This window comes from Halorubrum sp. SD41 (genome assembly GCF_058630335.1).
Window position 1 is genome coordinate 1 of the sequence record NZ_JBZVGZ010000007.1, and the last position, 56,188, is coordinate 56,188.

General features: G+C 69.7%; 51 protein-coding genes (1 of these 51 cut by a window edge). 18 read left to right on the plus strand and 33 right to left on the minus strand.

The genetic code is table 11. The annotated features are described in order from the left end of the window. Positions 1-635: 635 nt before the first annotated feature. Both AC4NMM_RS04175 and AC4NMM_RS04180 read left to right on the plus strand, forming a co-directional pair. A complete protein-coding gene (locus tag AC4NMM_RS04175; RefSeq protein ID WP_172863939.1) occupies positions 636-800 on the plus strand; it encodes a DUF7512 family protein in 165 nt (54 codons plus the stop codon). Further along, entirely contained in the window at positions 790-1,848 is a 1,059-nt protein-coding gene (locus AC4NMM_RS04180; protein WP_491923607.1) for a sulfite exporter TauE/SafE family protein, read from the plus strand. The genes AC4NMM_RS04175 and AC4NMM_RS04180 overlap by 11 nt, the downstream gene beginning before the upstream one ends. 123 nt (positions 1,849-1,971) lie before the next feature. On the opposite strand, the gene AC4NMM_RS04185 is transcribed toward AC4NMM_RS04180, so the two are convergent. Continuing rightward, entirely contained in the window at positions 1,972-3,582 is a 1,611-nt protein-coding gene (locus AC4NMM_RS04185) for an ABC transporter permease (protein ID WP_491923608.1), read from the minus strand. Between the two features lie 117 nt (positions 3,583-3,699). Here AC4NMM_RS04185 and AC4NMM_RS04190 point away from each other — a divergent pair, with 117 nt between their 5' ends. From AC4NMM_RS04190 to AC4NMM_RS04200, 3 genes are all read left to right on the plus strand, one after another. After that, a complete protein-coding gene (locus tag AC4NMM_RS04190) occupies positions 3,700-4,266 on the plus strand; it encodes a gluconate 2-dehydrogenase subunit 3 family protein (RefSeq protein WP_096394081.1) in 567 nt (188 codons plus the stop codon). Next, positions 4,263-5,918 carry a GMC family oxidoreductase gene (locus AC4NMM_RS04195; protein WP_491923609.1) on the plus strand — a complete coding sequence of 552 codons (1,656 nt, stop codon included), beginning with the start codon at positions 4,263-4,265 and terminating at the stop codon, positions 5,916-5,918. The genes AC4NMM_RS04190 and AC4NMM_RS04195 overlap by 4 nt, the downstream gene beginning before the upstream one ends. Before the next feature lie 65 nt (positions 5,919-5,983). Further along, on the plus strand, positions 5,984-6,826 hold the full coding sequence (locus AC4NMM_RS04200) for a dolichyl-phosphate hexose transferase (protein WP_491923610.1): 843 nt from the start codon (positions 5,984-5,986) through the stop codon (positions 6,824-6,826). Positions 6,827-7,323: 497 nt separating this feature from the next. Here the strand turns inward: AC4NMM_RS04200 and AC4NMM_RS04205 are convergent, their stop codons facing one another. Genes AC4NMM_RS04205 through AC4NMM_RS04220 form a run of 4 tightly spaced genes read right to left on the minus strand, consistent with a single transcriptional unit; the run spans position 7,324 to position 13,300 of the window. After that, the gene (locus AC4NMM_RS04205; RefSeq protein WP_491923611.1) at positions 7,324-9,717 is read right to left on the minus strand and encodes an ArnT family glycosyltransferase; all 2,394 of its coding nucleotides are present in this window, start codon (positions 9,715-9,717) and stop codon (positions 7,324-7,326) included. Positions 9,718-9,763: 46 nt separating this feature from the next. Beyond that, the gene (locus AC4NMM_RS04210; protein ID WP_491923612.1) at positions 9,764-10,915 is read right to left on the minus strand and encodes an iron ABC transporter substrate-binding protein; all 1,152 of its coding nucleotides are present in this window, start codon (positions 10,913-10,915) and stop codon (positions 9,764-9,766) included. Between the two features lie 39 nt (positions 10,916-10,954). Next, complete coding sequence (locus tag AC4NMM_RS04215) at positions 10,955-12,136, minus strand: alpha-1 4-glucan-protein synthase (protein WP_491923613.1); 1,182 nt, start codon at positions 12,134-12,136, stop codon at positions 10,955-10,957. 30 nt (positions 12,137-12,166) lie between these two features. Next, positions 12,167-13,300, minus strand: coding sequence for a lysylphosphatidylglycerol synthase transmembrane domain-containing protein (locus AC4NMM_RS04220; RefSeq protein WP_096394087.1), 1,134 nt, complete (start codon positions 13,298-13,300; stop codon positions 12,167-12,169). Between the two features lie 118 nt (positions 13,301-13,418). On the opposite strand from AC4NMM_RS04220, the gene AC4NMM_RS04225 reads away from it, so the two are divergent. Together AC4NMM_RS04225 and AC4NMM_RS04230 are read left to right on the plus strand one after the other, a co-directional pair. Beyond that, positions 13,419-13,721, plus strand: coding sequence for a DUF7967 family protein (locus tag AC4NMM_RS04225; protein WP_096394088.1), 303 nt, complete (start codon positions 13,419-13,421; stop codon positions 13,719-13,721). 68 nt (positions 13,722-13,789) lie between these two features. Next, the gene (locus tag AC4NMM_RS04230) at positions 13,790-14,350 is read left to right on the plus strand and encodes a rhomboid family intramembrane serine protease (protein ID WP_096394089.1); all 561 of its coding nucleotides are present in this window, start codon (positions 13,790-13,792) and stop codon (positions 14,348-14,350) included. Between the two features lie 91 nt (positions 14,351-14,441). Here the strand turns inward: AC4NMM_RS04230 and rpsJ are convergent, their stop codons facing one another. The 4 genes from rpsJ to AC4NMM_RS04250 form a co-directional block, all read right to left on the minus strand. Continuing rightward, positions 14,442-14,750 (minus strand): 30S ribosomal protein S10, encoded by a 309-nt coding sequence (gene rpsJ, locus AC4NMM_RS04235; protein WP_004048854.1) that lies wholly within the window; start codon positions 14,748-14,750, stop codon positions 14,442-14,444. A gap of 3 nt (positions 14,751-14,753) precedes the next feature. Further along, the gene (tuf, locus tag AC4NMM_RS04240; RefSeq protein WP_096394090.1) at positions 14,754-16,019 is read right to left on the minus strand and encodes a translation elongation factor EF-1 subunit alpha; all 1,266 of its coding nucleotides are present in this window, start codon (positions 16,017-16,019) and stop codon (positions 14,754-14,756) included. A gap of 198 nt (positions 16,020-16,217) precedes the next feature. Then, entirely contained in the window at positions 16,218-17,231 is a 1,014-nt protein-coding gene (locus AC4NMM_RS04245) for a homoserine dehydrogenase (RefSeq protein WP_491923614.1), read from the minus strand. After that, positions 17,228-17,857: an amino acid-binding protein gene (locus tag AC4NMM_RS04250; protein WP_491923615.1), complete on the minus strand. Its 630-nt coding sequence runs from the start codon at positions 17,855-17,857 to the stop codon at positions 17,228-17,230. Before AC4NMM_RS04250 ends, AC4NMM_RS04245 begins: the two co-directional genes overlap by 4 nt. Positions 17,858-18,225: 368 nt before the next feature. Here AC4NMM_RS04250 and AC4NMM_RS04255 point away from each other — a divergent pair, with 368 nt between their 5' ends. After that, entirely contained in the window at positions 18,226-18,720 is a 495-nt protein-coding gene (locus AC4NMM_RS04255) for a DUF3592 domain-containing protein (protein ID WP_096394093.1), read from the plus strand. Between the two features lie 78 nt (positions 18,721-18,798). On the opposite strand, the gene AC4NMM_RS04260 is transcribed toward AC4NMM_RS04255, so the two are convergent. After that, positions 18,799-20,988 (minus strand): elongation factor EF-2, encoded by a 2,190-nt coding sequence (locus tag AC4NMM_RS04260; protein WP_096394094.1) that lies wholly within the window; start codon positions 20,986-20,988, stop codon positions 18,799-18,801. 219 nt (positions 20,989-21,207) lie between these two features. Between AC4NMM_RS04260 and AC4NMM_RS04265 the strand changes: the two genes are divergently transcribed. Together AC4NMM_RS04265 and AC4NMM_RS04270 are read left to right on the plus strand one after the other, a co-directional pair. Next, positions 21,208-21,852 (plus strand): bifunctional 4-hydroxy-2-oxoglutarate aldolase/2-dehydro-3-deoxy-phosphogluconate aldolase, encoded by a 645-nt coding sequence (locus tag AC4NMM_RS04265; RefSeq protein ID WP_096394095.1) that lies wholly within the window; start codon positions 21,208-21,210, stop codon positions 21,850-21,852. Positions 21,853-21,977: 125 nt separating this feature from the next. After that, entirely contained in the window at positions 21,978-22,127 is a 150-nt protein-coding gene (locus AC4NMM_RS04270; RefSeq protein ID WP_157745937.1) for a hypothetical protein, read from the plus strand. Between the two features lie 53 nt (positions 22,128-22,180). Here AC4NMM_RS04270 and polC read toward each other — a convergent pair whose 3' ends face one another. From polC to rnz, 13 genes are all read right to left on the minus strand, one after another. Further along, positions 22,181-27,286: a DNA polymerase II large subunit gene (gene polC / locus AC4NMM_RS04275; RefSeq protein ID WP_491923616.1), complete on the minus strand. Its 5,106-nt coding sequence runs from the start codon at positions 27,284-27,286 to the stop codon at positions 22,181-22,183. A gap of 40 nt (positions 27,287-27,326) precedes the next feature. Next, entirely contained in the window at positions 27,327-27,746 is a 420-nt protein-coding gene (locus AC4NMM_RS04280; RefSeq protein ID WP_004598657.1) for a PPC domain-containing DNA-binding protein, read from the minus strand. A 231-nt stretch (positions 27,747-27,977) separates the two neighbouring features. After that, on the minus strand, positions 27,978-28,367 hold the full coding sequence (locus tag AC4NMM_RS04285) for a NifU family protein (RefSeq protein WP_004598656.1): 390 nt from the start codon (positions 28,365-28,367) through the stop codon (positions 27,978-27,980). A gap of 79 nt (positions 28,368-28,446) precedes the next feature. Continuing rightward, positions 28,447-28,776: a DUF5783 family protein gene (locus AC4NMM_RS04290; RefSeq protein ID WP_004598655.1), complete on the minus strand. Its 330-nt coding sequence runs from the start codon at positions 28,774-28,776 to the stop codon at positions 28,447-28,449. A 298-nt stretch (positions 28,777-29,074) separates the two neighbouring features. Then, positions 29,075-31,204, minus strand: coding sequence for a catalase/peroxidase HPI (katG, locus tag AC4NMM_RS04295; RefSeq protein ID WP_096394098.1), 2,130 nt, complete (start codon positions 31,202-31,204; stop codon positions 29,075-29,077). 355 nt (positions 31,205-31,559) lie between these two features. After that, positions 31,560-32,987, minus strand: a complete 1,428-nt coding sequence (gene lpdA / locus AC4NMM_RS04300) for a dihydrolipoyl dehydrogenase (protein ID WP_491923617.1) — start codon at positions 32,985-32,987, stop codon at positions 31,560-31,562. Next, positions 32,987-34,669, minus strand: coding sequence for a dihydrolipoamide acetyltransferase family protein (locus AC4NMM_RS04305; RefSeq protein ID WP_491923618.1), 1,683 nt, complete (start codon positions 34,667-34,669; stop codon positions 32,987-32,989). Before AC4NMM_RS04305 ends, lpdA begins: the two co-directional genes overlap by 1 nt. A gap of 87 nt (positions 34,670-34,756) precedes the next feature. Continuing rightward, entirely contained in the window at positions 34,757-35,743 is a 987-nt protein-coding gene (locus AC4NMM_RS04310; RefSeq protein WP_096394101.1) for an alpha-ketoacid dehydrogenase subunit beta, read from the minus strand. Continuing rightward, positions 35,744-36,847, minus strand: coding sequence for a pyruvate dehydrogenase (acetyl-transferring) E1 component subunit alpha (pdhA, locus tag AC4NMM_RS04315; RefSeq protein WP_096396179.1), 1,104 nt, complete (start codon positions 36,845-36,847; stop codon positions 35,744-35,746). Between the two features lie 370 nt (positions 36,848-37,217). After that, on the minus strand, positions 37,218-37,622 hold the full coding sequence (locus tag AC4NMM_RS04320; protein ID WP_004598641.1) for a DUF8146 domain-containing protein: 405 nt from the start codon (positions 37,620-37,622) through the stop codon (positions 37,218-37,220). Between the two features lie 164 nt (positions 37,623-37,786). Then, positions 37,787-38,452 carry an RPA family protein gene (locus AC4NMM_RS04325; RefSeq protein ID WP_096394102.1) on the minus strand — a complete coding sequence of 222 codons (666 nt, stop codon included), beginning with the start codon at positions 38,450-38,452 and terminating at the stop codon, positions 37,787-37,789. Further along, on the minus strand, positions 38,453-39,379 hold the full coding sequence (locus tag AC4NMM_RS04330; RefSeq protein WP_096394103.1) for a replication factor A: 927 nt from the start codon (positions 39,377-39,379) through the stop codon (positions 38,453-38,455). Between the two features lie 856 nt (positions 39,380-40,235). Continuing rightward, positions 40,236-41,165 (minus strand): ribonuclease Z, encoded by a 930-nt coding sequence (gene rnz / locus AC4NMM_RS04335; RefSeq protein ID WP_491923619.1) that lies wholly within the window; start codon positions 41,163-41,165, stop codon positions 40,236-40,238. A gap of 117 nt (positions 41,166-41,282) precedes the next feature. Here rnz and AC4NMM_RS04340 point away from each other — a divergent pair, with 117 nt between their 5' ends. Both AC4NMM_RS04340 and AC4NMM_RS04345 read left to right on the plus strand, forming a co-directional pair. Next, the gene (locus AC4NMM_RS04340) at positions 41,283-41,561 is read left to right on the plus strand and encodes a DUF7538 family protein (RefSeq protein WP_491923620.1); all 279 of its coding nucleotides are present in this window, start codon (positions 41,283-41,285) and stop codon (positions 41,559-41,561) included. A gap of 220 nt (positions 41,562-41,781) precedes the next feature. Continuing rightward, positions 41,782-43,725, plus strand: coding sequence for an ABC transporter ATP-binding protein (locus tag AC4NMM_RS04345; RefSeq protein ID WP_096394106.1), 1,944 nt, complete (start codon positions 41,782-41,784; stop codon positions 43,723-43,725). Between the two features lie 69 nt (positions 43,726-43,794). Here the strand turns inward: AC4NMM_RS04345 and AC4NMM_RS04350 are convergent, their stop codons facing one another. Continuing rightward, positions 43,795-44,133, minus strand: a complete 339-nt coding sequence (locus AC4NMM_RS04350; protein WP_172863940.1) for a DUF5789 family protein — start codon at positions 44,131-44,133, stop codon at positions 43,795-43,797. 106 nt (positions 44,134-44,239) lie between these two features. Between AC4NMM_RS04350 and AC4NMM_RS04355 the strand changes: the two genes are divergently transcribed. Further along, positions 44,240-45,004, plus strand: a complete 765-nt coding sequence (locus tag AC4NMM_RS04355; protein ID WP_096394108.1) for a creatininase family protein — start codon at positions 44,240-44,242, stop codon at positions 45,002-45,004. Positions 45,005-45,023: 19 nt separating this feature from the next. Here the strand turns inward: AC4NMM_RS04355 and AC4NMM_RS04360 are convergent, their stop codons facing one another. The 3 genes from AC4NMM_RS04360 to AC4NMM_RS04370 all read right to left on the minus strand — a co-directional run bounded on the left by AC4NMM_RS04360 (position 45,024) and on the right by AC4NMM_RS04370 (position 46,694). Next, positions 45,024-45,431, minus strand: a complete 408-nt coding sequence (locus AC4NMM_RS04360; RefSeq protein ID WP_096394109.1) for a DUF5790 family protein — start codon at positions 45,429-45,431, stop codon at positions 45,024-45,026. A 179-nt stretch (positions 45,432-45,610) separates the two neighbouring features. After that, positions 45,611-45,796: a hypothetical protein gene (locus tag AC4NMM_RS04365; RefSeq protein WP_491923621.1), complete on the minus strand. Its 186-nt coding sequence runs from the start codon at positions 45,794-45,796 to the stop codon at positions 45,611-45,613. A 91-nt stretch (positions 45,797-45,887) separates the two neighbouring features. After that, positions 45,888-46,694 carry an aldo/keto reductase gene (locus AC4NMM_RS04370; protein WP_491923622.1) on the minus strand — a complete coding sequence of 269 codons (807 nt, stop codon included), beginning with the start codon at positions 46,692-46,694 and terminating at the stop codon, positions 45,888-45,890. Between the two features lie 267 nt (positions 46,695-46,961). On the opposite strand from AC4NMM_RS04370, the gene AC4NMM_RS04375 reads away from it, so the two are divergent. The 3 genes from AC4NMM_RS04375 (at position 46,962) to AC4NMM_RS04385 (ending at position 50,115) form a co-directional block, all read left to right on the plus strand. Then, complete coding sequence (locus AC4NMM_RS04375; RefSeq protein ID WP_491923623.1) at positions 46,962-47,516, plus strand: DoxX family protein; 555 nt, start codon at positions 46,962-46,964, stop codon at positions 47,514-47,516. A gap of 132 nt (positions 47,517-47,648) precedes the next feature. Further along, the gene (locus AC4NMM_RS04380) at positions 47,649-49,334 is read left to right on the plus strand and encodes a methyl-accepting chemotaxis protein (RefSeq protein ID WP_096394113.1); all 1,686 of its coding nucleotides are present in this window, start codon (positions 47,649-47,651) and stop codon (positions 49,332-49,334) included. Between the two features lies 1 nt (position 49,335). Beyond that, positions 49,336-50,115, plus strand: coding sequence for a bacteriorhodopsin (locus AC4NMM_RS04385; protein WP_491923624.1), 780 nt, complete (start codon positions 49,336-49,338; stop codon positions 50,113-50,115). 32 nt (positions 50,116-50,147) lie between these two features. Here the strand turns inward: AC4NMM_RS04385 and ahbB are convergent, their stop codons facing one another. The 3 genes from ahbB to AC4NMM_RS04400 all read right to left on the minus strand — a co-directional run bounded on the left by ahbB (position 50,148) and on the right by AC4NMM_RS04400 (position 52,186). Next, positions 50,148-51,227, minus strand: a complete 1,080-nt coding sequence (ahbB, locus tag AC4NMM_RS04390; RefSeq protein WP_491923625.1) for a siroheme decarboxylase subunit beta — start codon at positions 51,225-51,227, stop codon at positions 50,148-50,150. Positions 51,228-51,315: 88 nt separating this feature from the next. Continuing rightward, positions 51,316-51,474 (minus strand): DUF7317 family protein, encoded by a 159-nt coding sequence (locus AC4NMM_RS04395; protein ID WP_172863941.1) that lies wholly within the window; start codon positions 51,472-51,474, stop codon positions 51,316-51,318. Between the two features lie 220 nt (positions 51,475-51,694). Then, complete coding sequence (locus AC4NMM_RS04400; RefSeq protein WP_491923626.1) at positions 51,695-52,186, minus strand: hypothetical protein; 492 nt, start codon at positions 52,184-52,186, stop codon at positions 51,695-51,697. Between the two features lie 128 nt (positions 52,187-52,314). Between AC4NMM_RS04400 and AC4NMM_RS04405 the strand changes: the two genes are divergently transcribed. Further along, entirely contained in the window at positions 52,315-53,430 is a 1,116-nt protein-coding gene (locus tag AC4NMM_RS04405; RefSeq protein WP_491923627.1) for an anthranilate phosphoribosyltransferase, read from the plus strand. Positions 53,431-53,858: 428 nt separating this feature from the next. Here AC4NMM_RS04405 and AC4NMM_RS04410 read toward each other — a convergent pair whose 3' ends face one another. From AC4NMM_RS04410 to AC4NMM_RS04420, 3 genes are all read right to left on the minus strand, one after another. Continuing rightward, positions 53,859-54,698 carry an NAD+ synthase gene (locus tag AC4NMM_RS04410; RefSeq protein WP_491923628.1) on the minus strand — a complete coding sequence of 280 codons (840 nt, stop codon included), beginning with the start codon at positions 54,696-54,698 and terminating at the stop codon, positions 53,859-53,861. Between the two features lie 69 nt (positions 54,699-54,767). Then, positions 54,768-55,415, minus strand: a complete 648-nt coding sequence (locus tag AC4NMM_RS04415; RefSeq protein WP_491923629.1) for an NUDIX hydrolase — start codon at positions 55,413-55,415, stop codon at positions 54,768-54,770. After that, positions 55,412-55,795: a hypothetical protein gene (locus AC4NMM_RS04420; RefSeq protein ID WP_096394120.1), complete on the minus strand. Its 384-nt coding sequence runs from the start codon at positions 55,793-55,795 to the stop codon at positions 55,412-55,414. Before AC4NMM_RS04420 ends, AC4NMM_RS04415 begins: the two co-directional genes overlap by 4 nt. A gap of 123 nt (positions 55,796-55,918) precedes the next feature. Here AC4NMM_RS04420 and AC4NMM_RS04425 point away from each other — a divergent pair, with 123 nt between their 5' ends. After that, positions 55,919-56,188 carry the beginning of a DUF5787 family protein gene (locus tag AC4NMM_RS04425; protein WP_096394121.1) on the plus strand. 687 nt of this gene lie beyond the right edge of the window, so the window shows 270 of its 957 coding nt (coding positions 1-270); it begins with the start codon at positions 55,919-55,921; the stop codon falls past the right edge of the window.

The following is a 56,188-nucleotide window of genomic DNA, read 5'->3' on the forward strand; positions in this document are numbered from 1 at the left end:
GTCGGGGGTGCGGGGCGGGGGCGCGGGGGGCGGGCACCAGGGGGGGCGGCCGCGGCCGCCCCCCGCGCGGTTTGCCCGGGGCCGGTCGCCCGGCGCTGCCGTGAGGCGGGCGCAGGCGTTCACGAGAGCGCAGCTCTCGTGAGCCAATCAGAACGCGAAGCGTTCTGATGACGACGCAAGCACCGTAGGAACGAGCGAAGCGAGTGACGAGGAGCGTGGTTCGAAACGGCGGAGCCGTTTCGTCATCACGAGACGCCGGAGGCGTCTCGAACGACAGCGAGCGTGTGCCCGCCTCACGGCTGGGGCTTTGGAGGTGTTCGCCGCCGATCCACGGTCAGTTGTTTATAAGCGAACGACTCGGAAGTTAGAGGCGCTTTCCACCGATCCACAGCCAGTCATTTATAAACGATCGACAGGAGCTTCCAGAGTCCGACGAGGGCAACGCCCACCGACGGTCCGCGAGGCTCCTCGCAGGCAAAACCTTTCCGTAAGTTATCGGTACTCCGGCCGAGGTTACCCGAATATAGTATTGTACAGTAAGCCCAAAACCGTTATAGGTACGAAGCGGGTAGGGGAGAGTGAGCAGAAATGTGCCAGAAGCGAAATTCCGCGTTCGGAAGTCGGAGGGAGAGTCGATGGCAGGATTAGAGATTCCCACGTGGGACCCGGAGACGGCCCTGCTTATCGGCGCGATCCTCCTGGAAGCGTTCGTGTTGTACGTGGGGTACGGCGGCCTCGAACGGCTCGTCGGTCCCTATCTGATGGAACTCGTCGTGGGAGGTGACGCGAGTGCTCGGTAGCCTTCTCAGCGGGCCCGGCTTCCTGGGGACGAGCCCCGAGATGCTCGCCCTGTTCGTCGGATTCGGCCTCGTCGTCGGCGTCCTGTTCGGGTTCTTCGGCATGGGCGGGTCGTTCCTCGTCACCCCCGCCCTGCTCATGCTAGACTACTCCGCCCCCGTCGCGGTCGGCAGCGGGATGGCGTTCGTCTTCGGGACGGCCGTGATCGCGACGCTGAAACACCACGACCTCGGGCAGGTGGACTACAAGCTCGGCGCGATCATGATCACGGGGACGACGATCGGAATCGAGGCCGGGCGCGCCAGCGTCTACTACCTCGAATCGATGGGGCTCGCCGGCGGCGTCATCAGCGTCGCCTACGTCGTCCTGCTCGGCGGCGTCGGGGCGATGGTCACCCGCGACGCCCTCAAGGGCGACGGCGGGGGCGGAATCGACCACGAGGCGACCGACAGGGACCTCGACGAGTACGAGATCCCCGAGATCGCCAAGAAAATCCAGCGGACCGTTCGCATTCCGCCGATGGTGACGCTCCGCGGCGACGTCCGCGTCTCCGCGTGGGTGATCACGGCCGTCGCCTTCGCGACCGGCGTCCTGTCCGGCTTCCTCGGCGTCGGCGGCGGCTTCATCCGGATGCCAGCGATGATCTACGCGATCGGCGTCCCGGTGCCCGTCGCGGTCGGCACGGACCTCTTCGAGATCGTCTTCTCCGGCGGGCTCGGGAGCTACCTCTACGGGCAGGGCGGCGGCGTGAACCTCGGTATCGTCGCCCCGCTGCTGTTCGGGAGCGCGCTGGGCGCGCGCGTCGGCTCCGCCGCGACCGCGGTCGTCGATTCCGACGAGATCAAGGTGTACTTCGGCGGGATGCTGCTGGTCGGCTCCATCGCCGTGGGTATCGGCGAAATAGGGTCCTACCTCGGCAACTCGACGCTTGAGCTGCTCGGACTGGTACTCGTCATCGGCGCGGCGGTCGTCGTCGCGGCCGCGGTCCTCTACACGACGGTCACTTCGCTCCGCGTGACGCGGCAACAGCAGACGTCGACCGCCGACTGATCCGCGTTTCGCCGTCGGATCCGCAGCTCCGATCTTGTACACTTGATTCAGAACAGCTGCCGAGCGGAAGCGATCGGTCCGCCGTGCGCCGACGCGGTCGACGCGCCGAGCCGCTCTCGCCCCTCACAGTCCCTCTTCGCCGCCCTCCTGCGTGAGGAGGACGACCATCGAGAGCCCGGAGATGAGGAGCAGAATGAGCGTGGGGACGACCGCGTACTGGTAGAACGCGTTCTGCTGCGCGCGCCAGATCTGCGTGACGATCGTGTCGAACCCGGTCGGGCGGAGCACGAGCGTGACGGGCAGTTCCTTCATCGTCGTGAGGAACACGAGCGCGGCGCCGGCGACGATGCCGGAGCGCGTGAGCGGGAACGTGACGCGCCTGAACGCGCCGGTCGACGACTCACCGAGGGTGCGCGCGGCCTCGACGAGCCGCCGGTCGATCTGGAGGATGGAGGTCCGCGTGGACCCGACCGCCTGGGGGAGGAAGCGGACGACGTACGCGAACACGAGGAGCGGGAGCGTCTGGTAGAGCCACGGCGCGTAGCCGGAGCCGAAGTACACCAACGCGAGCGCCAACACGATGCCGGGCACCGCGAAGCCGACGTACGTCGCCCGCTCGAAGATCACCGCGAACGGCGAGTCGTGGTTCGCGGCGAAGTACGCGACCGGGATCGCGGCGAGCGCGGCGGCGACGGCCGCCGCCGCGGAGACCGACACGGAGTTGAGCACCATGATCGGCTCGAACGCCAGCGAGGGGCGGCGCCCGGACTCGGCCCGGAGCAGCCACAGCCCGAGGATCCACAGGGGGACGAGCAGCGCGGTGCCGGACACCGCGGCCGGCAGCAGCGTCGCGGGCCAGCGCAGGCGGCCGAGCGACACCCGGTCGTCCGTCCGCCCCGCGTCGTCGCCGCTCGTGTTCCGGTCCGAGCGGACGGCCCACTCCAGGGCGAGCACGAGGATGACCACGACGAGCAGCTGGAGGGAAAGCAGCGCGGCGTAGTCGCTGCCGAAGGAGTTGTACTCCACGTAGATCTGTCGGGTGAACACCGGGAGCTGCATGATCGAGGGCGTCCCGAAGTCGGAGACGGCGTACAGCGCCGAGAGCAGCGCCCCGGCGGCGATCGCGGGCCGGATCGTCGGGAGCGTCACCCGGCGGAACGCCGCGAGCCGGCCGTGGTTGAGCGTCCGGGCGGCCTCCAGCATCGTCGTGTCGAACGACAGCAGCGCGGCCCGGGTGGTGAGGTAGACGTAGGGGTAGGTGTACAGCGTGATCACGAAAATCGTTCCGGAGAGGCCGTAGATGTTGGGCACCCGCTCGACACCCAGCGGCGCGAGGACGTTGTGGAACGCCCCCTGCGGGCCGAACGCGGAGACGAACGAGAAGGCGCCGACGTAGCTCGGCACGACGAGCGGGAGCGCGGCCGCGACGGACCAGAAGCGGGGGAACGGGAGGTCGGTCCGGGCGGTGAGGTACGCGAGCGGCACGCCGATGAGGATCGAGGCGGCGGTGACGCCCGCCATCAGCACGAGGCTGTTGACGAGCACCTCGGCGGTGCCGGCGCTGAACACGAGGTCCATCGCCCGCTGCCGGTCGACGGCCGCCGCCCTGATCACGAGCCACGTCAGGGGGGACACGAGCGTGCCGGCGATCGCCGCGCACAGCAGCGTGAGCCCGATCGGGAGCTTGTCGTCGCCGTCGGTCAGCCGGTCGCGGATCCGGGTTCGCAGGGTCATTGTACGGAGGAGGGAGTCGCTCTGTCCGAGCGAGGGGCCGCCCCGCGTTAGGGGTTCCGATCGCCCGGCGAGCGCACTCCGACGGATATATGAATTTAGGGCTGCCTAAAAAGTTCCATGGAACTGACGCGACGCGACGCGGCGGCCGCGCTGGCCGCGATCGGCGCGACCGGCGGGGTCGCGCTCGGCGTCCGTCGGGCGACCGACGATCGGGGCCGACCGGGAGACGGCGAGGCCGACGCGGCGTGGGACGGCGAGGGCGCCCCGGACGACGAGGCGGTCCGCGAGGCGATGACTGCGGCCGCGCGGGTCCTCTACCCCGAGGAGGTCTCCGGGATCGACGCGTTCGTCGACCGCTTCCTCGACGGGCGCCTCGACGGGTCGGCGCACGCCGAGGGCGTCCGCGCCGCCGTCGCCGAGGTCGAGTCGGCGGCCCGGTCATGGTACGACGCGCCAGTCGCCGAGCTCTCGGCGGCCGAGCGCGACGACCTGCTCCGCGAGCTCGGCGCGGACACGGCCGAGGAGGACCCCGGGGGGACGGCCGCGGAGCGCGTCCGCTTCTTCGTCGTCAACGAGCTGCTGCTCGCGCTGTACTCGTCGCCGACGGGCGGCGAGCTCGTCGGTATCGAGAACCCGCAGGGGTACGCCGGCGGCGCGGAGAGCTACCAGGAGGGGCCGCGATGAGCGGCGCCGAGAGCGTCGGCGACGGGCGGTCGGGGGCTGAGGGAGGCGCCGGCGAGGAGGTCGACCGCACTCCGGTCCCCGACGCCGACGTCTGCGTTGTGGGCGCCGGTCCCGCGGGCGCGCTCGTCGCCGACCGGCTCGCGGGCGACCGCGACGTGGTGGTCCTCGACGCCGGGCCGCGGTTCGACCCCGCCGACCGCCTCGCCAGACAGGAGCGGGCGATTCGGCCGTTCTACGGCCGGCCGGACGTGTGGGGCGTCGGCGGCGCGCGCGACGCCCACGAGAACGCCGGCGACTGGTTCTACCCGCTCAACCACGCCCGCGTGAAGGGGGTCGGCGGGTCGACGCTCCACTGGCAGGGGATGGTGATGCGGCTCCACGAGGACGACTTCAACTCCGGCACGGAGCGGGGCGTCGGCCCGGACTGGCCCATCGACTACGCCGACCTCCGGCCGTACTACGCCGAGGCGGAGAAGGAGCTGGGCGTCGCGGGCGCCTCCGACAACCCCTACGCGCCGCCGCGCGAGGAGCCGCACCCGATGCCGGCGTTCGAGCCCTCCTACAGCGACTCGCTGTTCGCCGAGGCCTGCGAGGAGCTGGGGATCGACATGCACTCGGTGCCGAACGCGCGCAACTCCGAGCCGTACGACGACCGGTCGCCCTGCGTCGGCTACGGCACCTGCCAGCCGGTCTGCCCGAGCGGCGCGAAGTACGACGCGACGGTCCACGTCGAGCGCGCGGAGGAGAAGGGCGCGACCGTGGTCGACCGCGCGCCGGTCGAGCGGCTGGAACACGACGGCGACGACCGGGTGACGGCCGCCGTCTACGCGACGCCGGACGGGGAGCGCCACCGACAGGAGGCGGACGCGTTCGTCGTCGCCGCCGGGGGCGTGGAGACGCCGCGGCTCCTCCTTTTGTCCGCCTCCGACCGCTACCCCGACGGGCTCGCGAACGGGAGCGGCCACGTCGGCGAGTTCTTCATGGACCACCTGTTCGCGGGCGCGGGCGGCACGCTCGACGAGGAGACGAGACAGAACCACGTCGGCTTCTACACCAGCGCCTGCGACCAGTTCTACGACGAGGCCGACGCCGAGCAGGCGCCGTTCAAGCTGGAGTTCTTCAACTACGCCGGCCCCTCGCCGGTGGAGATGGCGCTCACGGGCGACGACTGGGGCGACCCGCTCCTAGAGCGGCTCCGCGACGGGTACGGGAACCACATTGCGATGGGCGGGCTCGTCGAGCAGGCGCCGCGGGCCGACAGCCGGATCACCCTCGCCGACGACCGCACCGACGACCGCGGCAACCCCGTGCCGCAGATGGAGTGGACCGTCGGCGACCGCGCGCTCGACACGATCGAGCGGGCGAACGAGATCCAGGTCGAGATCTTAGAGGAGCTCGGCGCCGACGTCGAGTGGGTCGCCGGCCCGGACGCCACCGGCCCCGCCTACCACCACATGGGGACGACGCGCATGAGCGACGACCCCGATTCGGGCGTCGTCGACGCCGACTGTCGGACCCACGACCTCGACAACTGCTGGATCGCCTCCAGCTCCGTCTTCCCCACGAGCGGCGCGATGAACCCGACGCTCACCATCGCCGCGCTCGCGCTCCGCGTCGCCGACGACGTGGAAGCCCGGCTCTCCGGGATGTGAGTCCCGTTCACAGTCGTTTTAGGTAAACCTAAAAGTTCAAGTGCGTGCGAACGGAGAGACGGGTAATGAGCGACTCAGCACACGCGACGAACGGCTCCGCGGCCTCGATCGAGACGGATTCGGCCGACGAAACGGGCTCGCACGACGGGACAGACGCGACTGACGGCGCGGACGCGGCCCCGACCGAAGAGACGGACGCGGCGGTCGGCGCCGCGGACGGCGACGGGTTCACCTTCGACGACCTCAGCGTCGTGATGGGGACGTACAACGAGGAGGAGGCCATCGGAACCGTCCTCAACGACATCGACGAGGTGACCGACGGGAAGGCGGAGGTCGTCTGCGTCGACGGCTCCTCCGACCGAACGCCGGAGATCGCCCGCGAGCACGGTGCGACCGTCGTCGAGCAGGAGCCGCAGGGGTACGGCGTCGCCGTGCGCGAGGCGATCTTGACGCCCGACCGCCCGGTCGTCGTCACGACCGACTGCGACGACACCTACCCGATGGAGGCGCTGCCGGAGTTCCTCGCGGAGATCAACGACGGCGCCGACGTGGTGAGCGGCGACCGGCTCTACCACGGCGCGGATGCGATGCCGGCGTTCAACCGCTTCGGCAACCACGCGTTCGCGGCGCTCGCGAGCCTGCTGATGGGCGAGCGCGTCCACGACACCACCACGGGGATGCGCGCGTACCGCCGCGACGTGGTCGAGGAGATCGGCTGGACGGAGAACACCGGCCTCTCCGCCGAACTGCTCATCCGCCCGCTGATGCGGGGCTACGACGTGCGCGAGCGGCCGATCCGCTACGCCGAGCGCCTCGGCGAGACGAAGCTCGACCCGATCGGCGGCGGCGCGGCCATCGCGAAGTCGATCGTCACCGTCTGTCTCGAAGAGCAGCTCCGACGGTTCTGAGGGCACCTCGTCCCTCGACGCCGTCGTCGGACGGCGGTCCGGAGGTACACTGTGGGCACAGTGGACCGCCGCCGGCGACGTTTCTACACTCGTGAGCGGCGGCGCCGACTACTTATAAATGAACGCGCGGATGCGGTCGGCGCGCGCCTGCGAGCGGCCGCCCTCGGCGGCCGCGAGCCAGCACGCGCGAGGGACGCGGTGAGTGAGGGGCGACCGGAGGGAGCCCGAGCGAATCGCGAGGCTGAGGAGGCGTGAGGTGCCGTGCGGGGCTGTGCGGGGTGGGACTCAAAGGGGCAGTCGCGAGGCCGCAGTAGGCGATGTAAGCACCGCAGGGAGCAGCGCGACCGAGGAGCGCAGCGAGCGTACTGCGGCCTCGCGGCTGGGGCTTTGGAGGTGGCCGCCGCCGATCTGCTGACAACTATTTATAAGCGAGCGGCTGGGGCTTTGGAGGTGTTCGCCGCCGATCTGCTGACAACTATTTATAAGAAATCGATGTATTAGTCGCTCGCTTCGGCGTCCGTCTCGAAGACGACCCACTCGGGGTGGGTCTGGGGCTCGTCGGGGAGGTACGTCCCCTCGTTGCCGCACTCCGTCACGAGCCGACAGGTCGAGCGCTCGGGCGGCCAGACGACTTCGACGCGCTCGCCGTCGGCTCCCGCCTCGTCACCCTCCGTCACCCGCACCGTGACCTCCTGCCGGTAGGTGTACGTCGCGCCCGCGGGGTCGACGAGCGTCACGGTCACGGCGATCACGTCGCCGTCGGGGTCGAACGGGACCGGCTCGGTCGCGTTTCCGGCAGCGCCGTCGCCCGCGGCCGCCGCGCCCGCGCCCGACAGCCGGGCGCCCTCGGGCGTCAGCGCCCAGTCGACCGCGAGCGACTCGCCGAGGTCGCTCACGGTGTAGGAGACGTGGTCCGGGCCGCCCGGGGCGCCCCGACGCGGGTCGACGCGGACCTGCGCGCGGGCGACGCGGTCGGGGACGCCGACGGTCGTCTCCGCGTCGATGCGGGCCCCCGACCGCCGGTCCAGCGCCTCAAGCTTGGGAACGACGCGCGCGTCCGGGCTCACGCCCCAGACGCCGTGGTAGCCGTAGCGGTACAGCGTGCGGTCGGGGTAGGCGTCCAACACGGCGAAGTTCTCCACCGGGTCGCGTTCGAGCGCGTACACGACGTCGCCGTCGAGCCCCGGCCCGTTCCGGAGGTACTGGAACGGGTGGTTCTGCCACTCGCCGTACGGCGTGGGGAGGAACACGAGCCCGTCCTCGAACGTCGTCTCGTCGATCGGCGCGTACGCGGCCTCGAGCTTCTCGCCGACCGCGGCGTTCCGGTCGATCGGCTCGGAGGCGGCGTCGACGGCCGCGACGCCCGCCACGGCGACCGCGCTGGCGACGACGACGGCGAGCGCGACGCGGGTGACCGCGGGCGAGACGCCCCGGGCCGCGAGCCGCTCGCGGGCCGCGACGAGCCCCCGCCACCCGACGGCGACGCCGAGTCCACCGAACACCGCCAGCGGGACGAGCAGGTCGAAGTGGTAGAACGGGCCGAACAGCGACGCGAGCCCGTCGGTCGGGTCCGAGAGGTCCGCGAGCGCGTTGTGGGTCCCCCAGAAGTACAGGTTCCCGACGACGACGGAGCCCGCGACGCCGGCGAGCAGCGCGGCCGCGGTCCGGCGGAACGCGGGGGAGTCGGACGGGGCGGGCGCTCCCGGCGAGTCATCGACGTCGCCGCCGTCGGCGACCCGCGCGGCGCCGGCGGACGCTCCGCCGAGGAGGCCGCGGGGGTCGCCGCCCGCGAGCCACCCCCAGAGCGCGGCCGCGACGCCCCCGACCGCCAGCGCGGTGCCGAGCGGGCCGGCGACGAACCACCGGGTCGCGATCTCGGCGAGCGCGTACCCGTTCGACTCAAGCGCCAGTTCGAGCGTGTAGTCGACCGAGTGGCCGAGGATGCGCCGCTCGCCGAAGCCCGGGCCGTCCATCGGCGCGAACTCCTGGTACGGGAACACGAGCGGCGACCCCGTCATCCGGGCGTTGTACGCGAACGTGACGCCGACGAACAGGACGCCGAACAGCGCCGTCAACCCCTGGCGACGGATCGGGCCGGGGAGCTCGCCGGACCGACCGACCGCGACCGCGCGGCGGCCGAGGGCCGCGAACGCGCGCGGCGTCGACCGCCCCGTCTCGGCGCCAAAGCGGCGGACCGCCGCCCCCACCCGCCACAGCGCGTGGGCGATGAACGGCGCGGCGAACAGCACCGCGGTGTACGGCCGCGAGAAGAACGCGATCCCGATCGCGACGCCCGCGACGCCGGCGGCCGCGAGCGACCGGTCGCGGACCCCGCGGAGGTACGCGACCGCGAAGACCAGGTTGAAGAACGTCGTGGGCGCGTACGGGAGGAACGCCGACGACGTCGCGATCGCCATCGGCGACGCCGCGAACAGGAGGCTCGCGGCGAGCCCCGCCCGCCGGCCGAACGTCTGCGAGCCGAGCAGGTACACCAGGGCGGCGTTGCCCGCGGCGATCGCCGCGAGCGTGACGCGCGGCTCGTCGAACAGCCACATCGAGACCGCGAACGTCGCCGCGGGAACGGGGTTGTACTTCGGGTAGAGCCGGCCGTCGTCCTCGATGAAGAACCACGGGTGGACGGCGTCGGCGAGCGGGCCGGCGTGGAACTCCAACTGGCCGCCTAAGAGGAGCGCGGCCTGCGTGAGGTAGACGCCCTCGTCGTGGTTCGCGGAGTGGTGCGAGAAGACGGTGGCGGCGATCGCGAACGTCAGGGCGCCGGCCGCGACGGCGACCAGCGCGGCCGCGAGCGTCACGCGGTCGGCGCGGGCGAGCCGCTGGCGGAGTCGGACGGCGAGTCGGTGGGCCCGCACGGACGGTGGAAGGAGTGACACGAACGGTGAGCGGGGGTGATATGGGCGTGGTGTGGGTGAGGCGACCTCAGATCTGGACGCCGGCGTCGCGCATGAGGTCGATCGTCGGTTCGAGGTTCGACAGCTGCGTCAGGTCGAGGTCCGGGACGTCGAGCTCGTCGATCGGCGGGAGGTTGCCGATCGGCTCGACCTCCGGGATCAGCGGGTACTCGAAGGTGGAGCGCGCGAAGTAGTCCTGCGCCTCGGCCGACAGCAGGTGCCGGACGAAGTTGGCCGCGAGGTCGTCGTCCGACGCGGTGTCGACGACCGCGGCGCCCGCGACGTTGAACACCGCGCCGGCGTCGCCCTCGGTGAACGAGGTGGCGATCGGCGCCTCCGGGTTCCCGTCGATCACGCGCTGGATGTAGTAGTGGTTCGTGAACGCGGCGTCGATCTCGCCGTCGGCGATCGCCTGACAGGTGACGAACTCGTCGGGGTACGTCGAGGCGCCGCGCTCGACCATCGCCTCGAGCCAGTCGCGGGTGGCCTCCTCGCCCTCGAGGATGCGCATCGCGGTGATGAACGCCTGCGCGGAGCCGTACGACGGCGCCCAGCCCAGGTCGCCCTCGAACTCCTCGGGGTACGCCATGATGTCGTCGAGCATCTCGCTTTCCGAGTACTCGTCGGTGTTGTACGGGACCGTCCGGGCGCGCCCGGAGGTGCCGATCCACTGCTCGGTCCGGAACTCCTCGCGCACCTTGTCGGTCACCTCGGACGGGAGCTCCTGCGTGCGCCCCTGGTCCGCGAGCGCGCCGAGCGCGCCGGAGTTGACAGAGTAGAACACGTCCGCGGGCGACCCCTCGCCCTCGTTGATGATCTGGTTCACGAGGTCGGTCGAGCCGCCGTACCGGACGGTGAGGTCGAAGTCGTCGTACAGGTCGTCGATGTAGCCGACGAGCTCGCCGACGAGGAACTCGCCGCGGCCGGAGTAGACGGTGAGCTCGCCCTCCAGCGCCGGCATCTCGGCCATCGGCGTGCCGCCCGGGAGCCCGCGGCCCGCGCGGCCGGACCCGATCTGGCCGACCGCGGACCCGCCGTCGCTCCCGTCGCCGCCGTCGCCCTCGTCGCCGGTCCCGTTACAGCCGGCGATCCCCGCCGCGCCGACCGCGCCGGCGGCCGCGATGAACTTTCGTCGTCGAACGTCGCGTCCGTCGTGTCCGTCGGATTCGTGGTTCGTCATGTGTTTTAGGCTTACCTAAATACTTTTAGTCGTGTCGATTCAGTCGTCCGCGGGCGCCGGCGTCCGCCGGATCCCGTCGAGGCAGTCGAGCCAGTCGCGCATGTACTCGCCGCAGTAGTTGAGGAACGCGCCGTTGTTCCACTCGGAGAAGTCGCCCTCCGCGAGCGCGTCGGCCATCTCGTCGAACACCGCCTCGTACGAGTCGGCGTCGGCGCCCGCGCCGTCGATGACCTCCCAGACGTGCTCGTTCAGCTCCAGCCCGGCCACCTCGTTCGCGAGGTCGTCGAACGTCGACCGCGGGGCCTTGTTGTGTTCGCACAGCGGGTCGCCGTTGTAGATCCGCTTGCCGAGCACGTCGCAGGCGCGTTTTAAGAAGAGGCCCGACCAGATGTCGTCGAACCGGCCCACGTCCCACTCGTTGTCGTCCATCGGGAGCTGGTAGAACGCCGGGATCACCTCGCGGCGGAACGCGAGGTTCATCGAGCAGACGGTGAGGTAGTTGCCGCGCGCGGCGACGAAGTCCTCGCCGAAGTCGTCGGCGGTCGTGCGGGTCTGCGCCTGCCCCTCCAGGTCACCGTCCATCAGGATCCGCACCGCGTCGAGGTCGGGGACGTTCGTCCACAGCCCCTGCGAGGCGACGACCTCGCCGGCGTCGACGTCGACCGCGTCCGTCTCGACCGTCTCGTCCATCGCCGAGTACGGGTAGCCGCGCGGGTAGAGCCCGTGTTCGTCGGCGTCGTCATAGAGGACGTTCACCCAGTCCTCGTCGGAGCGCACGCGCTCGACCTCGCCGTCGAAGGCGAGGTTCTCCATGTGGCGCCCGAAGTAGTCGACGTCGTCGTGCGGGAGCGTGTCATCGTCGATGAACACGCCGTACTCGAAGGAGTCGTCGGCCCACATGTACAGCAGGCCGAAGCTCGTCTCGGCGTGGCTCGCGGCCGGGACGACGTGGTCGTACTCCGCGACGCCGTTGGCCTCGTACCACTCCTCGCGGCGGGTGCCGTCGAACACCTCGCCGGAGACGTCGAGGTCGTCGAGCATGGCGCGCATCTCGTCGGTCTCGCAGAAGTCCTCGGTGACTAAGAGGAAGTGGAGCCGCGAGACGTCGAACCCGTGTTCGCGGGCGTTCGCGACGTACACGCGGAGACACTCGTACTCCCGTATCGTCGGGACGATCACGCAGATGTCCGAGTCGTCGGGACGCTGGGCGGTGGTCGGCATGTGCGATAGTTTTTAGGCCGACCTAAAAATCTAGCGGTCCGTCGCCGTCGGCGCCGCGGTCGATTCCGTCTCCGGCGCGGACTCGTCCGGACGGCCCGTCAGCGAGAGGTCGAACGCGGCCGCCGCGACCGCGCCGCCGACGAGGGTGACGCCGTTCTTCAGCGCGTGGTCGAGCACCGCCGCGGCGAGCGCGACCTCGGGAGCGATCGGCGTCGTGGCGACGACGATCCCGGTGAAGGCGGCCTCGTACAGCCCGATCCCGCCCTGCGAGAGCGGCAGTACCTTCGCGAGGTTCCCGGCCGAGACCGCGAGGGTACCGACGACGAGCAGCGTGACGGGGGCGGCGCCGCCGCCGAAGCCGCCGACGAGCGCCGCGAGCACGAGGACCGCGGTGGCCACGTCCAGTCCCCAGACGACGGCGCTGGCGAGGAACACCCGGACCAGCGCGGCCCCGTCCGCCGCCACGACGCGCACGGCGGCGCCGAACCGGACCGCGGCGTCGGCGACCGAAGCGAGCCGGGAGCCGTCGGCGCGCTCGCGGAGCGTCGGACCGAACCGGCGGTCGCTCCGGGCGACCGCGACGGTGACCGCCGAGCCGAGCGCGGCCGCGACCGCGATCCCCCCGGCGGCCGCGACCGCTCGCCCCGACCCGTCCGGCGCCGCGGCCCGCCCGTCGACGAGCAGGACCGCGAGCGCGGCGCCGCCGAGGACGCCGAGCGCGACCAGGTCGAAGGCGCGCTCGACCGCCAGCGACGCGACGCCGGTCGGGTACGACACCTCGCGCCGGTCGTTCAGCAGGTACGCGCGCACGCCGTCGCCGGCCCGGGCGGGGACGATCAGATTCGCGGTCTGGCTCGCGAACACCGCCGCCGTGAGGAACGCGGTTCGGCAGCGGCGGCCCATCGGGGCGAGGACATCTCCGTACCGCCGGCCGCGGACGGGCCACGACAGCAGGTACGCGCCGAGCGCCGCGGCGAGCAGCGCCGGGTCCGCGGTCGCGGCCGCGTCGACGACCGTCCCGACGTCGAGGGTCCGCGCCAACACCGCGCCGCCGACCGCGAGGACGAGGAGCGTGCCCGCGACCGCGAGCGAGCCCCGGGGCAGACGCTCCCAAAGTCGAACGAGGCGCTCGCGGAGCCGAGCGGCGGCGACGCGCGGGTTCATCCATTCGTTTAGGTCGCCCTAAAGAATAAAACGCTGGCGGTTCGCGGAGGCGAGCGGCGGCGCGGCCCCGCTCCGGGTCGACGCAACACGTTTGTTCGTGGAAATCGAAATACCACGCATGAACGCGAACGAGGCCGTCCCCGGCTCCGCGACCGACGCCGTGCGGATGTGGCTCGTCGAGCGCACCTACTCCGACGACGAGCAAAATATGGTGATCCTCACGTACGCGACGCCGGACGGCGAGCGCTACTTCCGCAAGGAGCGCGCGCTCACCTCCTTCTCCGACGTGCGCGACACCACGGCCGCCGTCGACGCGGCGCCGTCGAACGTCGGGACCGTCGACGACCCCGACGACCGCGAGCGGTACGCCGCCGAGGCGATCCGGATGGCGAACGCGCACGACCCCGACGACGTGATCTGAGTCGCGAGCCGGTCGGGAGACGAACCCCCCGCACACCCTTTTCACCGCGCGGTTCCAACCCTCACCTCATGCGCGCTACCCTCGAAACGCTCGCGCTCGTCCTCCTCGTCGGCGCCGCGCAGGCCCTCCTGAGCCTCGTCGGCCTCTTCGGACTCCTCGCGCTGTCTACCCCCCTCTCCGTCGCGCCGTGGACCCTCGTCACGAGCGTGTACGCGCACGGCTCCGTCGGCCACCTCGTGGCGAACGCCCTCGCGCTGCTTCTCGTCGGCCCCCTCGTCGAGCGCCGGACGACCCGCCCGCGGTTCCACGCGTTCGTGGTCGCCACCGGCGCGCTGGCGGGCGTCGCACAGGTGACGCTCGGGAGCCTGCTCGGTCCCCCGGCGGCCGTCTTGGGAATCAGCGGCGCCGTCTTCGCGCTCGGCGGCTATCTGCTCGCCGGCAACGTCGTGAGCGCGACGCTGTTCGACCGGCTGCGGCTCTCCTCGCGGGCCCAGCTGCTCCTGTTCGGCCTCGTCGCCGTCGTCCTCACCGCGACGACGGCCGCGCCGGGCGTCGCGCTGATCGCACACGCGACGGGCGCGTTCTGCGGGCTCGTCGCCGGACGGATGGGCCTGCTCGACGCGAGCTGAGCGGGGCGGGACCCCGGGCGAGACGCGATCGGCGGCGCCGCCGCTGGACGGGACGAAAAAACGAGAGGGGGAAAGAGAAACGCCCTAGCGCTCAGTCTTCGAGAACGATCTCGATGCTGACGTCGTTCGGCACTTGGACGCGCATCAGCTGGCGGAGCGCGCGCTCGTCGGCGTCGATGTCGATAAGCCGCTTGTGGACGCGCATCTCCCAGTGCTCCCACGTCGCCGTCCCCTCACCGTCCGGGGACTTGCGCGACGGGATCTCGAGCGTCTTCGTCGGCAGCGGGATCGGGCCCGACAGGGCGACTCCCGTCGAGTCCGCGATCTCGCGGACGTCGTCGCAGATGTCGTCGAGGTCCTCGGGGCTCGTGCCGGCGAGGCGGACGCGTGCCTGCTGCATCGGTTATCGCTCGTTGACTTCGAGCACCTTGCCGGCCGCGATGGTCTGACCCATGTCGCGGATGGCGAAGCTGCCGAGCTCCGGAATCTCGCCGGAGGGCTCGATGCTGAGCGGCTTCTGGGGGCGCACGGTGACGACCGCGGCGTCGCCGGACTTGATGAAGTCCGGGTTCTCCTCGGCGACCTCGCCCGAGGACGGGTCGATCTTCTGATCGATGGACTCGATCGTACAGGCGACCTGCGCCGTGTGGGCATGGAAGACCGGGGTGTAGCCGGCCGTGATGACCGACGGGTGCTGCATGACGACGACCTGCGCCTTGAACGTCTCGGCGACGCTCGGCGGGTCGTCGGCGGGGCCACAGACGTCGCCGCGGCGGATGTCGTCCTTGCCGATGCCGCGGACGTTGAACCCGACGTTGTCACCGGGCTCGGCCTTGGGCACCTCCTCGTGGTGCATCTCGACCGTCTTCACCTCGCCGCCCACGTCGGACGGCTGGAAGGAGACGTTGTCGCCGGTGTTTAAGATTCCGGTCTCGACGCGTCCCACGGGGACGGTCCCGATGCCGGAGATGGTGTAGACGTCCTGAATCGGCAGGCGGAGCGGCGCGTCCGTCGGCGGCTCGGCCTCCGGCAGGTTGTTGAGCGACTCCAGCAGGGTCGGCCCGTCGTACCAGTCGGTGTTCTCGGACGGCTCGGCGACGTTGTCGCCCTCGAACGCCGAGATCGGCACGAACGTGGTGTCGTCGGTCGCGAAGCGGACCTGGTTGAGCAGGTCCTCGACCTCGCCGATGACCTCCTTGTAGGAGGACTCCTGGTAGTCGACCAGGTCCATCTTGTTGACGCCGATGATGAGCTCGTTGATCCCGAGCGTGCGGGCCAGGAACACGTGCTCGCGGGTCTGAGGCGCGACGCCGTCGTCTGCCGCGACGACGAGCACCGCGTTGTCGGCCTGCGAGGCGCCCGTGATCATGTTCTTCACGAAGTCACGGTGGCCCGGACAGTCGACGATGGTGAAGTAGTACTCGTCGGTGTCGAACTCCTGGTGGGCGATGTCGATCGTGACGCCGCGCTCGCGCTCCTCGGCGAGGTTGTCCATCACGTAGGCGAACTCGAAGCCGCCCTTGCCCTTCTCTTCGGCTTCCTCGCGGTGCTGCTCGATTACGTGCTCGGGGACGCTCCCCGTCTCGAAGAGGAGGCGACCCACGAGCGTACTCTTGCCGTGGTCGACGTGGCCGATAATGGCCAGGTTCTGGTGCGGTTTGTCACTCATGGGGTAATCACGCGCTAAGGCGCTCTGTGAGTAAGTTTCGGTTGATTCCACTAAAACGGTTTCGATACGGGCCACAGAGTATCGCGCCGCCGTCCGGCGATTCTCGACAACGCGGGACACGACAGAGCGACACACGCCCCCGGTCCGCGGCGGCGGACTCGGCGGGCGGAGCCGCATACTCCGGCCGAACGAGCCGGCCTACTCCAGCCGTCCCACGTCTCCGAGGACCGCGCTCGCGGTCTCGGGGCCGCCCGCGCCGCGCCCCGAGATGTTGAGCCGGCCGGCGTGGGTGGTCTCTATCTGGACGATGTTCTGCGTCCCCGAGACCGCGAGCGTCCCGTTCTCGGGGACGAGCCGCGGGGCAACGCGGACCGTCTCGCCGGTCGCCTCGCCGATCAGCCGCACCGTCCGCCCGTCCTCGGCCGCGAGCCGGAGCGCGGAGCCGGGCACGTCGCGGATCCCCGAGACGTCGGCGTCGTCGAGCGCGAACTCCCGGGCGTCGCCGGGGTCGTCGGCCGCGCCGAAGGAGAGCACGTTCGCGAGGATGACGCACTTGAGCGCGGCGTCGGTCCCGTCCACGTCGAAGGAGGGGTCGGCCTCGGCGACGCCGAGGTCCTGCGCCTCCGCGAGCACGTGGTCGTAGTCGAGCCCCTCCGCGGCCATCCGCGTCAGGATGAAGTTCGCCGTCCCGTTGAGCACGCCCCGGACCGCGGTGACGTGGCCGGGCTCGATGTCCTCGACGGTCGACACCGCGGGGATCGCGCCGCCGACGGTCGCCTCGAACCGGATCTCGCCGTCGCTGTCGTCGACCGCGGCCCGCAGGTCGCCGAACCGCTCCGCGACCGGGCCCTTGTTCGCGAGGACCGCGTGGCGGTCGCGTTCCAGCGCGCGAGTCACGTGCGAGAAGCCGGGCTCGGCGTCGCCCAGCGTCGTCGGCGTCGCCTCCACGAGGACGTCGTAGTCCGCCGCCAGCGCGTCCGCCGGGTCCGCGTCGCCGACGATTCCCCGCTCCGCCTTCCGCGCGACGACCGCGTCGGGGTCGACGCCGACGCCGTCGGTGCTGCCGGCACCGCCGGTCCCGCTCGCACCGCCCCCGTCCGCGACGACCGCCGTCGAGGAGTCCGCGACCGCGACGACCTCGTGGCCGTACTCGCCCGCCAGCTCGACGACGGAGCGCCCGACGGCGCCCGCGCCGATCACGGCGAGCCTCACGCGTCCACCCCCGTGAGCGGCTCGACGACGCGGAGCTCCTTCTCGTCGGCGAGCTCGCGGACCGCCGCCAGCGCCGCGTCCGTCTCGCCGGCGCGAGCCTCTAAGCGGAGCCGCGCGCTCGACGCCTCCTCGGTGCCCTGCGGGGCCGCGAGCGACACGTCGGCGACCGACGCCGACTCGCAGGCCTCGATCCGCGAGAGCGTGTCGGAGAGGTCGGTGTCGATGAGGTGGCCGAACAGGAGGATCGTCACCTCCTCCGCGTACCGCTCCGTGCCCGCCTGCATCACGTTCACGCCCTCGCTGCGGAGCGCGTCGACGATCTCCTCGAACCGCTCGGCGGTCGCCTCGAAGTCGACCTCGACCGGGATCCGCCCGCGGGGCGTCTTGTTCCCGCGCTCGTGGTAGATCGACAGGAGGTTGCCGCCGTTGTCCGCGATCGGGTGGAGCGCGGCGAGCAGCTGGCCGGGCTCGTCGACGAGCTCCAGCCGGACCGTGTGCGTCGAGGGGGTCGCGGCCGCGTGGCCGCCGTCCGGGGAGGCCGCGTCCGCGCTCTCGGCGGCGGCCGAATCGGCCGCGTCCTCCGCGTCGAGCGCGGCCTCCGGCGTCCCGTCGCGACGGTCGCTCACGCCGCCACCTCCGGCGCCTCGCCGCGACCGGCCGGGGCGAGGGCGCGCGCTCGCAGGCACGTTCCTGTCCCCGGGGTGGAGCGGTCGCTGGGTGGCTCCGTCGCGGTGCGCCGGGGGGGAGTCGTACCCGTCTGCATACCCGAACGGAGTCGGACGATCGGGTATAAGCCTTCGGCGATGGCAGGCGTTGCCTCGCTCTCGCGCCTGTCAACGCGGCGCACGGATTCGGCGGGCGGGAGCATCCCCACAGTTATGGGCGGCGGGGTCCGAGGCTCCGGCGTGCGACACCCTCCACGCAGTCCGCCGAGCGTCGTGACGCAGTTACCCGCGCCGAGCCGCCGTTCACCGAGCCGAGGTGAGCCGGGGGAATGAGCGACGGCGGGCTCTCGATCGACGGCCCGAAGACGCTCAAGGGGGCGGTCCTCCTGTTGCTGATCGGGCTCGCGGTCACCGGCTACGGCGCGTACGATTACACGCAGCAGTCGGACGCGGTCGACGACGCCGTCGCGGTCGACGCCACGGTCACCGACGTCGGCGTCGAGTCGGCGTCGAGCGGGAGCAGTCCGGGCGTGGACTACCGGCCGACGGTCCGGTTCACCTACGAATACGAGGGGACCGAGTACGCGAGTACCAGCGTCTTCCCGTCGGCGATCACGTCGAACTACGACACCGAGTCGGCGGCCCGCGAGGTCGTCTCGGAGTACGCCGCCGGCGAGTCGACCACCGCCTACGTCGACCCCGCCGATCCGGACGGGGGATTCCTGAAGACGGAGACGTCGAACGCCCCGCTCTTCGCGGCCGTACTCGGCCTGTTCCTCGCCCTCGGCGGCGGGGTATCGACCGTCAAGCGGATCCGCGGCTGACGGCCGCGCCGCTGCGGGAAATGGAGTTCAAAGAGAGAGGAAAAACGGGGACCGGCTACCGCGAACCGCGCCGTCGACTCAGAAGTAGTCGATCGACTGCGGCAGTTCCAGCTTCATCCCCTTGCGCTCGCGGATCTCCATGATCTTCTCGCGCTGGAGGTTGTCGACGAGCACGCGGAAGCCCGCGTTCTCGGTGTTCCACGAGGCGCGGCCCTCGGTTGCCGAGCGGATGTCGGAGGAGAACCCGATCATCTCCTCGACGGGCGCGATGCCCTCGACGACCATGAGGTCGCCCTCCTGGTACATGTCGTCGACGCGGCCGCGACGGCCCTGGATCTCGCCGGAGGCGGCGCCCATGTGCTCCGAGGGAACGTCGATCCGGACGTCCTGAATCGGCTCCAGCAGGCGGACCTCGCCGTCGATCAGCGCGCGGTGGACCGCGTCGCGGACCGCCGGGATGACCTGTGCCGGGCCGCGGTGGATGGTGTCCTCGTGGAGCTTCGCGTCGTGCAGGCGGAACAGCGACCCCTGGACCGGCTCGGCGGCCAGCGGGCCGTCGTCGAGCGCTTCCTGAAGCCCCTCCAAGACGAGCTCCATCGTCTCGTTGAGGTGCTGGATCCCCTTCGTGTCGTCGATGAGGATGTTGGTCCGGTGGATGTCCTCGACGTTCTGCGAGGTGTCCTTGTCCATGCCGGCCTCCTGCAGCGCCTCGCGGCGCTCCAGTTCGGGCATGTCCATCGAGACCTCGCCGAGCTGGATGGCGTCGACGATCTCCTGAGCCATCGGCTCGACGGTGATGTAGAACTTGTTGTGTCGGTTCGGCGACTGCCCCTCGACCTCGCGGGAGGCCTCCTGGGGCTGCTCGCGGAACACGACGATCGGCTCCCCGGTGATGACCGGGATGCCCTGGTTGTCGCGGATCCGCTGGGTGATCACTTCGAGGTGGAGCTCGCCCTGCCCGCTGATGAGGTGCTCGCCGGTGTCCTCGTTGATCTCGATCTGGATCGTCGGGTCCTCCTTGGCGACCTGCTGGAGCGTCTCGATGAGCTTCGGCAGGTCGTCCATGTTCTGGGCCTCGACGGACTTCGTGATGACCGGCTCGGAGATGTGCTCGATCGACTCGAACGGCGTCATCTCCACGGAGGAGACGGTGGAGCCGGCGATGGCGTCGCGCAGCCCGGTGACGGACGCGATGTTCCCCGCCGGGACGCGGTCCACCTCCTCGCGCTCAGACCCCATGAAGAGGCCGACGCTCTGGATTCGGTTCTTGCCCGCGGTGCCGGAGACGTACAGCTCCTGGCCCTTCTCCAGCGTGCCGGAGAAGACGCGGCCCGTCGCGATCTCGCCCGCGTGCGGGTCCATCGAGATGTCGGTGACCATGAAGACGACCTCGCCGTCCTCGTCGACCAGCCGCATTGTGTCGGCCAGCTCGGACTCGGGATCACCGCGCCAGATGCGCGGGACGCGGCGGGGCTGGGCGTCGACCGGGTTCGGGAAGTGCTCGCAGACCATGTCGAGCACGACGTCCGACAGCGGCGTCCGCTCGTGGAGCTCCTGGCGCTTGTCGTTCTGTTCCAGCTCCATGATGTCGGCGAAGTCCATGCCGGTCCGCTGCATCGAGGGCATCGAGACGCCCCACTTGTACAGCGCGGAGCCGAAGCCGACCGTGCCGTCCTCGACGGAGACGGTCCAGTCCTCGGGGATGTCGTCCATGTTCTCGGCCATCCCGCGGATGAGCTCGTTGACGTCGGCGATGACGGACATCAGCCGCTCCTGCATCTCCTGGGGCCCCTCCTGGAGCTCCGAGATGAGGCGGTCGACCTTGTTGATGAACAGCGTCGGCTTCACGCCCTCGCGGAGCGCCTGCCGGAGCACCGTCTCCGTCTGGGGCATCGCGCCCTCGACGGCGTCGACGACCACTAAGGCGCCGTCGACCGCGCGCATCGCGCGGGTGACGTCGCCCCCGAAGTCCACGTGACCGGGGGTGTCGATGAGGTTGACGAGGTGGTTGGTGTCCTCGTACTCGTGGGTCATCGAGACGTTCGCCGCGTCGATGGTGATCCCGCGCTCCTGCTCGTCCTCCTTCGTGTCCATCGCGAGCTGCTCGCCCGCGGTGTCCTCGGAGATCATGCCGGCGCCCGCCAGCAGGTTGTCGGAGAGCGTCGTCTTCCCGTGGTCGACGTGGGCGGCGATGGCGATGTTCCGGATGTTCTCCGGGGTGTCCATCAGCCGCTCACATTCCTGAACGATCTTCTTGCGTCGGCCCATTATACCGAGTGTTATCGAAAGGAGGGTCAAAAGGGTAGTGTTTCGTCGCGGCCGTTTCGCGGGCGAGTACCCCCGATCGCCGCCGATTTCGTGTCGACCGGTGTCACGGGACAGGCGGGAGACCGACGCCCGTTCGCGGTCGTCGGCGCCGGCGACGCTCGTCACCGCGGCCCGCGAGCATCGGGTCGGTTTTAAGGGCCGACTCGGGAAACGTGGGGTATGAACGAGACGCTCTCACGGCTCGACGACAGCGGCGTCGTCGCGGTGTTGCGCGGAGTCGAGGCCGACCAGCTGATCGAGATCACGGAGGCGCTGCGCGAGGGCGGCGTCACCGCCGTCGAGATCACCGCCGACACGCCCGACGTGGCCGAGAAGCTCGGCGAGGTCGCCGGCTCCTTCGGCGACGAGGTCGTCGTCGGCACGGGGACCGTCCTCGACAGCGAGACCGCCCGGACGACGCTGATGGCGGGCGCGGAGTTCGTCGTCTCCCCGAGCCTCCACGAGGACGTCATCGAGACGTGCAACCGCTACGGCGCGGTCACGGCGCCCGGCGTGATGACCCCCACCGAAGCGATCCGCGGCTACGAGGCGGGCGCCGACTTCGTGAAGGTGTTCCCCGCGAAGACGGTCGGTCCGGACCACCTCGGCGCGATGAAGGGTCCGCTCGGCCAGATCCCGATGATGCCGACCGGCGGCGTGAGTCCCGACAACGCCGCCGACTACGTCGACGCGGGCGCGTTCGCGGTCGGCGCCGGCGGCGCGCTCGTCGACTACGACGCCGCCGAGCGCGGCGACTACGAGAGTATCACCCAGACTGCCCGCGAGTTCACGCGGGTGGTCGAGGAGGCGCGAGACGACGGGTAGAGACGACCGGACCGGCTCGGCCGGACCGCGTCGGTGGCCCCGACTCGGACTGGTAAACGTGACAGCGAAACGTGAGTAGTAGGTTATCTCGTCGGCGAGCGTATGGTAGTCATGAGCGCAATCCCATGAGCGGCGGGAACGACGTCTGCGTCCGCTGCGGCGAATCGACTCGACCGAGCCGGCTCGTCGTCGCCAACTCGGTCGACGACCCGTTACAGGTGTTCGAGTGCCCCGGCTGCGGCGCCGTCGTCCGGATAGGCGGGCACGGGTGGTGAGGTCACGGGTGGTGAGGCCCCGACCCGGGTTGGGCGCACGCAGTCCCGGACCGCTACATGAAGTCCGCGATGCCCGACTGCTTGTTCGTGTCGTCCTCGAAGATCGACTCCAGCGACTGGTCTAACACCTTCAGCCGCTGTTTCGTGTAGGGCCGGCAGCCGAACCGCTCCGCGACCTCGATGGCGGTGTCGACGTACTTGCTCACCGACCCCTCGTGGACCGTGAGGTTCACGCGGCCGCCGCACTCGCGGCACTCGCCCGTCAGCGGCATCCGCCGGTACTTCTCGCCGCAGTCGAGACACCGCGTCTCCTGCCGAGAGAACGCCCGCAGGTTGCCGATGATGTCCGGCAGGAAGTGGTACTCGATGACGCGTTCGGCCACGTCGGTCTCGTCGACCGCGCGCAGCTTCCGCGCCAGCTCCAGCTGCGCGTCCATCTTCTCCATCATGTCGCCGAGCGTCTTGTACGCCGAGAGGTCCGGCCCCATCGCGATGTCCGTCGTGTCGTGGGTGTGGTCGAACCCGTGATACTCGTCGTCGGTGCCGAGCGTGTCCTCGCCGATTTGGATCAGCTCCTCGACCGCCTCCGGATCGGCCAGCTCCCGCGACGCCTCGTACAGCTCCAGCGGGTACTCCCGCACGATGTCGACGTTGTGCGCCTCGTCGTCGATCTCCGAGGGGTCGATCCGTGAGGACATCACCAGCGGGGCGTCCATCCGCCCGCCGCGCTGGTCCGGCAGAAATTCTTTCGAGAAGTTGAGAAGTCCGTCCATGAGCAGCATCACGCAATCCTCGTCACCATCGCACTGATCGACCGACAGGTCGTTCGCAACGAGAGAGTGCGTGTCTTCGACGGTGAGGCAGTACACGTGCTCAACGTCGCTCTCGACGACTTCCACTTCGTCGACATTCTCGACGAGGTACTCTCCGGATCCGCCGTCCGACACCTTCGGTGCGTACGGCTCGACGGACGAGACGTTCTCCATCAGCCGGTCGCGCTTCCGAGAGAGGTGGAAGCCGGCAATTTCGGAGAACCGAACGGCGTCGTGTGACGAGACACTGAGGACGTACGTCTGCGCGGTCATCCGCGGATTGCTCTCGTCGTAGAACTCGGGGAACTTATCGTGGAGTTGGACCCTCTTCGGTCGGTCGACGGTCGCGTGGATATCGAGCCGCCGCAGGAGACCGATCAAGTCCTCTCGAAGCTCCTCGCTCACCGTCGTCGCGGTGATTCGGAGCGACCCGTCGTCCACGCTGCCGTCGCCGCTGAAGTAGCCACTCAGATACGCTCCGACGATCTCATCGGGTGCACCGAAGATCCGATCAGGGACTCGCTTCGTGTGTGCGTACACACCGGAGTCGAGCACCGAGTCGAAGAACGCACGCAACAGGCGACCGGAGACGGTCACTTTGGCGTGATTCTCTTCGTACGGGTCGACCCCGAACTCCTCTCGCAAAACGTTGAGGAAGAACTCCCTCGCCTCCGTTTCCGTCCCGCAGATCGTCGTCTGGTGGATCGTCCCCTTCGGCGTCTCCTGTTCGCGGGCGAACCCTTCCGCCGCGTAGTAGCCGAGTAGCGTCGCAACGCGCTCGTTGAGATCGACGAACCGATCGATCTCCGTGCGATCGCGTTTCATTCCGAGGGTGACGTCGTCCGGAACGAACGCGAGCATCTCGTCGAGCGAGGAGAAACACTGCTGAAGATACGAGACAGGGAAGCTCTCCCGGTATAGGTAGTTACTCAGCGTCTTTTTGTTCGTCTCGAACACTTCGGTCATGCTCTGGAGGGGATAGAACCGCCCGTCCCAGTCATCCGCGAAAGCGTCCTCGAAGAGATCGTACAGCCGGTCTTTGTCCAGCCCCTTGATCATAAGGCGGTCGGTCGGAACCGCGTCAGACCGGACAAACTCGGCGAGTAGGTCGAACCGCTGCGGGTCCCGACTGATGTCGTCGGACCCGATCGAGTCGGGGATCACCAGCCTGTCGTTCGCGTCGAGTTCTCGCGCCTCTCTGCTGGCGACCTCGTCCCGGTCGTCGTCGTACACGTGAACCCCGTGGTCTGGAGTGACGGTTATCGATCGACCTGACTCGGTACGAACCCGCACGAGGTGGTTCGGTGCGTCGTGCTTGCTAACTGCTTCTACCGGACGAGAGACACGATCGCCGTCCGCGGTCAGCGACGGAATGCGCAGGTTTCCGTCGACACCCTCCAGTTCGCCGACAGCCGTTCCGAAGTCGTCGAACTCGACGTCGGATCGATCGAGGTACGTCTCGACGAACGCCTCGATTTCGTCGTATCGTAGCTGACCGGTCTCGTCCTCGTACCAGATTTTCGTCTCCGGATGGAAGCAGTTCCGACGTTTCGCGGCGTGAAAGTACGGATGAGCGTATCCGACCGCGGCCGAGGTGAAACCTACCACTCTCCCGACAGTCGCGGCGCTCGTGTGGGGCGCCATCCCGAAGACGAGCTCGCCGACGAGGTCGTCGCGCTCGTTCACCTCGTAGAAGCGGTCGAGCCCGTAGAACTGTTCGAGGAGGTCGTCGACGAAGTCCGCGGTCTTCAGCATGTGCTCGGCCGCGCCGTCCGAGAGGACGATATCCTGGACCCGGAGCTCGACCACCTGGTCGTCGTGGCGGAGCGGCTCGCCGTCGACGTCGGTCTCGTACCCCAGTTCTCGGAAGTGGTCGGCGGTGACATCGAGCTCCGCGGGCTTGACCGCGGTGACCGGGAGGTCGGTCATGTCGTACCGGACCGTGCCGTCCTTGAACGAGGTGACGCCGTTCTTCGCGCGGAGGACGCCCTTCTCGATCGGCTCGGGCGTCTTGTTCCGCGAGGTGAGCCCCTGGACCCCCTTCAGGATCTCGAAGGCGGACTCACGCTCGCCGACGGTCTCCAACGCGGAGCGGTACGCGTCGTTGACGTCGACCTCCTGGCGGGTCGCGGCCGTCACCTCCCACTCGCAGTTCGGGCACTCGACGCGGCCCGCCTCATCCGGCTCGCAGACGGTGCCGCAGTCGCCGCACTCGTAGTGGGGCTCCGTGTGCGTCTCGCAGTCGGGACACAGCGCGGCGTAGGTGTGCTCGCCGCAGTCCGGGCAGACCCGGTCGGAGACCTCCAGTTCGTGTCGGCCCCGGCGGCCGGTGTCGTCCATCGTGTTGGCCGCCTCTGCGACATCGCGCTGCGGGCCGCCCGCCTCGTTGATCGGGAAGAGGGTGTGGACCGCGGGCGAGAGGTCGCGGCTCTCCGACTTCTCCGGGCGACCCATCCGGTTTCCGATCCGGGTGGGCGCGCGCTCGCGCACCTCGAAGGGGGCGACCTCGTTGACCGCGCGGATCGCGTTCTCCCCGTCGGCGTACCCCCGGGCCGCGGCCGAGAGGTCGGCCGCGTCCCACGTCCTCCGGAGGCCGTCGTCGATCCCGAGCGACCGCGCGAGCGGGCGCCACGTCGGGATCCGGAGCGCGTCGGGGGTCGCCGCGTGCTCGATTAAAAGCGACTCCAGCGCGTCCTGAACCGGGTCGGTGCGCTCGACCGCGAGGACGCCCTCGACGACATCGCCCGCGGCGACCGCGTCGGCGAGCGCCTCGAACGCGTCGACCGACACGTCGTGCCAGAGATAGGTGTATTCGGGGTGGAGCGGGCAGTCGTGTTCGCGCGCCCACTCGAGCGCCCGGTCGACCGACGGGTGCTCGAGGTCGACGTGCGGGTCGTCGCGCAGCGCGCGGACGTCGGCGCCGGCCGCCTCGAACTCCTGGACCCACCACTCGGGCGCGTACGACGCGGGCGCGAGCGGGTGGTTGTTCTCGACGAACTCCCCGTAGTTGACGAGGTACTCCCCTAAGTCGAGCACCTTCTCGATCCCGTTGCGGACCGCCTTGGCCTCGTCCGGGTCGTCGATCCGCCGGACCTCGCCGTTCGCCAGCCGGACCGTCGGCCCCTCGATGGAGTCGACGGGGACGACGCCGTGGGCCTTCCCCGGCCGCTCCGTCTTGATCTGGGTGCCCGCGGCGAGGAAGTCGTCGACGATGTGCATCGTCGCGGGGTGGACGCCGCCGGTCGCGAACCCGTGGTTGCGCGCGCGGCCGTACCGGAGGCGGAACCCGCCCGCCTCGCTCGGGTGGGTGAAGACGGGCCGGCCCGCGATCAGGTCCCGGAGGAACTTCTGGGAGGGCTCGGCGCGGGGCGGGCCATCCGCGTCAGCCTCGGAGGAGTCGGCGGCGGCTTCGTCGCCCGCCTCTTCCGATTCGCCGTCACCGTCCTCCGCGTCGTCCCCATCGGCCGCGTCGGACGCCGCGGCGTCCCCGTCGCCGGCCCCGTCCTTCCCGATCGTCCCGTCGATCAGGTCTTGGAGCCACGGCCAGTCGACCTCGTCGAGGTCGCGCGTGTACCGCTGGATCTTCGGCGCCTTCAGGGCGATCCCCTCGGCTGCGACGAGGCACATCCCGCCGCGCGCGGAGTTGGTGTCGACGCGCTCGAGGTCGCGGAACCCCGAGACCTCCTCGTCGCTCGTCGCCTCCCCGTCGAGCATGACGGGGATATGCTTCGCGATGAACTTCGACTCCTTGTCCTTCGGCGTGTACTGGAGCCCCGTGTCCTTGTCGTACAAGGCGATCTCCTCGGCGTAGCGCTCGACCTCCACGTCGCGCGGCTTGTACTCGTCGATGCCCAGCAGCGAGCGAGCGTAGTCGGCGACGAGCACCGACAGCGCCTGCGCGGTCCCGCCCGCCGACCGGATCGGACCGGCGTAGTAGACGTTGACGAACTCGGTGCCGTCGTCGTTCTCCAGCAGCTCCACGCGGTCGATCCCCTCGATCGGCGCGGCGACGACGCCCTCGGTGAGCAGCGCGACGGCGGTGCGGACGGCTCCCTCGATCTTCCCCTCGCGGGAGTCGTAGTCGCCGACGTTGCCGTCGACGAAGTCGGTGACCAGCTCCAGCGCCGCCTCCTCGCGGGACATCTCGCCCTCCAGGTCGCGGACGCGCTCCGCGACGCCGTCGATGCCGAGGATGTTCTCGACGCGGTCCGCCATGTCGCGGGCGACCGGGATCTCGATCTCGGGCTCCGGGTCCCGACCCTGCTCTTTGGCCGTCTCCGCGACGTCCCACGCCTCGTCGAGCCGCTCCTCGATCCGCGCGAAGTAGCGCTCGTCGTCCGGTCTCATCGGGCCTCGGTCGAGGGAACCGCGCGGCGCGTTCGTCGGGTCACAGCCACAGGTCGAGGTCGGTCGCCTCGTCGTGCGAGCGCTCCAGCGGTTCGGCGAACGCGCGCAGGTGACACTCGCCGGCCCAGACCGTCGCCGAGTCGAGATGCCCCGCGAGCGCCTGCCCGCTCGGCCGCGAGAGCACGGCGTGGGTGTGCGCGAACACGTCCCCCTCCAAAAGCGAGACGTTGCCCACGCAGGCGGCCACCTCCAGCGGCTCGTCGAAGGTGACCGAGCGGTACTCGGTCTCCTCCTGGTCGTAGAACCAGACGTCCGCGTCCTGGACCGCGCCGAGGGCCGTGAACCAGCCGGCCTCGACGTCCTCCTCGCGGGCGAGGCTCTCTATCTCCTCGCGCCAGTCGGCGCCCGTCTCGAACCGCGCGACGTACTCCGCCGTGGGTTCGACCTCGCGATGGTACATAGCAACTCCCCACGGCGGCCGGGGAGAAAAAGGCTTCAGTCGGACCGAGCGGGACCGGCGGAGTGAATTTGATATAGCGATATAAAATTTAGCTAGCGTCGATAGAGAGACACGGAAGAAACGACGGAAGACCCGTTACGATGCCGCAAACCTGCGAGAACGGTCGACTATCGGCGGCGATGCGACTGGCGAAGCGGGAAGAGAGAGGAGAGGCTCGGAGGTCGAACCGGCTCAGAACGGGGCCTGGGGGCCTTCGTCGTCGCCGCCGTCGTCGTCGGTCGTCTCGCCGGGGAAGGAGGGAGACATCCCGCCGCCGCTGCTGGTACCGCCGAGGTCGCCGTCGGCGCCGGCGGACGCGCCGGTGTCCGCGTGGACCGTCTCGATCTCGGGGATCTCCTTGACCATCCGGGACTTGATCGCCTGGATCGTCATCGGGGAGATACCGCAGCCGGAGCAGGCGCCGCCGAGCTGGACCGTCACCTCTCCCTTCTCGCGGTCGAGGTGGGCGATGGCGGCGCTCCCGCCGTGCATCTGGATCTGCGGGAAGTTGCGCCGCAGGAAGTTCGTGATCCGCTCGCGGAGTTCGTTTTCCGCGTCAGCCGCGTCGGTGTCCGTGCTCATGCCCGCGAGTTGGCGGGCGGCGGGCTTATGCCTTTGGTTCGGGCGGATACGGGCCGCGACACCGCCCCGTCGTGCCCCGTCACTCCGGGCGATCGACGCCGAGGGTGCGGTACAGCTCGGACTCGATCCGCTCGACGTACTCCTCGAGCGTCTCCTCGAACGTCTCGTCGTCGACCGCGACGGCGCCGCGGATGCGCTCGCGGGGGTTCTCCGGGAGTTCGACGCGGAACTCGCCGTCCTCGTAGAACGGCTCCGACTCGTTGAGCACGGTCTGGTCGATCCCGTGGATCAGCTCCGAGTCGTACCGGTCGTTCATCTGCTCGAAGGCGTTCTTGTACGCCCGCTGGAGCTCGTTGAAGTAGTGCGCGTACTTGTCCTCGAACTTCTCCGGGTCGAACTCGTCGGCCATGTCGCGAGCGAGGGTCCGGCGGGAAAAAAGGCGGTCGATCGCCGTCGAGACGCCGAAACGGACCGAAAACCGAGCGTACGGTCGGACGAGAGATTCGACCGTGGACGGTGAAATAAATCGCATGCCGCGATATAGAATTTCTCAGGCGCGGCGACCGGTACGCCACGCCTCGTCGTGAGCCGCGGACTCAGTCGGACGAGGACAGGGAGTCGGACCGACGTCGCCGAGCGACGGACCGGGAACTACCGGGACCGGTCCGAGCGGACTCGAAAAGAAAACCGACGGCGACCGGGGGACCTCAGTCGAGGTCGAAGCGGTCGAGCTTCATCACGTCGCTCCACGTCTCGGCGAAGTCCTCGACGAACTTCTCCTCGTCGCTGGCGTACACGTCCGCGACGGTGCGGAGCCGCGCGTTCGAGCCGAAGATGAGGTCGGCGCGCGTCGCCTCCCACGCGACCTCGCCGGTGTCGCGGTCGCGGACCTCGTAGAGGTCCTCGGCGTCGGTGACCTCGTCCCACTCGTACTCCATGTCGAGCAGGTTGACGAAGAAGTCGTTGGTGAGCGTGCCGGGATCGTCGGTGAACGCCGTGCGGTCGGCGTAGGTCGCGCCCAGCGCGCGCAGGCCGCCGGCCAGCACGGTCATCTCGCTGGCGGTTAAGTTCAGCAGGTCCGCCTTGTCGACCATGAGATCCTCGACGTCCTCGTCGGCGTCGCCGAGGTAGTTGCGGAAGCCGTCGGCGTCGGGCTTGAGCGCCTCGAAGGAGTCGACGTCGGTCTGGTCTTCGGTGGCGTCGACGCGGCCGGGCGCGAACGGCACTTCGACGTCGTAGCCGGCGTCGGCCGCGGCCTGCTCGACGGCCGCGGTGCCGCCCAACACGATGAGGTCGGCGAGCGAGACGCGGACGTCGTCGGCGCGCGACTCGTTGAACTCGGCCTGGACGTCTTCGAGCGTCGAGAGGACGTCGGCGAGCTGCTCGGGCTCGTTGGCCTCCCAGCTCCGCTGCGGTTCGAGGCGGATGCGGGCGCCGTTGGCGCCGCCGCGCTTGTCGCTGTCGCGGTAGGTGGACGCCGCCGCCCACGCGGTCTTGACGAGCTCGCCGGTCGAGAGTCCGGAGTCGAGGAGCGCATCCTTGAGCTCCGCGACCTCGGCGTCGCCGATCGTCTCGTAGTCCGCCTCCGGTAGGGGGTCCTGCCAGATCATCGTCTCCTCCGGGACCTCGGGGCCGAGGAATCGCTCCGGCGGACCCATGTCGCGGTGGATCAGCTTGTACCACGCCTTCGCGAACGTCTCCTGGAACTCGTCGGGGTCGTCGCGGAACTCCTCAAGGACGGCCCGGAAGTCGTCGTCGTGTTTCAGGGCCACGTCCGTCGTGAGCATCATCACGTCCTCCTTGTCGTCGGGGTCCGCGACGCCGGGCGCGGCGTCGTCGAGCTCGTCGTTCTTCGTGGTCCACTGCCACGCGCCGCCGGGACCCTTCTCCGGCTCCCAGTCGTAGCTGAGCAGGTTGTTGACGTAGCTCATGTCCCAGACGGTCGGGGTGGCGTTCCACGGCCCCTCGATGCCGCTGGTGATCGTGTCGGGACCCATCCCCTCGCCGAACTCGTTGTCCCAGCCGAGGCCCTGGAGGTCGATGGGGGCGTCCTCGGGCTCGGGGCCGAGGTTGTCGCCGTCGTCGGCGCCGTGGACCTTCCCGAAGGTGTGGCCCCCGGCGATGAGCGCGACGGTCTCCTTGTCGTTCATCGCCATGCGGCTGAACGACTGGCGGATGTTCTTCGCCGAGCCCTCGAGGTCCGGCTCGCCGTTGGGCCCCTCGGGGTTGACGTAGATGAGGCCCATCACGGTGTTGCCGAGCGGCGCTTTCAGGTCACCCTGCTCGTCGAAGCGCTCCTCGGAGGTCATCTCCCACTCGCTCTCGGGGCCCCAGTCGACGGCGTCGTCGCCGCGGAAGTCGTCCTCGCGGCCGCCGGCGAAGCCGAACGTCTCGAAGCCCATCGACTCCAGCGCGACGTTGCCGGCGAGCACGATGAGGTCCGCCCACGAGAGCTTCTCGCCGTACTTCGTCTTGACCGGCTCCAGCAGCCGCCGGGCCTTGTCGAGGTTCACGTTGTCCGGCCAGCTGCTGATCGGCGGGAGCCGCTGGTGGCCGCCCGCGGCGCCGCCGCGCCCGTCGAGCGAGCGGTACGTGCCGGCGCTGTGCCACGCCATCCGGATGAACAGCGGCCCGTAGTGTCCGTAGTCGGCGGGCCACCACTCCTTCGAGTCGGTCATCACGTCTTCGAGGTCGGATTTGACCTCGTCGAGGTCGAGCTCCTCGAACGCCGCCGCGTAGTCGAAGTCCTCGTCGTAGGGACCGATATTGGCGGAGTTCTGATCGAGTAGCTCCAGGTCCAACTGGTCCGGCCACCACTCTTGGGTGTTACTAGCCATCAAGAAATGGTCGCCCCTCGTCGCAGATAATATTGTCTACTTCGGAAAGAGAATCATCGTTATAACAGAGGGTTTCTATCGAAATAATGAAGTTCTATTTGTGGATCCGCGAAGTCGACGACAGGGACCGCAGCGGCGCTCCGAGAGGTTTACCGCGCGGTAAGTGTCCGCTGCCGGCGGCGACGAGTCGTCTTTTCGACAGTTCGACCGTCGTGAGTGAGAGTCACATTCAGGGACTCGGCGGCGCATCGCTTCGCTTCGTCGCGGGACCTTGGCGGGGCGAGGATCGCGGCCGCACGGAACACGGAGGGGTCGAACGCGGTCGGCGGTTCAGCCACGGAAGGGTCGAGCGCGGTCAGCGGTTCAGCGTGTGAATCGCCTGCCCGCGGGCGTTCTCTGCCGCTTCCATCACCGCCTCCGCGAGCGTCGGGTGGGTGTGGACGGTGGCGGCCACGTCCTCCAAGGTCGCGCCCATCTCGATCGCGAGCGCGACCTCGGCGATCAGCTCCGACGCCTCCGGCCCGACGATCTGCCCGCCGAGGACGAACCCGGTCTCCTCGTCGGCGACGATCCGGACAAACCCCTCGGTGTGGCCGGTCGTCATCGCCCGCCCGGAGGCGTTGAACGGCATCTCGCCGACCGCGGGCTCGAAGCCGGCGTCTTCGGCCTCCGCCTCGGTCATTCCCACCGTGCCGATCTCGGGATCGGTGAAGACGGCCGCGGGGATCGCCTGCTGGTCCATCGCGGCGGGTTCGCCCGCGATCACCTCGGCGGCGACGATCCCCTCGTTCGAGGCCGCGTGCGCGAGCATCGGGTCGCCGGCGACGTCGCCGACGGCGTGGATATGCTCGACCGCGGTGCGGGTGCGGTCGTCGGTGTCGATGAACCCGCGCTCGTCGGTCTCGATCCCGGCGCTCTCCAGGTCGAGCCCGTCCGTGACGGGCTGGCGGCCGACCGCGACGAGGATTTTATCGACGCCGTACGTCGACTCCTCGCCCTCCTCCGTCTCCGTGTGAAGGAGGTAGCCGCCGTCGGGCGCCTCCGACCACTCGCTCGCGCCCTCGCCGAAGTTGAACTCGACGCCCAGCTCCTTCGCGCGCTCGCGAACGACCCGCTTCACGTCGTCCTCGTAGGGGTCGAGGATATCGTCGAGCATCTCGACGACCGTCACGTCGGCGCCGAGCTTCGCGTACGTCGTCGCCAGCTCCATCCCGATGTAGCCGCCGCCGACGACCCCGAGTCGGTCCGGGACCGTGTCGGCGTCGAGCGCCTCGGCGGAACTCCAGACGTGGTCCTCCGCGAACTCGAAGCCGGGGATCTGGACCGGCCGCGATCCGGTCGCGATAACCGCGTGTTCGAACGAGAGCGTCTCGGAGCCCTGCCCGTCGCCGCCGTGCGCGACGCGAACGGTGTCCTCACCGACGAACGAGGCGGTCCCCTCGATCAGGTTCACGCCGTTCGCCTTACAGAGCTTCTCGACGCCGCCCGTCAGCCGGTCGACGACGCCGTCCTTCCACTCGACCATCTTCCCCATGTCGACGGCGGGGTCCGCGTGGACGCCCATGAACTCCGCGTTGCCGGCCTCGTGGGCGAGGCCGCTCCCCGTGATCAGCGCCTTCGAGGGGATACAGCCGCGGTTGAGACAGGCGCCGCCGTAGGCGTCCTTCTCGACCAAGGTCGTGTCGAGCCCCTCCTGTGCGGCGCGGATGGCGGCGACGTAGCCGCCCGGCCCCGCGCCGATGACCAGTACCTCCGTTCCCGTGGTGACGTCTCCGACGACCATTATTCGTTGAGTAGCAGCAGGGGGTTTTCTAGGTGTTCCATGACGGTGTTCGCGAACTCGGCCGCGACCGCGCCGTCGACGACCCGGTGGTCGATCGACAGCGACAGCGGCAGCGTCGGCGCCGGGACGACCTCGCTCTCGCCGTCGGCCCCCTCGCGCACGACGGGGCGCTCCTCGATGGCGCCGAGCCCCAAGATCGCGGTCTCGGGGTAGTTGATGATCGGCGTGGCGTACTCGCCGCCGATGGCGCCGAAGTTGGTTATCGTGAACGTGCCGCCCTTCATCTCGTCAGGTTTGAGTTTCCGCTCGCGGGCGCGGGCGGCGAGGTCGTTCACCTCGTCGGCCAGCTCGAAGAGTCCCTTCTCGTCGACGTCGTCGACGACGGGGACCATCAGGCCGGCGTCGGTCGCGACCGCGATCCCGAGGTTGTACTCGCCCTTCAGCACGATCTCCTCCTCGTCCTCGCGGAGCTCGCTGTTGAGGTACGGGTGCTCCTTCAGCCCGGCGACGATGGCCTTCATCACGAACGGCATGTAGGTGAGCTTCACCCCCTTCGCCTCGGCCGTCGGCTTCAGGTCCGCGCGCGCCTCGACGAGCGCGTCGACCTCGGCGGTGTCGTGGTGGGTGACGTGCGGCGCCGTGAACTTCGACCGCTCCATCTGCTTCCCGATGGTGCGCCTGACGCCGCGGTAGGGGACCGTCTCGTCGCCGTCGCGCTCGGTCGGCGCGGTCCCCGAGGCGGCGGCCGCGTCCGTCGCGGCGGGCTCCGGGGTCGCGTCCGCGTCGGTCGGCTCCGCGTCGACCGGTTCCGGCTCCGCAGTCGGCTCTGCCGGCGACTCCAACGCGTCCGCGTACGCGTTCACGGCGTCGGCCGTGACGAACGCCTCGCCGTCGCGGGTCTCGTCGGTCGGCACGTCGTCGATGTCCACGTCGCGCTCGCGCGCGACCTTCCGCGTCGCGGGCGTCGCGAGCGTCGTCTCGCGGCCCGCCGGCTCGGGGGCATCGCCGCCAGCGCCGGCCGCGGAGGAATCCGCGGAGTCGGCGGGGCCCCGCTTGCTGACCGCGGACTTCCGCTCGCCCGATCCGGTGTCGGTCGGCGCGGGCCGCGGCGTCGGCGCGTCGCCGTCGGAGTCCCCGCCGCTCGCGGCGGCCCCGCCCTCGGCGTGCGCCCGCACGTCGGCCTCGCTCACGCGGCCGCCGGGACCGCTCCCGTCGACCGCGGCGACGTCGACGCCCAGCTCGCGGGCGAGCCGGCGGGCCGACGGCGGCGCGAAGGTTCGTCCGGAGGGCGTGTCGGGTTCGGACTCTGCGGCGGGTTCCGCGTCCGGGGCGGTGTCGCCCGCGCTCGCGTCCGCCTCGTCTGCGGTCGCGTCCGGCTCGGAATCGGACGCTGCGGCCGAGTCGGCGTCGTCGCTGGCGCCCGCCTCGGCATCGCCCTCCTCGTCCACGCGGAACGAGATGATCACGTCGCCGACGGGGACCATCTCCCCCTCCTCGACGAACAGCTCCTCGACGGTCCCGTCGTAGCTCGACGGCACCTCGACGAGCGCCTTGTCGGTCTCGACCTCGGCGACGGGCTGGTCCTCCTCGACGCGGTCGCCGGGCGCGACCAGCCAGCTGACGAGTTCGCCCTCCGCGACGCCCTCGCCGACGTCGGGCAGCCTGAACTCCTTGACGGTCATCGATCGACCACCTCGGCGGTCGCGCGTCGGCGCTCGACGGTCGTGCGCCGGTCCTCGGTGTTCATGGGTGTATCTCCGGCGGCCATCTTAAAACTCGACCGCCTCCAGGATTCCCTCCTCGATACGGGCCGCGGACGGGAGGTAGTAGTCCTCTAAGGCGTACAGCGGGTACGGCACGTCGAATCCAGTGACGCGGCCGATCGGCGCCTCCTGGTACAGCAGTGCCTCCTCCTGGAGGATCGCCGTGATCTCGCCCGCGAGCCCGCCCGTCTTCGGCGCCTCGTGGACGACGACCGCGCGGCCGGTCTTCTCGAACGCCTCGACGATCGCTTCGCGGTCCAGCGGAGATATCGTCCGGAGGTCGACGACCTCGCACTCGATCCCCTCCTCGCCGAGCGTCTCTGCGGCCTCCAGCGTGGGGCGAGTCATCGCGCCGTAGGTGAACACGGCGACGTCGTCGCCCTCGCGGCGGGTGGCCGCCTCGCCGATGGGGACCGTGTACGGCTCCTCGGGCACCTCCTCGCGGAACGCCCGGTAGATCAGCTTCGGTTCGAGGAAGATCACCGGGTCGGGGTCGCGGATCGACGCCGCGAGTAACCCCTTCGCTTCGTACGGCGTCGAGGGGATCACCACCTTCAGCCCCGCCTCGTGGGCGTAGAACGCCTCCTTCGACTCGGAGTGGTGCTCCGGCGCGCGGATGCCGCCGCCGTAGGGGGCCCGCAGCGTCATCGGGAGCGTGAACCGCCCGCGGCTGCGGGTTCGGAACCGCGCCATGTGCGAGACGATCTGGTCGAAGCCGGGGTACATGAACCCGGAGAACTGGATCTCCGGGACCGGTCGCATCCCCATCGCGGCCATCCCGACCGCGGTCCCGACGATGCCCGACTCGGCGAGCGGCGTGTCGATCACTCGATCGCCGCCGAACTCGTCGAAGAGGCCCTCGGTGGCGCGGAAGACGCCGCCGTTCTTCCCGACGTCCTGGCCCATCACGACGACGTCGTCGTCCTCGCGAAGTTCGGTGTGTAATCCGTCTCGGACCGCCTGTACCAGCGTGAGGTTCTGTGTCTCGGTCATTCAGTCCTCCAGGAACGCCGCGTCGCCGCGCTCGTCGCGCAGCGCGGCGAACTCCTCGTACTGCCGCTCCAGTTCCGGCGGAAGCTCCGCGTAGGCGTGCTCGAACAGCTCTCTGGGGTCGGGCCGCGCCATCGACTCCGCCGCGTCGATCGCGTCCGCGACCTGCGTCTCGACCGACGACTCGATCTCCGCGACGCGCTCCTCGTCGAGGACGCCCTCGCCGCGGAGGTACGACTCCAGCCGGTCGATCGGGTCCTTGCGCTTCCAGCGCTCGACCTCGTCGTCGTCGCGGTAGACGGTCGGGTCGTCGGCGGTCGTGTGCGCGCCGAAGCGGTACTGGACCGCCTCGATGAGCGTCGGCCGCGGCCGGTCCGCCTCGGGGTCCCGCGCCTTCTCCAAGGCCGCTTCCGTGACGCTGTACACCGCGAGCGGGTCCATCCCGTCGACTTGGACGCCGTCGATGCCGTACGCCTCCGCCTTCTGCGCCAGCGTCGCGCTCCGGGTCTGCCGCTCGCGGGGGACGGAGATCGCCCACTGGTTGTTGTTACAGAAGAAGACGGTCGGCGTGTCGAACACGCCGGCGAAGTTGACCCCCTCGTGGAAGTCGCCCTCGCTCGTCGCGCCGTCCCCGAAGTAGCAGATGAACGCGTCGTCCTCGCCGCGGAGCTTCGAGGCCCACGCAGCGCCCGTCGCGTGGGGCACCTGCGACGCGATCGGGACGGCGACCGGAAAGACGTTGACGTCCGGCGGCGCGTTGTTGCCGTCCTCGTGGCCCATCCAGTAGAGCAGCGTCTGTTTGAGCGGCAGCCCGTGGACGAGGGCGGCGCCGTGCTCGCGGTACGACGGGACCATCCAGTCGTCCGCGGCGAGCGCGTACGCCGACCCGATCTGGGCGCCCTCCTGCCCGGAGAGCGGGGGGTACGTCCCCATCCGGCCCTGCCGCTGGAGGCTCACCGCGCGGCCGTCGAAGTGGCGCGCCAGCCGCATGTGCCTGTACATCTCGACGAGCGAGTCGTCGTCGAGGTCGGGAACGTCGCCGACGACCTCGCCGTCCTCGTCGAGGACGCGAACCGTATCGTCGTACGCCCTGTCGAACACGGTCACGGTCGAACCCACCTTCGCATGTCCGATACGTCCACCGCCCGGGTAATATCGTTTTCGTAAATAATTTAGTATAATCAGAAATAGCGGCTTCGCGCTGAGAGACCGTCCATCAGATTCGGAGAGAATCGGACGTTTCTGAACAAACTCCGAGTCGTTCGGCAATATTTTCGCCAAGATGGGCGTTTCGTCGGTCAGTAACGGACGAACAGGAAGGTTTTCGCGCGCAGTAGGTCGGCCGACGCGGGAGCCGGACGTCGGGGGAGCCGGACGTCGCGGCGCCGCGGCTCGCCGATCGTGCGTGTCACGGTTCGGCGGTCGCGAGTGGCGCGAGAAGATCGGCCGCGATGGGTGTCTGAAGCTGACCGGACCGCTACCCGAGGCGGAACGAGGGCTCGTCGGGCTCGCCGTCGAGGTCCTCCAGCTGGATCACTTCCTCGTCGCCGTCCTCCAGCTGCTCGCGGAGGTAGTTGACGTAGCGCTTGTGCTCTTCGAGCTGCTCGCGGAGGTGTTCGGCCTCGAGCTCTAACCGCTCGTGCTCGCGGACGAAGCTCTTCGGGACCTCGATCTTCGGGGGGAACGACTCCCCGCTGTCGCCCATGCTGTCCAGTTCGGCCTCCGGGATGACCCGGACCTGACCGTCGTGGGCAACGAGCGTATCCACGTAGTCCCGGAAGACCGCCGACAGGGAGATGTCTCGCTCCTCGGCGATGTCGCGGAGGGTCTCGAACGCGTCCTCGTTGACGCGGAACGAGATCGTCTTGTTCTTGTTGCCCATTATCGGACCGTTCGTTCCGCGGATCACTTAAGCGTTTGTCAGACGATCGCAAGAACGAGAACCGCGTTCGGCGGCAGAACCGCGCCGAACGTCGCGAAAACCGGGATCGGCGCGTCGGCGCTCCGGCACGTCGACCGCGTCAGAACGCCGAGCCGCCGGCCGCGTCAGGGCTCGGGCGCGCCGGCCGGGTCGGTCCCGTCCGACGCGTCGTCGAGCGCGGCGTCGTCGCTCCCGGACTCGTCGCCCGCGAGCTCGTCGTCGCTCTCGTCGAGGTCCTCCAGCGCCGACAGCGCGGCGGCCTTGTACGTCTGGGGGTCGAAGTCGTACTCCTCGCGGGCCATCCGCGCGTACTCGTTGCCCTCGTCGTCGAACGCGGCGACGCGCTCGACGGTGCGGCGGGCGGTCTCCGCGACCCAGCGGTCGCGGGTGGCGGCGTCGACCTCGGTGATCGACTCGGGGCGGACGGAGACCCGGACCGTGCCGTCGTCGGTCTCGTAGGTCCGGGGCTTCCCCACGACTGCGACGTAGGCCGGGGGCTCTAAGTCCCGGAGCTTGGAAGCGGCTTCCGGCTGGTACTGGCCGGCGTACACGAAGAACGTGCCCGTCGGGTCGACGATGCGACCGCGCCAGTACTCGCTGTCCTCGCCGACGTCCTCCTTCTCCGTGAGGGTGCCGACGAAGAACACGCGGTTCGATGACTCGCCCGTCGGCAACAGCGCGTAGACGGGGGCGCGCTCGTCGTCGGACTCGGTGAACGTGTAGCCGGCGTCGTTGAACTCGGTGGCGAACACGCGCCGGGCGACCTCTCGGGTGGGGGCTGACTGGCTCATTTAAATCGACCTCGCTTCGATCAGCGCAGTTTCAACGTCGACGGTGCCGGGGTCCTCCATCTCGTCGACCAGGACGTACCGACGGAAGGTGGGACCGGTGACGCGGTAGTAGCGCCCGAGCACGTCCTCGCCCATCTCCTCGGCGACGACGGTGGTGTCGAGCGCGTCCATCGCCATGTCCTTGGCCTCCTCGAGGGTCATGCCGGTGAGCTCCTCGGTGGCCTCGCGGTCGAAGATGACCTCGGTGACGGTCTCGCCGTCGTCGAGGACGCCTTTGATCCGCAGATCGAACTCGCCCTCGACCTGGCCGTGTTCGGAGCAGCGACCGTTCTGGAGGACGCGCGTACAGTCCTCCTCGGGGCAGCGCTTGATCAGCCCGGATCCGGACTGGATGTCCACGAGGGCGCCCTCGACCGTGTCGGCGTTGTCGCCGACCTCGATCTCCTCGTCGATCTCGGTGATACCCGTCGTCCGGTTGAGCTTCACCGAGTAGCTCCCCTCGTACTCGTCGGTGACGACGTTCGAGAGCTCGTACGCCTGCTCCTCCTCTAACTCGGGGAGGTCGGAGGTCTCGAAGGCGACGAACTTGATCGTGCCCGACTCGTCGCCGAGCAGGCCGACCTGCGAGATCGAGTCGCTGCGCGGCTCCCAGAGGTCGACCAGCTTCACGCGCAGGTCGACCCACTGCTCGTCCTCGTCGATGTCGTTGACGAGGACCTCCTCGCTGCCGCCGCGGCCGAGCTCGTCGCGCTCCATGCCGGCGTCTTCGAGGTAGCTGTTGGTGACGCTCCGGCTCGCCTCGTCGAGCGGCACGCGGTACTCGTCGACGAGCGTCTCAAGCCGCTCCTCGACGTCGTCGGGGTCGACGTCGGTGTGGTCCGAGAACTGTTCCGCTATCGCTTCCGCTTCCTGTCGCAGTTCGCTCATGGGGTGTCTCCGCCTCCGGTCTTGTTTTCAGTGGGAGGCGTACGACGGTTGGTTCCAGATGGTATTAAAATGTACGTGACCGCGGTGAAAGTGGAACGAAACGCCCGCTTGCGGGCCGCTACGCGGTGTTCTTTCGATCCGAGAAGATCGACCGACGGGACGACCTCGCTCGCGTCAGACGCCCGTCAGCCGTGCGCGGGCTTCGTTTCGAGTGGAACGATCACACGGTTCGGGGTCACACAGGAGAAGATTCGACGGAGGTGACGAAGCGGAGCGGTGGCGCGTGCCGACGAGCAGCCAAAGGCTGCGAGTCGCACGCGCGAGGGAGTCGCTGGCTCCCGGAGCGAAGCGGAGGGTGCCAGCGACGAGGCTGGGGAGGCGTGAGGCTGCGGTGCGGGGTGGGACTCGAAGGGGCAGTCGCGAGGCGGGCGCAGGCGATGTAAGGACCGCAAGGAGTGAGCGGAGCGAACGACTGAGGACCGCAGCGAGCGTGCGCCCGCCTCGCGACTGGGGCTTCGGTGGTCTCTGTATCTATCGGTAGTTTATAAATAAAACCGCCATCGTACAGCCGAGCGACTGGGGCTTCGGTGGCCTCTGTATCTATCGGTAGTTTATAAATAAAACCGCCATCGTACAGCCGAGCGACTGGGGCTTCGGTGGTGTCCATATCGATCAGCTGTTTATAAGTAAATCCACCATCGTACAGCCGAGCGACTAGGTCTTCGGTGCTGCCCGCATCGATCGGCTGTTTATAAATAAAACCGCCGTCGTACAGCCGAGCGGCTAGGGCTTCGGCGGTCTCCATGCCGGTCACAAAATCATTCGGGGAGGACCGACCGGTCGAACCGTCAACGTCTCAGTCCGCGTCGGGGAACGGCACCTCGATCAGGTCGCCGTCGTCGGGCAGGAGGCACTCTCCGTCGAACTCCTCGCGGGCGTCGCGGCGGATCGGGGAGGCGTCCGCAGCGTAACGCGAAGAGATGTGAACGAGCGCGAGCCGCTTCGCGTCCGCGCGGTCGGCGATCGACCCCGCCTCGCGGCCGGTGGAGTGGGCCGTGTCGCGGGCGCGGTCGGCCATGTCGTCGGCGAAGGTGGCGTCGTGGATCAGCAGGTCGGCGCCCTCGGCCGCTTCCACCGTCGACTCTCGCGGGCGCGTGTCCGCGGTGTACGCCAGCTTGCGGCCCGGGCGCGGCGGGCCGACGACCTGCTCGGGCTCGACGACCGTGCCGTCCTCGGCCTCGACGGGCTCGCCCTCGTGGAGGCGCCCGAACTTCGGGCCGACCGGGACGCCGAGCGCCTCCGCCTTCGGGCGGTCGAACCGGCCGGGGCGGTCGTCCTCCGCCAGGACGTACCCCTGCGAGACGGTCCGGTGTTCCGTCTCGAACGCGCGCACCGCGTACTCGTCGGTCTCGTAGGCGACCTCGCCGGGGGCGACCGGCTCGATCCGGACGGGGAACGCCGGGTCGTGGCCGACCGCGTGGACGAGGTCGCGGAGGTGGTCGTCGGTCCCCGGCGGGCAGTGGACCGTCAGCGGGTCGGTGCGGTCGTTGAACCCGAGCGTCTGGACGAGGCCGGGGATGCCGAGGACGTGGTCGCCGTGGAGGTGCGAGACGAACACGCGGTCGACGCCGAACCCGGTGCCGTACCGCATCATCTGGCGCTGGGTGCCCTCGCCGCAGTCGAAGAGGAAGCGGTCGCCCTCGCGGTTGACGAAGACGGCGCTCGCCCCGCGCTCGACGGTGGGAACGGCGCCGCCCGTCCCGAGGAACGTGACGCGAAGAGACATGCGGGGTCGTCGGGGCGGCGGTTGTAAACCGGTGTCGATGTGGGGGGAAGGAACCGCCGGCTCGGCCTCGCGGGGGTCGGCCGACACCCACATGAGTCCGGCCGCCCGAGCGGGGGCATGCGAGAGCCGATCGCCGCCTTAGTCCGACAGGAGGGGTGGCGCGCGGAGGGCGCGGCCGCCCGCGTCCACTACGAAGGGGGTAACGACCGCTACGCGGTGGAGTTCTACGCCGAGACGGCCCGCGTGCTCTACTGGGCGGTCCCGACCGACGACGAGGAAGGCGGAACGGCCGCGCCGGTCCCGCGCGACGGCGTTCCGGATCCGCTCCGGCGGCGCGTCCGCGAGGACCTCGACGAGGCCGGGATCGATCCCGACGTGGAACGGCGCGAGCTCTGAGTCCGCCTCGGGGTCGCCGGGTCCGCGGCCGCCGGGCGGTCGCCGGACCGATGCCGGCGCGCGCGCCCAGTCGTCCCGGCACGACCGGAGGCGCCTCCGCCGTCGACCGCGGCTCGCGAGGGCGATATCGTCCGATCGGCCGCTCGTTACCGGCGTTTTCTGCCGATGTATTTCGGTTCGAAGGAAACCTATTTGCCGTCTTACCTGATACGACTCTGTGATGAGTGGCGTCGAATGGGAGGAAGACGATCCCTTCGAGGAGCAGCGGGACAAGATCGAGAATCCGATGAAGCGGCTGTTCGTCGAGTACGGCCGCGACTACGTCCCGCAGGTGACGGTGGGAGTCGTCGCCAGTATCTTCGCGCGGCTGCTCGACCTGCTTCCCCCGCTGATGCTCGGGATCGCCCTCGACGCGGTCTTCCGCGGCGAGGCCGCGTTCGACGAGCAGATCCCGCTCGTGTTGCTGCCGGACGCGTGGCTCCCGACGGAGCAGGCGGCGCAGTTCTGGTTCACGATCGCGGTGCTGGCCGGGGCGTTCGCCTTCGGCGCGGGCTTCCACTGGGTCCGGAACTGGGGGTTCAACGCCTTCGCGCAGAACATCCAGCACGACGTCCGGACCGACACGTACGACCAGATGCAGCGGCTCAACATGGACTTCTTCTCGGACAAGCAGACCGGGGAGATGATGTCCATCCTCTCGAACGACGTGAACCGGTTGGAGCGGTTCCTCAACGACGGGATGAACTCCGTGTTCCGCCTGTCGGTGATGGTGGTCGGGATCGGCGTCCTCCTCTTCTGGATCAACTGGCAGCTCGCCCTGGTCGCGCTGCTTCCCGTCCCCGTCATCGCCGGGTTCACCTACCTGTTCATCCGGATCATCCAGCCGAAGTACGCCGAGGTGCGGTCGACGGTCGGCAAGATGAACTCCCGGTTGGAGAACAACCTCGGCGGCATCCAGGTTATCAAGGCCGCCAACACCGAGTCCTACGAGTCCGACCGCGTCGACGACGTCTCGTACGACTACTTCGACGCGAACTGGGACGCCATCGAGACGCGGATCAAGTTCTTCCCCGCGCTCCGCGTGCTCGCGGGCATCGGCTTCGTCCTCACGTTCATCGTCGGCGGGCTCTGGGTGTTCCAGGGGCCGCCCGGGCCGTTCACCGGCGAGCTCTCCGAGGGGATGTTCGTCGTGTTCATCCTCTACACGCAGCGGTTCATCTGGCCGATGGCGCAGTTCGGACAGATCATCAACATGTACCAGCGCGCCCGCGCCTCCTCCGCGCGGATCTTCGGGCTGATGGACGAGCCCTCGAAGCTGGCGGAGGACCGCGACGCCGAGGAGCTCGTCGTCGAGGACGGCAACGTCGTGTACGACGACGTCTCCTTCGGCTACGACGACGAGACCATCGTCGAGGACATCGACTTCGAGGTCGAGGGCGGCGAGACGCTCGCCTTGGTCGGCCCCACCGGGGCCGGCAAGTCGACCGTGCTCAAGCTCCTCCTCCGGATGTACGACGTCGACGAGGGCGAGATCCGGATCGACGACCAGAACGTCAGCGACGTGACGCTGCGGTCGCTGCGCCGGTCGATCGGCTACGTCGGCCAGTCGTCGTACCTGTTCTACGGCACCGTCCGCGAGAACATCACCTACGGCACGTTCGACGCGACCGACGAGGAGGTCCGCGAGGCCGCCGAGGCCGCCGAGGCCCACGACTTCATCCAGAACCTCCCCGACGGCTACGACACGATGGTCGGCGAGCGCGGCGTGAAGCTCTCCGGCGGCCAGCGACAGCGGATCACCATCGCGCGCGCCGTGCTGACCGACCCGGACATCCTGATCCTCGACGAGGCGACCTCCGACGTCGACACGGAGACGGAGATGCTGATCCAGCGCTCGCTCGACCGACTCACGACGGACCGGACGACGTTCGCGATCGCCCACCGGCTCTCGACGATCAAGGACGCGGACACGATCCTCGTGCTGGAGGGGGGAGAGATCGCCGAGCGCGGCACGCACGACGAGCTGCTCGACAACGACGGGCTGTACGCGCACCTCTGGGGCGTTCAGGCCGGCGAGATCGACGAGCTCCCGCAGGAGTTCATCGACCGCGCCCAGGAGCGCACCGCCCGGATCGTCGAGGACGCCGAGGGCGACGACGACTGACCGGGACCGCGGCCGCCAGCGGCGACGTGGCGGACCGACCGGTCGGGACCGCGGGACCCGACGACCGAGTCACCGCGGGAGTTCGGTCCACTCGTCCGCGGGCGCCTCCGGAGACGCGTCGGCGTGGCCGAGCGCGTCGAGGACCGCCTCGCGGACCTCAGCCGGCTCCCGGAACTGCGTCTCCTCGCTCCCTTCGAGCAGGCTGTCGAGCCGCGCCGTCCCCGTCGGAGTCTCCAGTTTCGCGGCGCCGTACTGCTCTATCAGCTCCGCCGCCGTTACCGGGTAGCGGTGTTCGCGGAGCGCCCGCTTCAGCGGGCCGAACGTCACGGCGGGAGCCGAACCGTGCGCCTCCTGGTCGTGTTCCGCGTTGTCACCGCTCATGCGGTCGCGATCCACGTGGAGGGTCATAATACCCCGGGAGCGTCCGCGTGCCCGGCGACCGCCGGGCGGGCCGATCGGCCGTGTCGTCGGGGGTGACCGCCGCCTATACGGCGCCGCGCGTCGAGGTCACGGTATGCGCCTCAGCGAGGTCGCCTGGACCGACGTGCGCGACGCCGACGTGGACGTCGCGTTCCTCCCGGTCGGCAGCACGGAACAGCACGGGCCGCACGCCCCGCTCGGAACCGACACGCTGAACGCCGTCGCGGTCGCGGAGGCTGGCGCCGACGCCTACGAGGGGGCGGGAGCGAGCGCCGACGCCGACGCGTCTCGCGGCGAGGTCGCGGTCGCGCCGCCGGTACCGGTCGGCGTCGCCGAGGAACACCGCGCGTTCGACGGGACGATGTGGGTCTCGCCGGAGACGTTCCGAGCGTACGTCCGGGAGGCCGCCGAGTCGCTGGCCTCGCACGGGGTCGACCGCGTCGTGTTCGTCAACGGCCACGGGGGGAACGTCGAGGCGCTCGCGGAGGTCGCCCGCCGGTTCTCGCGCGACGACGCCCACGCGGGGTACGGCGTCGCGTTCACCTGGTTCGAGGCGGTCGGCGACCACGCGAGCGACATGGGCCACGCCGGCCCGCTGGAAACGGCGCTGCTTCGCGCGACGAACCCGGAGCTGGTCCGCGAGGAGCGGGTCGGCGAGGCGAGCGCGGGCGCCGCCGACCGGTGGGGCGAGTGGGTCGCCGGGGTGAACCTCGCGCACGACTCCGACGAGTTCACCGACAACGGCGTCGTCGGCGACCCGCGAGAGGGAGACGCAGAGCGCGGCACGGAGTTGCTCGACCGCGCGAGCGCGGCGCTCGCGGAGCTGGCGGCGGCCGTCGTCGACCGCGACGCCACTTAAAAGAAGCGCGGCGCGGTCGCTACTCCTCGTCCGCGTCGTCCGCCGCGTCCTGAAGCGCCCCGCGGATCGCGGGCACGGTGCCGGTGAGCGAGGCCACCTCCTCGGCGGCGTCCTCGATGTCGCCGACGAGCGACTCCAGCTCCTCGATCTCTTCTTGTAAATCGTCGGCGTCCTCGAAGGCGTCGGCGCGCTCGCCGAGGACGTACGCCTTCTTCGCCGAGCGGACGCTGTCGACCGCGTCGCCGGCGTCGAGGGCGGACTTCAGCCCGTTGAGCGCGCCGAGGACGTTGTCCGCGTCCGTCTCCCAGACCGCGTCGGGGTCGGGGAGCTGGTCGCGCGCCGCCGCGAGGTGCTCTTCGACCTCCGCGCGGGTCTCCTCGGCCGCCTCGCCGAACAGGTCGTCGTCGTCGAACGTGGACTGGCCCATACCGGACACGTCGTGCCCGCACCTTTTAAAAACGCGCCCGAAAGCGAAAGTGAAATCTGCGGTGAGGGCGGGTCCGAAGCCCGATCGAGGGGATTTCGCGTTCAGTTCCGGTTCGCCGGGAGCCGCGGACGGCGGAGAGGTGTCGGGCGGCGGCTCGGATCCGGACGAGGAGCGGCGACTCAGAGCCGGACAAGCAGTTCCACCGCGATCAGCGTCAGCAGGAGTCCGAGGAGGCCCGCGAGGGCGGCGAGCGTCCAGAGCCAGTCGGACACCGCCTCCGCGTCGGGCGTGGCGGCGAGGAGGGCCGGGCAGTCGCGGGGGCCGGAGTCGCGGTCGGGGACGGTGTCTCGGTCCGGGTCCGGCACGGTTCGTGCGTGGCACGGTCGAAAGGTAAAACCGACTATGAGGCGACAATACCGATATTGAGCGCTCCCGAGCGCGCGGGCGACGAGAGGGTCATCCCCGGTTCCACGGCGCCTCCTCGAAGTCGACGATCCGCTCACCGCGGTCCACGGCGTCGATCCGGGCGATCTCGTCGTCGGTCAGGTCGAGCTCTCGGGCGGTCCAGTTCTCCTCGACGTGCCCGAAGTCGGCCGCCTTCGGGATCGGCGCGACGCGCTCCTTCGAGAGCAGCCACGCGAGGCTCACCTGCGCGGGGGTGGCGCCGTGCGCCGCGGCGACGTCTTGAAGGGCGCCGACGTTGGCGACGCGGTTCCGGGCGATCGGTGAGTAGGCGACGAGCCAGTGGCCGTCCTCGGCCGCGTACTCGCGGAGCCGCTCCTGTTGGAGCAGCGGGTGACACTCCACCTGGTGGGCGAACACGTCGTGATCCAGCCGGTCGATCGCCTCGTCGAGCTGGTCGGGGCGGAAGTTCGAGAGCCCGATCCGGTCGATCACGCCGTCGTCGACGAGGTCGTCGAGCGCGGGCAGCGTCTCCTCCGGGTCGTACGTGTTGATCGGCCAGTGGACGTACAGCAGGTCGATCGAGTCGACGCCGAGCCGGTCGCGGCTGGCGCGGGCGGTCTCAACCGCGTCGTCGTACGAGAGGTTGTCCGTCGAGAGCTTCGTCGCGACGAAGAGGTCGTCGCGGTCGACGCCGCTCCGGTCGATCCCGTCGCCGACCGACGCCTCGTTGTCGTACCCCTGCGCGGTGTCGACGTGGCGATAGCCGGTCTCGATCGCGTGGGCGACGCCGGCGGCGCACTCCTCGCCGGCGGCCAGCTCGTACGTCCCGTACCCGAGTCGGTCGAAGGCGTCTGCCATGGTCCCCCACGCGGACGGCGACGCCCTCAACGTACCGGTCGCCAACGAACGCGGGAGCGACCTCGAACAGATCGCGGGAGCGACCTCGAACAGACCACGGGGTCGACCCCGAACAGATCGCGGGAGCGACCTCGAACAGATCGCGGGAGCGACCTCGAACAGATCGCGGGAGCGACCCCGAACAGACCGCGAGACCGGCCTCGAACGGCTCGTACCGCCCGAGAATCCGCCGTTCTATTTAAGTTACCTCCGAGAGTCGGGGGACGTATGTCAACGAAAGAAGTCGCGCTCCGAAGCACGATCGGCGGCGTCTCGGTCGAGGGGAAGCTCCACACGCTCAGCGTCTGGTTCATCCTCGCGTTACGGCTGATGATCGGCCTCGCGTTCCTCCAGAGCGGGCTCAGCAAGGTCCTCAGCGGCGAGTTCAGCGCCGCGGGGTACCTCCAGAACGCGCCCGCCGCGAACGGGAGTCCGGCCGCCGGCCTGTTCGCCGCGATGGGCGAGAACGCGCTGTTCGTCGACTTCGTGAACGTCGCGGTGCCGTGGGGAGAGGTCCTCATCGGCCTCGGCGTGATCGTCGGGCTCCTCACGCGGCTCGCCGCGTTCTGGGGGGCGTTCATGATGCTCCTCTTCTACCTCGGCAACTGGGACATCTCGCACGGCTACATCAACGGCGACTTCGCGTACATGCTCGTGTTCCTCTCGGTCGCCGCCTTCGGCGCCGGCCGGATCCTCGGACTCGACTCGGTCGTCGAGGAGTACGACGTCGGCGGCCAGCCCCTCGTCGAGCGGTACCCGTGGACGCGGTACCTCCTCGGATGAGGCGGGGTCGGTCTCCCTGGCCGATTCGGCCGCCAACCGCGAGCTAAACGGGCGCAGCGCCGATCACAGTTATCACAGCTAATATTCGGGGAGCAGTTATTATCCCGATACGATCCCTGTCGATCGATACACATGCAAGCGGGATCGTCCTCCGGCATCCGGTCGAGTTACGGCGCGAAGCTCGCGCTGTCTTTGATCGGGGTCATGGGGGTTTCAGTTTCATACGGTGTCATCGTCTACCTCCGCGCGGAGGAGGCCGGCGCCGCGGGCGCAGCGGTGCGCTCCGGGCTCGTCGGGATGACGCTGTTGACGGTGATCGGGCTCGCGCTCATCGGCGTCACGGTCGGATCGAACACGGTCATCTCCCTGCGACAGCTCACGGCCAAGGCCGAGCGGATGGCCGAGGGGGACCTCGACGTGCGACTGGAGACGGGCCGAACCGACGAAATCGGGCGGCTGTTCCGGGCGTTCGACGAGATGCGCGGCTCGCTGCGCTCGGAGATCGCCGACGCGGAAGCGGCTCGCGAGGAGGCGGAGGGGGCGCGGCGGGAGGCGGACGCGCGCGCCGAGACGGTCGAGCGCAAGGCGACCGAGTACGAGTCGGCGATGCGCGCGCTCGCCGACGGCGACCTGACCCAGCGGGTCGACTCCGACGTCGACAACGAGGCGATGGCGCGCGTCGGCGTCGCGTTCAACGAGATGGCCGACGAGTTAGAGGAGACGGTCGCGTCCGTCGCGACCGTCGCCGAGGACACCGCCGACGTGGCCGGGACCGTCGACGACCGCACGGAGGACCTGCGGGCGACGACCGGGACCGTGAGCGAGGCGGTCGAGGAGATCGCCGAGGGCGCGCGCACCCAGCGCGACGACCTCCAGGCGGCGACCGACGAGGCCGAGAACCTCGCGTCGTCGGCCGAGGAGGTCGCCTCCACCGTCACCGACGTGGCGGAGACCGCGGAACACGCGGCCGAGGTGGGCGAGGAGGGCCGCGAGGCCGCCGAGGAGGCGCTCGCGGAGATGGACGCGGTCGAGGAGACGACCGCGGAGACGACCGCGGAGGTCGAGGCGCTCGCCGAGGAGGTCGAGGAGATCGGCGAGGTGGTCGACACCATCTCGGAGATCGCCGAGCAGACGAACCTGCTCGCGCTGAACGCCTCCATCGAGGCGGCCCGCTCCGGCGCCGAGGGCGCCGGCTTCGCGGTCGTCGCCGAGGAGGTGAAGGCGCTGGCCGAGGAGACCCAGGAGTCGGCCAGCGAGATCGAGGCCCGGATCCGCTCCGTCCAGGAGCGCGCGGAGACGGGCGCCGACGCGATGGCGCGCACCGAACAGCGGATCTCCGCCGGCGTCGAGACCGTCGAGACGTCGATCGACGCGCTCGAACGCCTCGCGGAGGCCTCCGAGCGCACCGACACCAGCATGACCGAGATCACCCGCGCGACCGAGACGCAGGCGGACTCCGTCGACGCGGTCGTCGGTCACGTCGAGGACGTCTCCGCGATCAGCGCGCAGACGGCCAGCGCGGCCGGCGACGTCACCGGCGCGGTCGACGAACAGGAACGGACCCTCGGGGCGGTCGAAAACGCGGCCGGGTCGCTCTCCGACCGCGCGCTCGCGCTGCGCGACGCGGTCGACGACTTCGAGTTCGCGGCCGACGACGGCCTCGCCGGGAACGCGGACGGCGCGGACGCGACCGCCACGGCGGTCTCCGACGGGGGGACCGCGGACGGCGAGGGGACCGAGTTCGACTTCTCGCACGGCGGAGACGAGGAGGCGACCGTCGGAGACGACGACGCGGCCGCCGAGGAGGGGGTGAACTGAGATGCTCGTCGACACCGCCGTCTGGGCGTGGATCGGCGCCCTCGCGATGGGCGCCGGGACGGTTCCCCCGCTGTGGGCGTTGTTCTCCCGGTCCTCGGAGGCCGACGAGTCGCACGCCGTCTACTACGGCACCCTCGCCGGCGTCACCGGCGTCGCGGCGCTCGCGTACCTCGCGATGGCGCTCGGCGTCGGCACGCTGTCGACGGCGGCCGGCGAGCTGGAGGTCGTCCGGTACGTCGACTGGCTCGTGACGACGCCGCTCATCCTGCTGTACCTCGGGCTGCTCGCGCGGCCGTCCCGGCGCGTGCTCGCCGGGCTGATCGGCGTCGACGTGGTGATCATCGCCGGCGGAATCGCCGCCGCCGCCACCGGCGGAACGGTCTCGTGGATCGCCTTCGGCGTCGCCGGGGTCGCGTACCTCGCGCTCGTCTACGGGCTCCTCGTCTCGCTCCCGCGGTCGGCCTCGGCGGAGGGCGACCGGGTCCGCGCGGTCTTCGGCACCCTCCGGAACATCACGGTGGTGCTGTGGACGCTGTACCCGGTCGTGTGGCTGCTCGCGCCGACAGGCTTCGGCCTGCTGACGCCCGCGACGGAGATGCTCGTGTTCGTCTACCTCGACGTCGTCTCGAAGGTCGGCTTCGTCGTCGTCGCGGTCGCGGGCGCCGACGCGCTCGACCGCCTCGGCGCCGACGGCGGGCTCGGCGTGGACGCCGCCGAAGACGAGTTCGTCGCCGCCGACTCCGGGACCGAAGAGCGGACGACCGCCCTCGGCGACGACTGAGCCGCAGTCCGGTCCCGTTCCCCGCTACTTCTTCAGTCCCCGTCCGAGACGAGGTCCTCGTACCGCGCGCCGGTCTGTTTCAGCGTCTCAGTCGAGTAGAGCCGCTCGTGAGCGAACGGGAGATGATCGGCCGCCAGCTCGTCGATCTTCGCGTCGACCGCCTCGGCCTCGCGGCCGTGGATCATCGTGAACAGGTTGTACTCCCACCCCTGGTCGGGGCGGCGCGGCCGGTGGTAACAGAGGGTGACATACGGGAGGCTCCCGACGGCCTCGCCGCGCTCGTCGAGCTCGTCGTCGGGCACGTCCCAGACCACCATACAGTTGTTCGTGAACCCGGTGACGACGTGGTTGACGACGCAGCCGATCCGCTTGATACAGCCGTCCGCGAGCAGGCGCTCGACCGCCGCGAGCACCTCGTCGACGGTCGGGTCAACCTCGGAGCCGCTCGCGCCGATCTCGTCCGCCACGTCGGCGTAGGGGGTCGCGGACAGCGGGAAGCCGTCCTGAATCGCGAGGAGGAGGTCGGCTTCGAGGGGCGTGAGGTCGCCGCGCGCGTCCTCCGAGATGCGGGTGGCCGACACGTCGGTCTCTTCGAGGGACTCTCTCGCAAATCGGTCGCCGTTGACGACGGGGAACTCCAGATCGATGTAGTAGTCGGTGAGCATCGGGAGCGCGAGCACCTCGCAGCCGGTGCGCTCCTCGATCTCCGCGAGGATCTCGTCCCGTCGCTCCCGCGAGCCGGCGGTGACGACGAACCACTGGTTCCACTCGTGGTCGCGGCGGTAGTTGTGGTTCACCTGCCGGTAGCCGTTGATCACCTCGGCGACCTCGTCGAACCGGTCCTCGGGCGCGCGCACCGCCGCCAGCGTCGAAGAGCCGATGACCGGGGGGTTGAGCACGGCGCCGAACCGCCGGAACACGCCGCGGTCGCGCAGGTCGCGGACGCGGCCGAGGAGCTCGTCGGCGTCGACATCGGCTCCCGTTTCGGCGCTGATCTCGCGGGCGACGCGCTCGAACGGGCGCGACTCGACGGGGAAGCCGCTCTGGTACTCGTCGATGAGGGCCGCGTCGACCGCGTCGAGGTCGGCCCGCCAGTCGGCGTCCAGACTCATTACGCGGGTTAGGATTCGGGCGTACGTACGGGTTTCGGAGGACGTCGATCGTCAGCGGGAGCGCGCCGGCCGGTAACGTGCGCGCGGGTCAGTCGTCGGCGGGGGCCTCGCCCGGCGTCGGCGCGAACGCCCGGGCGCTCTCTTCCAGCTGCGTCGTCGAGCAGCCGCCGACGGTCGCGGCCTGTTCGAGCGTCAGGGTGCGGGAGCGGTACAGCGTGAGCGCGGTGGCGACGGATTTGGACGTCATCGGGTACAACCAGTTAGTAGATGGACGAATATATAACACTAACGCTATTTAGAGAGTGTTACAGAATATGAACGGCATAGAGTTGTACGTGCGTATTCTATTTTGTGTCAAAAAGAGACGTTCGTCTTGTTAAGATGTGTGATCGTGTGTTACGCAACCGGCGCGAGCCGCCGGCTAACCGGTATTCGTCGCTCGCGCGCGCCGCGAACGGGGACGGAGGTCAGTCGCCTCGCTCGTAGTGCGCCACGTTAACTTGGTTCTCGTCGTCGCGGAGATAGTGTATCAGGGTGAAATCGCGGACCGTGAACTCGAACTCGATCTCGCCCTCGTACGCGACGGCCGCGGGACCGTCACAGCCCGCTTCGGTCTCCGTGGCCGCGATCTCCACGACTGCGAGGCCCTCGTCGGGCCTCGAGGTGAACACGCTCGCGTCAAGGGCGACGCAGTCGACCGGCGCGGCGAACCGCCCCTCGATCCGCGCGGTCCGGTCGGCTACCTCGACGGTCGCGTCGTGTGCGGAGTCGTCGACCCGCTCGGTCGACCGCACCGACACGGTCGCTGCCGGGAGGTCGTCGCGGAACGCTCGCCCGAGACAGCCGGAAACGCCACCGAGCGCGAGCGTGGAGCCGGCGAGGACCGCCCGCCTCGTCGCTCGGTATCGGCGTTCGACCGTAGGGCTTCGACCCGAGCCGTTCGGGGCTTGATCGGTCACGATCTGTCCCGCAGCGGGGCGAAATAAATATCTTCTGCGCCCGCATCCGGTCCGATCCGGTACCGTCCCCTTCCCAGCGCTCGGGAGTCGAACGGGGGACTTTTCGTCGGAGAACCCGAACGGCGCGTATGGCTCAGGCGACCCAGGAGTTCGGCGACTGGCCCCTCAAGCGGCTGATGACCGAGGTCTGCGGCTCCGGCCACAAGTCGGCCGACGACCTCACGCGCGCGCAGGCGACCGAGGCGTTCGAGCGCATCCTCGCGGACGAGCCGGACCCGACGACGCTCGGGGCGTTCTGGCTCGCGAACCGCTGGAAGCGGAACACGCCCGAGGAGCTCGGCGCGTACGTCGACGTGATGTGCGACCGCGTCGAGTACGCCGAGCCCGACGTCGACCCAGTCGACTGCGGCGCCAACTACGACGGGAAGGGGCGGACCGCAATCTTAGGCGTCGCGGCCGGGGCGGTCGCGGCCGCCGCGGGCACGCCCGTCGTCGTCCACTCGGGCGACCGCGTCCCGACCCAGAAGCAGGACGCCTACAAGCACGTCCTCGACGAGCTGGGCGTCCACACGGAGCTGACGCCGTCGGACTCCGCCGACATGGTCGACGAGACCGGCTTCGGCTTCTACTACCAGCCCGCGTTCAACCCCGCGATCGACGACCTGTTCGACCGCCGCGACATGATGGGCGTCCGGACGTTCGTCAACACCGTCGAGACGCTGGCGAACCCCGCGGGCGCCTCGACGCACCTCGGCTCCTTCTACCACCTCGCGTTCGCGAAGAAGGTGGTCGACACGTTCGTGGCGAGCGAGTTCCACGACCTCGACCGGGTCCTGATGTTCCAGGGCATGGAGGGGTACGACGACGTCCGCCCCGGCTACACGAAGGTCGCGGAGTGGGACGCGGGCGACCGCGGTGAGGCGGCCGGGAACGACGCGGAGGAAGCCGGCAGCGAGGGCGCCTCCTTCGACGACTTCGAGATCGAGACCGCGGAGTACGGGATGGACCTCGAAGAAGAGGACCTCGCGGTCGACGACGTGGCGGTCGATTCGGCCGCGATCACCGAGGCGGTGCTGGCCGGCGAGCGCGACGGCGCCTTCGCGGACGCGGTCGCGGTCAACGCCGCGCTCCGGATCTACGCCGGCGAGGACGCGGACTCGATCGAGGAGGGCCTCGACGCGGCCCGCGAAGTCATCGACGACGGCTCCGCGTACGAGGTTCTAGAGGAACTGCGGGAGTTCTGAGAGCGGTCGCGTCCCCAGAGTTCCGGTTGTGATCGATCGGTGTTTCCGTCGGATATTTATAAGTGATCGACGACTCTGCGACGAATTCCTCCAAAGAGCCAGTCGTTCGCTTATAAATGGCTGATAGTGGATCGGCGTTGAACTCCGTCAAAGCCCCAGCTGCGAGGCGGACGCACGCTCGCTGCGCTCCTCGTCACTCGCTGCGCTCGTTCCTGCGGTGCTTGCGTCGCCTGCGCCGCCCTCGCGACTGCCCCTTTGAGTCCCGTCCCGCACAGCACCGCCCCGCGCCTCACGCCTCCCCAGCCTCGTCGCTCACTGCGTTCGCGACTCCCTCGCGCGGTGCCGCTCACGGCCGCCAAGGCGGCCGTTCGCGGGCACGCGCCACCGCAGTCCTCTTTATAAGTATTCGTCGAGACGCAGTCGATTCCTTATAAGTCGCGGTCGGGCGCCGGCGGCATCGCCCGCTTGTGGGCGCTGCGCTCGTAGAGGTCGACCACGCGGTCGACGGCCGCTTCGGGGACGTCGAGCTCGCGGACCGTCGCCGCGCGCGAGAGCCCGCCGTCGACGTGGACGGCGAGGATGGCGTCGACGGTGTCGTAGTCGAGCCCCATCTCCGCGGCGTCGGTCTGTCCCTCCCACATGCCCGCCGTCGGCTCCTGCATCACGAGGTCGCGGTCGACGCCGACGTGCGCGGCCAGCTGGCGCACCTGCTGTTTGTAGAGGTTGCCGATGGGGTTACAGTCGACCGCCTGGTCGCCGTACTTCGTGAAGTAGCCGGTCATCGCCTCGGCGCGGTTTCCGGTGCCGAGGACGACCCGATTTTCGGCGTTGGCGACGAAGTAGTTCAGCACGGCGCGGGTGCGGACGTAGACGTTGCCCGCGGCGGTGCGGTCGTCGGCCGCGTCCGGGAAGGCGTCGAAGAAGGCCTCCGCGATCGGCTGGATCTCGACCACGTCGTACTCGATTCCGAGGTCGTGGGCGACGCGCTCGGCGTCGCTCATCACGTCCGGGTCGTTCACGGACGAGGGCATCGTCAGCCCGTGGAGGCCCTCCTCGCCGAGCGCCTCGACCGCGAGGTGGGCGGTGAGCGTCGAGTCGATCCCGCCCGAGAGGCCGAGGACGGCGCCCTCCGCCCCCGCGTCGTCGACGACGTCGCGGATGAACGAGACGATGCGCTCGCGGGTCGCCGCCAGCTCCGTGTCCGAGAGGCGGAGGTCGAGCGGGGGGTCGTCCGACAGCAGCACCGACTGCTCCGAGGTCTGACTCATGGGCGGGTAGAGGGACCGAGGCGACTAATACCTCCCCGTCGGCGCGGGGAACTGGACGCGTGTCGGGTTCTACAGCAGTCCTTCCTCTTCGGCCAACAGTAACCCTTCCAGCGTCGCGTCGTTCGTCGGCGGGTCGCGCGCGATTGCCAGCGCCTCGTCGACCGGGACCGCCCGCGGGGCGAGGAACTCGTTGCTGTCGTGGTCGACGTCGACCGGCGTTAACCCCTCCGCGAACACGTATCCGCGCTTGTGGCGCAACACGCCGGTCGAACACCACACCTCCTGGAGCAGCGAGGTCGACGACGGCGCGAAGCCGGTCTCCTCGGCGAGCTCGCGCGCGCCCGCTTCCGTGTATGACTCGCCGGACTCGACGATCCCCGCGGGGAGCTCCAGCTGGGTGTTCCGGACGGTGGGGCGGTACTGCTCGACGAACAGCACCCGGTCGTCGGCGACCGCGACGACGACCGTCGCGGGCGACAGCTCCGCCCAGTAGTAGTTCTTCTCCGTCCCGTCGGGCTGCTCGACGCGGTCGTAGCCGCCGACGAACCACCCCTCGTCGTACTCGACGACGACCTCCGTCACCGGCCACTCCGGCTCGCCCGGCAGCGAGTGGTTGCGGCCGTCCGAGAACGCCGGCAGGTCGCGGAGGTCGGCGGCCGGGGCGTCGGGGTCGGCGGGGCCGTCGCCCGCGCCGGGGCCCGGTCGCTCATCGGTCACGGGCGGACCACCTCCGCGTGGTACGCCTGGCCGTCGCGACGCACTCGCACCCCGGTCTCCGTCGCGGCGTCCGGCACCTGCCGGGTGAGCGCGTCCACCTCGTCGAACGGGGTGTGCGTGAACCACTCCTTCATTCCGTACGGGCCGGTCTGGTACCCCGCGGAGCGCCCGTCGTCGCTCTCTATCGCGCCGATCAGGTACGGGTACCGCCGGTCGGAGACGTTGTTCACGTCGGCGGCGGTGCCGTTCGTCTCGATCGGTTCGACGGTGAGGTAGTACGGGTCGCCGCTGCCGAGGTAGCTGGGGAGGGCGCCGAGCGCGAGCAGCGCGACGACGACCAGGGCGATGGCGACGAGGAGGTTCCGGGTGACCCGGCGCATGGTCGCCGTACGGCCCCGCGGGGAATACCGGTTTCGACCCGCGGGGGCGCGGTCGGCGAAACGGCGGCCGGACCCGGCGCAGCGCGGCGACGCGTTTTATACCGCGGCGGCCCTGCCGAGGGTATGGAGTACCGGTTCGAGCTGGCGCTCTGCGCCGCGCTCGAATCCCCCGACCGCGTCGTCGCCCGCCAGCTCGGCGCAGGGGTCGAAACGCCGGGGACGCGCATCGTCGACGGCTGTCTGCTGTCGCCGGGACCGGGCTTCGACGACCGCGCCGCGATCAGCGCCGAGCGCATCCCGGACCCCGCTATCGAGGCCGCCGTGGGTCCCGGCGAGGCCGTGCCCGTCGCCGAGGCGTTCGACCTCCCGCCGGACCGGGCCGCCGCCGTCGTC

Bases quoted from the DNA above. Each gene is read 5' to 3' on its own strand.
- AC4NMM_RS04175 (WP_172863939.1), top strand. From the start codon at position 636: ATGGCAGGATTAGAGATTCCCACGTGGGACCCGGAGACGGCCCTGCTT.
- AC4NMM_RS04185 (WP_491923608.1), bottom strand. From the start codon at position 3,582: ATGACCCTGCGAACCCGGATCCGCGACCGGCTGACCGACGGCGACGAC.
- AC4NMM_RS04190 (WP_096394081.1), top strand. From the start codon at position 3,700: ATGGAACTGACGCGACGCGACGCGGCGGCCGCGCTGGCCGCGATCGGC.
- AC4NMM_RS04195 (WP_491923609.1), top strand. From the start codon at position 4,263: ATGAGCGGCGCCGAGAGCGTCGGCGACGGGCGGTCGGGGGCTGAGGGA.
- AC4NMM_RS04200 (WP_491923610.1), top strand. From the start codon at position 5,984: ATGAGCGACTCAGCACACGCGACGAACGGCTCCGCGGCCTCGATCGAG.
- AC4NMM_RS04210 (WP_491923612.1), bottom strand. From the start codon at position 10,915: ATGACGAACCACGAATCCGACGGACACGACGGACGCGACGTTCGACGA.
- AC4NMM_RS04215 (WP_491923613.1), bottom strand. From the start codon at position 12,136: ATGCCGACCACCGCCCAGCGTCCCGACGACTCGGACATCTGCGTGATC.
- AC4NMM_RS04220 (WP_096394087.1), bottom strand. From the start codon at position 13,300: ATGAACCCGCGCGTCGCCGCCGCTCGGCTCCGCGAGCGCCTCGTTCGA.
- AC4NMM_RS04225 (WP_096394088.1), top strand. From the start codon at position 13,419: ATGAACGCGAACGAGGCCGTCCCCGGCTCCGCGACCGACGCCGTGCGG.
- AC4NMM_RS04230 (WP_096394089.1), top strand. From the start codon at position 13,790: ATGCGCGCTACCCTCGAAACGCTCGCGCTCGTCCTCCTCGTCGGCGCC.
- rpsJ (WP_004048854.1), bottom strand. From the start codon at position 14,750: ATGCAGCAGGCACGCGTCCGCCTCGCCGGCACGAGCCCCGAGGACCTC.
- tuf (WP_096394090.1), bottom strand. From the start codon at position 16,019: ATGAGTGACAAACCGCACCAGAACCTGGCCATTATCGGCCACGTCGAC.
- AC4NMM_RS04255 (WP_096394093.1), top strand. From the start codon at position 18,226: ATGAGCGACGGCGGGCTCTCGATCGACGGCCCGAAGACGCTCAAGGGG.
- AC4NMM_RS04260 (WP_096394094.1), bottom strand. From the start codon at position 20,988: ATGGGCCGACGCAAGAAGATCGTTCAGGAATGTGAGCGGCTGATGGAC.
- AC4NMM_RS04265 (WP_096394095.1), top strand. From the start codon at position 21,208: ATGAACGAGACGCTCTCACGGCTCGACGACAGCGGCGTCGTCGCGGTG.
- AC4NMM_RS04270 (WP_157745937.1), top strand. From the start codon at position 21,978: ATGAGCGGCGGGAACGACGTCTGCGTCCGCTGCGGCGAATCGACTCGA.
- polC (WP_491923616.1), bottom strand. From the start codon at position 27,286: ATGAGACCGGACGACGAGCGCTACTTCGCGCGGATCGAGGAGCGGCTC.
- AC4NMM_RS04280 (WP_004598657.1), bottom strand. From the start codon at position 27,746: ATGTACCATCGCGAGGTCGAACCCACGGCGGAGTACGTCGCGCGGTTC.
- AC4NMM_RS04285 (WP_004598656.1), bottom strand. From the start codon at position 28,367: ATGAGCACGGACACCGACGCGGCTGACGCGGAAAACGAACTCCGCGAG.
- AC4NMM_RS04290 (WP_004598655.1), bottom strand. From the start codon at position 28,776: ATGGCCGACGAGTTCGACCCGGAGAAGTTCGAGGACAAGTACGCGCAC.
- katG (WP_096394098.1), bottom strand. From the start codon at position 31,204: ATGGCTAGTAACACCCAAGAGTGGTGGCCGGACCAGTTGGACCTGGAG.
- lpdA (WP_491923617.1), bottom strand. From the start codon at position 32,987: ATGGTCGTCGGAGACGTCACCACGGGAACGGAGGTACTGGTCATCGGC.
- AC4NMM_RS04305 (WP_491923618.1), bottom strand. From the start codon at position 34,669: ATGACCGTCAAGGAGTTCAGGCTGCCCGACGTCGGCGAGGGCGTCGCG.
- AC4NMM_RS04310 (WP_096394101.1), bottom strand. From the start codon at position 35,743: ATGACCGAGACACAGAACCTCACGCTGGTACAGGCGGTCCGAGACGGA.
- AC4NMM_RS04320 (WP_004598641.1), bottom strand. From the start codon at position 37,622: ATGGGCAACAAGAACAAGACGATCTCGTTCCGCGTCAACGAGGACGCG.
- AC4NMM_RS04325 (WP_096394102.1), bottom strand. From the start codon at position 38,452: ATGAGCCAGTCAGCCCCCACCCGAGAGGTCGCCCGGCGCGTGTTCGCC.
- AC4NMM_RS04330 (WP_096394103.1), bottom strand. From the start codon at position 39,379: ATGAGCGAACTGCGACAGGAAGCGGAAGCGATAGCGGAACAGTTCTCG.
- rnz (WP_491923619.1), bottom strand. From the start codon at position 41,165: ATGTCTCTTCGCGTCACGTTCCTCGGGACGGGCGGCGCCGTTCCCACC.
- AC4NMM_RS04340 (WP_491923620.1), top strand. From the start codon at position 41,283: ATGCGAGAGCCGATCGCCGCCTTAGTCCGACAGGAGGGGTGGCGCGCG.
- AC4NMM_RS04345 (WP_096394106.1), top strand. From the start codon at position 41,782: ATGAGTGGCGTCGAATGGGAGGAAGACGATCCCTTCGAGGAGCAGCGG.
- AC4NMM_RS04350 (WP_172863940.1), bottom strand. From the start codon at position 44,133: ATGACCCTCCACGTGGATCGCGACCGCATGAGCGGTGACAACGCGGAA.
- AC4NMM_RS04355 (WP_096394108.1), top strand. From the start codon at position 44,240: ATGCGCCTCAGCGAGGTCGCCTGGACCGACGTGCGCGACGCCGACGTG.
- AC4NMM_RS04360 (WP_096394109.1), bottom strand. From the start codon at position 45,431: ATGGGCCAGTCCACGTTCGACGACGACGACCTGTTCGGCGAGGCGGCC.
- AC4NMM_RS04370 (WP_491923622.1), bottom strand. From the start codon at position 46,694: ATGGCAGACGCCTTCGACCGACTCGGGTACGGGACGTACGAGCTGGCC.
- AC4NMM_RS04375 (WP_491923623.1), top strand. From the start codon at position 46,962: ATGTCAACGAAAGAAGTCGCGCTCCGAAGCACGATCGGCGGCGTCTCG.
- AC4NMM_RS04380 (WP_096394113.1), top strand. From the start codon at position 47,649: ATGCAAGCGGGATCGTCCTCCGGCATCCGGTCGAGTTACGGCGCGAAG.
- AC4NMM_RS04385 (WP_491923624.1), top strand. From the start codon at position 49,336: ATGCTCGTCGACACCGCCGTCTGGGCGTGGATCGGCGCCCTCGCGATG.
- ahbB (WP_491923625.1), bottom strand. From the start codon at position 51,227: ATGAGTCTGGACGCCGACTGGCGGGCCGACCTCGACGCGGTCGACGCG.
- AC4NMM_RS04395 (WP_172863941.1), bottom strand. From the start codon at position 51,474: ATGACGTCCAAATCCGTCGCCACCGCGCTCACGCTGTACCGCTCCCGC.
- AC4NMM_RS04405 (WP_491923627.1), top strand. From the start codon at position 52,315: ATGGCTCAGGCGACCCAGGAGTTCGGCGACTGGCCCCTCAAGCGGCTG.
- AC4NMM_RS04410 (WP_491923628.1), bottom strand. From the start codon at position 54,698: ATGAGTCAGACCTCGGAGCAGTCGGTGCTGCTGTCGGACGACCCCCCG.
- AC4NMM_RS04420 (WP_096394120.1), bottom strand. From the start codon at position 55,795: ATGCGCCGGGTCACCCGGAACCTCCTCGTCGCCATCGCCCTGGTCGTC.